Origin of the sequence: Streptosporangium sp. NPDC000396 (genome assembly GCF_042898655.1) — a bacterium.
Lineage (GTDB): Bacteria > Actinomycetota > Actinomycetes > Streptosporangiales > Streptosporangiaceae > Streptosporangium.
In genome coordinates, this window is sequence record NZ_JBIAZA010000038.1 from 1 (window position 1) to 57671 (window position 57671).

49 protein-coding genes (1 of these 49 running past the window's edge) are annotated in these 57671 nt (G+C 69.1%); 30 read left to right on the forward strand and 19 right to left on the reverse strand.

Annotated features, from left to right (window positions below; genetic code table 11):
* The first annotated feature begins 628 nt into the window (after positions 1-628).
* Both ACFY2X_RS40630 and ACFY2X_RS40635 read left to right on the forward strand, forming a co-directional pair.
* On the forward strand, positions 629-1873 hold the full coding sequence (locus ACFY2X_RS40630) for an ATP/GTP-binding protein (RefSeq protein WP_389948644.1): 1245 nt from the start codon (positions 629-631) through the stop codon (positions 1871-1873).
* Positions 1833-2438, forward strand: coding sequence for an RloB family protein (locus tag ACFY2X_RS40635; protein WP_389948646.1), 606 nt, complete (start codon positions 1833-1835; stop codon positions 2436-2438). Before ACFY2X_RS40630 ends, ACFY2X_RS40635 begins: the two co-directional genes overlap by 41 nt.
* A gap of 54 nt (positions 2439-2492) precedes the next feature.
* Here ACFY2X_RS40635 and ACFY2X_RS40640 read toward each other — a convergent pair whose 3' ends face one another.
* Both ACFY2X_RS40640 and ACFY2X_RS40645 read right to left on the reverse strand, forming a co-directional pair.
* A complete protein-coding gene (locus ACFY2X_RS40640) occupies positions 2493-2906 on the reverse strand; it encodes an ATP-binding protein (protein ID WP_389948648.1) in 414 nt (137 codons plus the stop codon).
* 126 nt (positions 2907-3032) lie between these two features.
* Complete coding sequence (locus ACFY2X_RS40645; RefSeq protein ID WP_389948650.1) at positions 3033-3425, reverse strand: hypothetical protein; 393 nt, start codon at positions 3423-3425, stop codon at positions 3033-3035.
* A 641-nt stretch (positions 3426-4066) separates the two neighbouring features.
* On the opposite strand from ACFY2X_RS40645, the gene ACFY2X_RS40650 reads away from it, so the two are divergent.
* Positions 4067-4888, forward strand: coding sequence for a helix-turn-helix domain-containing protein (locus ACFY2X_RS40650; protein WP_389948652.1), 822 nt, complete (start codon positions 4067-4069; stop codon positions 4886-4888).
* Positions 4879-5091: a DUF397 domain-containing protein gene (locus ACFY2X_RS40655; protein WP_389948654.1), complete on the forward strand. Its 213-nt coding sequence runs from the start codon at positions 4879-4881 to the stop codon at positions 5089-5091. The genes ACFY2X_RS40650 and ACFY2X_RS40655 overlap by 10 nt, the downstream gene beginning before the upstream one ends.
* 350 nt (positions 5092-5441) lie before the next feature.
* Here ACFY2X_RS40655 and ACFY2X_RS40660 read toward each other — a convergent pair whose 3' ends face one another.
* Positions 5442-6200, reverse strand: a complete 759-nt coding sequence (locus ACFY2X_RS40660; RefSeq protein WP_389948656.1) for a DUF433 domain-containing protein — start codon at positions 6198-6200, stop codon at positions 5442-5444.
* Positions 6201-6544: 344 nt separating this feature from the next.
* Here ACFY2X_RS40660 and ACFY2X_RS40665 point away from each other — a divergent pair, with 344 nt between their 5' ends.
* A complete protein-coding gene (locus ACFY2X_RS40665; protein ID WP_389948658.1) occupies positions 6545-7495 on the forward strand; it encodes a hypothetical protein in 951 nt (316 codons plus the stop codon).
* A gap of 54 nt (positions 7496-7549) precedes the next feature.
* Here the strand turns inward: ACFY2X_RS40665 and ACFY2X_RS40670 are convergent, their stop codons facing one another.
* The 3 genes from ACFY2X_RS40670 to ACFY2X_RS40680 form a co-directional block, all read right to left on the reverse strand.
* Positions 7550-7888 (reverse strand): XRE family transcriptional regulator, encoded by a 339-nt coding sequence (locus tag ACFY2X_RS40670; protein WP_389948660.1) that lies wholly within the window; start codon positions 7886-7888, stop codon positions 7550-7552.
* On the reverse strand, positions 7885-8268 hold the full coding sequence (locus ACFY2X_RS40675; protein WP_389948661.1) for a type II toxin-antitoxin system RelE/ParE family toxin: 384 nt from the start codon (positions 8266-8268) through the stop codon (positions 7885-7887). Before ACFY2X_RS40675 ends, ACFY2X_RS40670 begins: the two co-directional genes overlap by 4 nt.
* 283 nt (positions 8269-8551) lie before the next feature.
* Complete coding sequence (locus tag ACFY2X_RS40680) at positions 8552-9592, reverse strand: helix-turn-helix transcriptional regulator (RefSeq protein WP_389948663.1); 1041 nt, start codon at positions 9590-9592, stop codon at positions 8552-8554.
* A gap of 63 nt (positions 9593-9655) precedes the next feature.
* Between ACFY2X_RS40680 and ACFY2X_RS40685 the strand changes: the two genes are divergently transcribed.
* Complete coding sequence (locus ACFY2X_RS40685) at positions 9656-10045, forward strand: VOC family protein (RefSeq protein ID WP_389948665.1); 390 nt, start codon at positions 9656-9658, stop codon at positions 10043-10045.
* A gap of 28 nt (positions 10046-10073) precedes the next feature.
* On the opposite strand, the gene ACFY2X_RS40690 is transcribed toward ACFY2X_RS40685, so the two are convergent.
* The 4 genes from ACFY2X_RS40690 to ACFY2X_RS40705 form a co-directional block, all read right to left on the reverse strand.
* Positions 10074-11792: a chondroitinase-B domain-containing protein gene (locus ACFY2X_RS40690; RefSeq protein ID WP_389948667.1), complete on the reverse strand. Its 1719-nt coding sequence runs from the start codon at positions 11790-11792 to the stop codon at positions 10074-10076.
* Positions 11793-11925: 133 nt separating this feature from the next.
* The gene (locus ACFY2X_RS40695) at positions 11926-13239 is read right to left on the reverse strand and encodes a phosphotransferase (RefSeq protein WP_389948669.1); all 1314 of its coding nucleotides are present in this window, start codon (positions 13237-13239) and stop codon (positions 11926-11928) included.
* A gap of 4 nt (positions 13240-13243) precedes the next feature.
* The gene (gene treS, locus ACFY2X_RS40700; RefSeq protein WP_389948671.1) at positions 13244-14947 is read right to left on the reverse strand and encodes a maltose alpha-D-glucosyltransferase; all 1704 of its coding nucleotides are present in this window, start codon (positions 14945-14947) and stop codon (positions 13244-13246) included.
* Between the two features lie 45 nt (positions 14948-14992).
* Positions 14993-17140, reverse strand: a complete 2148-nt coding sequence (locus ACFY2X_RS40705) for an alpha-1,4-glucan--maltose-1-phosphate maltosyltransferase (protein ID WP_389948673.1) — start codon at positions 17138-17140, stop codon at positions 14993-14995.
* A 363-nt stretch (positions 17141-17503) separates the two neighbouring features.
* Between ACFY2X_RS40705 and glgP the strand changes: the two genes are divergently transcribed.
* Positions 17504-20086, forward strand: coding sequence for an alpha-glucan family phosphorylase (gene glgP / locus ACFY2X_RS40710; protein ID WP_389948675.1), 2583 nt, complete (start codon positions 17504-17506; stop codon positions 20084-20086).
* Positions 20087-20338: 252 nt separating this feature from the next.
* Here glgP and ACFY2X_RS40715 read toward each other — a convergent pair whose 3' ends face one another.
* On the reverse strand, positions 20339-22345 hold the full coding sequence (locus tag ACFY2X_RS40715; protein ID WP_389948677.1) for an N-acetylmuramoyl-L-alanine amidase: 2007 nt from the start codon (positions 22343-22345) through the stop codon (positions 20339-20341).
* A gap of 139 nt (positions 22346-22484) precedes the next feature.
* Here ACFY2X_RS40715 and ACFY2X_RS40720 point away from each other — a divergent pair, with 139 nt between their 5' ends.
* From ACFY2X_RS40720 to ACFY2X_RS40735, 4 genes are all read left to right on the forward strand, one after another.
* Entirely contained in the window at positions 22485-23960 is a 1476-nt protein-coding gene (locus ACFY2X_RS40720) for a protoporphyrinogen/coproporphyrinogen oxidase (RefSeq protein WP_389948679.1), read from the forward strand.
* Between the two features lie 142 nt (positions 23961-24102).
* Positions 24103-24321, forward strand: coding sequence for a hypothetical protein (locus tag ACFY2X_RS40725; RefSeq protein WP_389948681.1), 219 nt, complete (start codon positions 24103-24105; stop codon positions 24319-24321).
* Entirely contained in the window at positions 24321-24752 is a 432-nt protein-coding gene (locus ACFY2X_RS40730) for a type II toxin-antitoxin system VapC family toxin (protein ID WP_389948683.1), read from the forward strand. Before ACFY2X_RS40725 ends, ACFY2X_RS40730 begins: the two co-directional genes overlap by 1 nt.
* 153 nt (positions 24753-24905) lie before the next feature.
* Entirely contained in the window at positions 24906-25889 is a 984-nt protein-coding gene (locus ACFY2X_RS40735; RefSeq protein WP_389948684.1) for a HEAT repeat domain-containing protein, read from the forward strand.
* Positions 25890-25941: 52 nt separating this feature from the next.
* Here ACFY2X_RS40735 and ACFY2X_RS40740 read toward each other — a convergent pair whose 3' ends face one another.
* Positions 25942-26673: a class I SAM-dependent methyltransferase gene (locus tag ACFY2X_RS40740; RefSeq protein ID WP_389948686.1), complete on the reverse strand. Its 732-nt coding sequence runs from the start codon at positions 26671-26673 to the stop codon at positions 25942-25944.
* 203 nt (positions 26674-26876) lie between these two features.
* Between ACFY2X_RS40740 and ACFY2X_RS40745 the strand changes: the two genes are divergently transcribed.
* Positions 26877-27263, forward strand: coding sequence for a RidA family protein (locus tag ACFY2X_RS40745; RefSeq protein WP_389948688.1), 387 nt, complete (start codon positions 26877-26879; stop codon positions 27261-27263).
* A 30-nt stretch (positions 27264-27293) separates the two neighbouring features.
* On the opposite strand, the gene ACFY2X_RS40750 is transcribed toward ACFY2X_RS40745, so the two are convergent.
* The 5 genes from ACFY2X_RS40750 to ACFY2X_RS40770 form a co-directional block, all read right to left on the reverse strand.
* Entirely contained in the window at positions 27294-27416 is a 123-nt protein-coding gene (locus ACFY2X_RS40750; RefSeq protein WP_389948690.1) for a hypothetical protein, read from the reverse strand.
* A gap of 29 nt (positions 27417-27445) precedes the next feature.
* On the reverse strand, positions 27446-29533 hold the full coding sequence (locus ACFY2X_RS40755; RefSeq protein WP_389948692.1) for an iron ABC transporter permease: 2088 nt from the start codon (positions 29531-29533) through the stop codon (positions 27446-27448).
* On the reverse strand, positions 29530-30516 hold the full coding sequence (locus ACFY2X_RS40760) for an ABC transporter substrate-binding protein (protein ID WP_389948694.1): 987 nt from the start codon (positions 30514-30516) through the stop codon (positions 29530-29532). Before ACFY2X_RS40760 ends, ACFY2X_RS40755 begins: the two co-directional genes overlap by 4 nt.
* Before the next feature lie 10 nt (positions 30517-30526).
* Positions 30527-31345 carry an ABC transporter ATP-binding protein gene (locus ACFY2X_RS40765; protein WP_389948696.1) on the reverse strand — a complete coding sequence of 273 codons (819 nt, stop codon included), beginning with the start codon at positions 31343-31345 and terminating at the stop codon, positions 30527-30529.
* A gap of 111 nt (positions 31346-31456) precedes the next feature.
* On the reverse strand, positions 31457-33100 hold the full coding sequence (locus ACFY2X_RS40770) for a lysylphosphatidylglycerol synthase domain-containing protein (protein ID WP_389948698.1): 1644 nt from the start codon (positions 33098-33100) through the stop codon (positions 31457-31459).
* Between the two features lie 66 nt (positions 33101-33166).
* On the opposite strand from ACFY2X_RS40770, the gene ACFY2X_RS40775 reads away from it, so the two are divergent.
* The 18 genes from ACFY2X_RS40775 (at position 33167) to ACFY2X_RS40860 (ending at position 56275) form a co-directional block, all read left to right on the forward strand.
* Positions 33167-34069, forward strand: a complete 903-nt coding sequence (locus ACFY2X_RS40775) for an NAD-dependent epimerase/dehydratase family protein (RefSeq protein WP_389948700.1) — start codon at positions 33167-33169, stop codon at positions 34067-34069.
* Positions 34070-34242: 173 nt separating this feature from the next.
* On the forward strand, positions 34243-35700 hold the full coding sequence (locus ACFY2X_RS40780; protein WP_389948702.1) for a hypothetical protein: 1458 nt from the start codon (positions 34243-34245) through the stop codon (positions 35698-35700).
* Between the two features lie 106 nt (positions 35701-35806).
* Positions 35807-36826: an iron ABC transporter substrate-binding protein gene (locus tag ACFY2X_RS40785; RefSeq protein ID WP_389948704.1), complete on the forward strand. Its 1020-nt coding sequence runs from the start codon at positions 35807-35809 to the stop codon at positions 36824-36826.
* The gene (locus ACFY2X_RS40790) at positions 36827-38335 is read left to right on the forward strand and encodes an ABC transporter permease (protein WP_389948706.1); all 1509 of its coding nucleotides are present in this window, start codon (positions 36827-36829) and stop codon (positions 38333-38335) included.
* Positions 38332-39333, forward strand: coding sequence for an ABC transporter ATP-binding protein (locus ACFY2X_RS40795; RefSeq protein WP_389948708.1), 1002 nt, complete (start codon positions 38332-38334; stop codon positions 39331-39333). The genes ACFY2X_RS40790 and ACFY2X_RS40795 overlap by 4 nt, the downstream gene beginning before the upstream one ends.
* Positions 39334-39613: 280 nt before the next feature.
* On the forward strand, positions 39614-41683 hold the full coding sequence (locus tag ACFY2X_RS40800) for a glycogen debranching N-terminal domain-containing protein (protein WP_389948709.1): 2070 nt from the start codon (positions 39614-39616) through the stop codon (positions 41681-41683).
* A gap of 60 nt (positions 41684-41743) precedes the next feature.
* Positions 41744-42865: a glycosyltransferase family 4 protein gene (locus ACFY2X_RS40805; protein ID WP_389948711.1), complete on the forward strand. Its 1122-nt coding sequence runs from the start codon at positions 41744-41746 to the stop codon at positions 42863-42865.
* Between the two features lie 51 nt (positions 42866-42916).
* Complete coding sequence (locus ACFY2X_RS40810; protein ID WP_389948713.1) at positions 42917-43690, forward strand: enoyl-CoA hydratase/isomerase family protein; 774 nt, start codon at positions 42917-42919, stop codon at positions 43688-43690.
* A 143-nt stretch (positions 43691-43833) separates the two neighbouring features.
* Entirely contained in the window at positions 43834-44190 is a 357-nt protein-coding gene (locus ACFY2X_RS40815; protein WP_389948715.1) for a hypothetical protein, read from the forward strand.
* A complete protein-coding gene (locus tag ACFY2X_RS40820) occupies positions 44187-45410 on the forward strand; it encodes a DUF6395 domain-containing protein (RefSeq protein WP_389948717.1) in 1224 nt (407 codons plus the stop codon). The genes ACFY2X_RS40815 and ACFY2X_RS40820 overlap by 4 nt, the downstream gene beginning before the upstream one ends.
* Positions 45407-46249: a M55 family metallopeptidase gene (locus tag ACFY2X_RS40825; protein WP_389948719.1), complete on the forward strand. Its 843-nt coding sequence runs from the start codon at positions 45407-45409 to the stop codon at positions 46247-46249. Before ACFY2X_RS40820 ends, ACFY2X_RS40825 begins: the two co-directional genes overlap by 4 nt.
* A 70-nt stretch (positions 46250-46319) precedes the next feature.
* Positions 46320-47861 carry a flavin monoamine oxidase family protein gene (locus ACFY2X_RS40830; RefSeq protein WP_389948721.1) on the forward strand — a complete coding sequence of 514 codons (1542 nt, stop codon included), beginning with the start codon at positions 46320-46322 and terminating at the stop codon, positions 47859-47861.
* Between the two features lie 66 nt (positions 47862-47927).
* On the forward strand, positions 47928-48449 hold the full coding sequence (locus ACFY2X_RS40835; RefSeq protein WP_389948723.1) for a YbaK/EbsC family protein: 522 nt from the start codon (positions 47928-47930) through the stop codon (positions 48447-48449).
* Between the two features lie 131 nt (positions 48450-48580).
* A complete protein-coding gene (locus tag ACFY2X_RS40840; RefSeq protein WP_389948725.1) occupies positions 48581-50707 on the forward strand; it encodes a protein kinase in 2127 nt (708 codons plus the stop codon).
* Entirely contained in the window at positions 50704-52737 is a 2034-nt protein-coding gene (locus ACFY2X_RS40845; RefSeq protein ID WP_389948727.1) for a protein kinase, read from the forward strand. Before ACFY2X_RS40840 ends, ACFY2X_RS40845 begins: the two co-directional genes overlap by 4 nt.
* 152 nt (positions 52738-52889) lie before the next feature.
* Positions 52890-54191, forward strand: a complete 1302-nt coding sequence (locus ACFY2X_RS40850) for a serine/threonine-protein kinase (RefSeq protein ID WP_389948729.1) — start codon at positions 52890-52892, stop codon at positions 54189-54191.
* Between the two features lie 332 nt (positions 54192-54523).
* Positions 54524-55303, forward strand: coding sequence for an electron transfer flavoprotein subunit beta/FixA family protein (locus ACFY2X_RS40855; RefSeq protein ID WP_389948731.1), 780 nt, complete (start codon positions 54524-54526; stop codon positions 55301-55303).
* Positions 55304-55321: 18 nt separating this feature from the next.
* Entirely contained in the window at positions 55322-56275 is a 954-nt protein-coding gene (locus ACFY2X_RS40860) for an electron transfer flavoprotein subunit alpha/FixB family protein (protein ID WP_389948733.1), read from the forward strand.
* A gap of 88 nt (positions 56276-56363) precedes the next feature.
* On the opposite strand, the gene ACFY2X_RS40865 is transcribed toward ACFY2X_RS40860, so the two are convergent.
* Both ACFY2X_RS40865 and ACFY2X_RS40870 read right to left on the reverse strand, forming a co-directional pair.
* A complete protein-coding gene (locus ACFY2X_RS40865; protein WP_389948735.1) occupies positions 56364-57050 on the reverse strand; it encodes a rhomboid family intramembrane serine protease in 687 nt (228 codons plus the stop codon).
* A gap of 157 nt (positions 57051-57207) precedes the next feature.
* Positions 57208-57671, reverse strand: the final stretch of a protein-coding gene (locus ACFY2X_RS40870) for an MFS transporter (protein ID WP_389948737.1). It continues 745 nt past the right edge of the window; 464 of the gene's 1209 nt are visible here — the last part of the coding sequence; its start codon lies off the right edge, out of view — the gene reads right to left on this strand; its stop codon occupies positions 57208-57210.

Consider the following 57671-nt stretch of genomic DNA (forward strand, 5'->3'; position numbering starts at 1 on the left):
CCCCAGCAGAATCGGCGACATCGCCCGCGCAGCGCTTGTCCTCACCCATTTCGAGCACAACTACCTACCGGCAATTCGCTGAGATCACGTCACTGTGTCCCCGCCTCAGTGAGATCAACACAGTCCGGCTCGGCCGGTGAGCGGGACGGTGCCTCGGTCACCAGTGACCCTCGGCCCGGAAAATCCCGGGCGGGCCGTCACATGCGGCGGTCCCAGTAGTAACGGCGCAGGAAACAACGGATATGCAGGTCAGCGGTGCGTCTTTCCGAATGTGCTCGAAGACACTTACAGGTACTCCGATCTACATATCCGTTGGAAATTTCTTCATTTCTACTGGAGTCCTTATATGTCTGAAAGTCCTGCTTTGGTAGGTTGTATGCGTGATTGCCGTATTTCTATTTCGTATATGGAGAGGTAAGCGGCACGTCATTCGCTCGCCGTCCGAATCGAGGCGGACTTGGCGGTCTCCCCGGACAGCCGGATGGCCGGTCCCGTACAGTTGCTCACGCTCGTTCGTGCGGTTCTTTCGCGCGACTAGGGGTAGATCCCTCGTGGAAAGGAGGTCGGCACGCCGATGTTGCTGAGTTTTCGCACAGCTAACCATCGATCACTCCGAGATGAGCAGCAGTTGCTGCTGACTCCCAGCTACAGTGCTGACGGTTCCGCGGGCGCCGACTGGGAGGCCGTGCCCGTGGTCGGGCTTTTCGGGCCCAACGCCTCAGGCAAGTCCAACTTCATCGACGCATTGGTTTACATGCGAAACCTGGTGCGAGGTTCTCTCAAGGAGAGCGAGCCGGGCACCGGCATCCATCGACATCCCTTCGCCCTGGATCCTGCCATGCGTAAAAAGCCATCCACGTACGTGGTCGATCTCCTCCTGGAAGGGGTCAGGCACACATATGGCTTTTCGGTCGACGACATGCAGGTGACCGAAGAGTGGATGTACAGTTACCCGCAGAAGCGGAAACGCACGATTTTCCACCGGTGTCTGGACGAATACTCGTACGGCGAGCATTCTCCGGAGTCAATGCGGCAGGTGCAGGAGATCACAGAGTCGAATGTGCTCTTCCTGTCCGTCGCAGCGAGGTCGAGGCAGGTCCTGGTCAGGGCGGTCTATGACTGGTTCGCCGGTGTTCTGGGTCGTAAGCCCATGACGACGCGTTTCTTTCGCGGTTCCGCTTCCACCACGGAGTCCCTCGACCGCTCCGGTTATCTCGACCGGCTGACGTCGCTGCTGCAGGCCGCGGATACCGGAATCGAGTCGGCTGAGATCATCGAGGAGACGGATGCGGAGTTCGCCGAACGGTCCGCTCGTCTGGGAGGGGTTGATGGATATCTTCCACAGCGGCGCAAAGACATATTTTTTAAGCACAAGGGAGAAAAGGGCACATTCGCCCTGGGGTTGAGAGACCAGTCCCTCGGGACGCAGGCCCTCTACGAAATAGGGCTCCCGGTCTTCAGGTCGCTCGATCGAGGAACTCCTCTCATCGTGGACGAGCTCGACTCAAGCCTGCATCCCTATCTGTCTGCTCAACTGATCAAGCTGTTCCGAGAGCCGTCGACTAATCCCCTGGGGGCGCAGCTCATCTTCACCAGCCACGACGCCACACTGCTCGGCCGGATTCAGGGCGAAGAGGTGCTCCATCGAGACCACATCTGGTTCACCGAGAAGGACGAATGCGGTGTGACCGAGCTGTTCTCGTTGTCCGAGTTCAAGCCGCGCCGGGATGAGAACCGGGAGCGGAGGTATATGGCCGGCCGCTACGGTGCCGTTCCGATCGTCAATGACGAGATTTTCGCTACTGCGCTTTCCATGCGCGGAGAGGTAGGCGATGTCCCCCCGGGCATACAAGTCTGCGAGGATCAGCACTGAAACCCGTCTGGGACGGAACAGTCGAGGTGCGAGGGAGGAGCGCTCCAGCTTCCTGATCCTGTGCGAAGGGAAAACCGAGAAAAACTACTTCTCCGGCATGCGGTCGCGCCGCGGTCCCCAAATCGATGTGGACGCCCCCAAAGGGGACCATATTTCCGTGGTGCGCGAGGCGATCAGCCGGGTGTCGAGCGAATACGACGCCGTCTGGTGCGTTCTGGACACGGAGCTGGATGAAACGCTCACGGAGGCGATGCAGCGTGAAGCACGGCGTGGCCCCGTCGATCTCGGCCTGTCCACGCCGTGTTTCGAATTCTGGCTGATCCTTCACCACACCGATTGCGCGAGGCCGTTCCTGTCGGCCGAAGAAGCCAAAAGAAAGCTGAGAGAGGTCGTCCCCTCCTGGAGCGAAAGCAACACCAGGTTCTCCGACTTCGCGGACGGAGTCGACGCCGCGTGCCGTAGAGCGCAGAAACTCAGCTCTGACAGCGGAGAGCCGTTGAAGAATCCCTCGACCGGTGTCTGGCAGTTGGTCGCGAGCCTTCGGGAACGATCCGAAGCACGTTAGGGATTTCTCGGATCCGGAGTCTGTATGCACCCTGGACGCTTCGGTTCACGTCATTCACCGAGCCGCTCGGACGCTGTGTGACGGTACCCGCCAGCGGGCCCAGACGGTTTTGCCGGGGCGGTCGGGCAGTGGGGTGACGCCGAAATCGTCGGCGAGCGCCTCGACGATGGCGAGGCCCCGGCCGTGGAGCGCCTCGACCCCGAGGCTGAGAGGGCGGGGCCGTCCGGGGCCGTGGTCGGTGACCCGGACGCAGAACTCGTCGGTCCCCGCCCACAGGGAGAGCCTGACCAGGGGTTCGCCGTGGGTGATCGCGTTGGCGAGCAGTTCCCCGGACACCAGGACCACGTCGTCGGCGAGGCTCTGGAGCATCCAGGCGGTGAGCGTCTCGTTCACCATTCTGCGAGCCTTGCCGACGATCGACAGGTCGTGGGGCAGGATCCAGCAGACGGTCCTCAGATTGTCGGGCATCGGGGCTCCTCGTGGAGGTGATGGGATGCGGGCGGGTGGAGGAGGCGTCCGATCCGCCTCGCGTCTCAGGTAGCGCAGTTCCTCAGCGGTGCCGCCCGCGCGGCCGGGTGTCGGTGTCACGCGGGTTCATGGCGCTGCCCCTTTCCGGTACGGCTCGCGCCCGCCGGACGATGCCCGCTTGCCGGGCGGTCGTCCACGCCGGTACGGCTCGCGCTCGCCGAGCGAGGTTCGTGTGCCCGGTGGCTCTCCGAGCCGGTACGGCGTGACAGCCACTGACGAGGGGTGCTCCTGCCGCCGGTGCCGCCCGGGGGAGACGGCGGGGAAGGCCGGCGGCAGGAGCGGGCGCACCGGTGTGGGGACCGGTGGCCGGTCGCACAGCCCGAGGCGCCGCCGTACGGCCATCCGGGCGTGAACCTGTGCGGGAGTGGGCTGCTCCCAGTCGTGGTGGGCCCGATGGGGCAGGCTCGCCGCTTCGTGCGCGTACGGCGGATGGCCACACCAGCGGCATCCGAACGGCATCGGCGGCCGGTCATTGTGCCAACGGACCCTGATCGGCCTGTGGGTTCCACTACGGTGGTGCATCGGATCGGACCTCCGGTATCCGGTCAAGGGGCTTGTCATGGCGTGCTGTGCCGTGGCGAGCCCCGCTTTCGTCTTCGGGACGGGGACGGCTCTCGGGTGGGGACGTTTCCGCGGGGACGGCCATGGTCGGGTGAGGGCATCTCCGGGTGGGACGATCCCGGCCGGGTGAGGGTGTCTCTGATGTGGGCGCCTATGAACCGGGTGAGAGGCGCATCGGCGGGCCCGGCTGGGCGGGGCTGCCACCGTTTCGTGCGGGCTTGCCGAAAAGTGACAGGTGCGTGTCCGGCGGATAGGTGAAATGCCCGCCGGAGTCACACGTTTCTGAGGTCTCAGCGGTCATTTTCAACACCCTTTATCCGGACATAGGCGGTGATTTTTTCGACAGAGCTATAAGACTCTTGTCTGTGTGTATGAGAGGGGTCTCTCGGCGCTGTTCTCGCGCCTTCCGTCCCTTCACGGAGTGCCTTCAACCGGCTACGTTTGATATCGAAATTCCCGCACAGCGACAGGACACTTTGTAGTGGAACTGTGTTTTCTGTGTCGGCGAGTAGCGTTCCCCCATCACAGACGGAGCTGAAATGTCCGTTTCCCCTGAACCTGAACCCTCTGTGAATCCTCTGGTTCTCTTGGGTGCTGAACTGCGTAAGCACCGAAAAAGGGCAAATATCTCCATGGAGCGTCTGGCGGAAGCCGTTCAGTTCAGTGCGAGTCTGATCGGCTTCATTGAAAGAGGTCAGCGCACGCCGAGCCGCAACTTCATGCAGCGCTACGACGACGCCTTGGAGGCGGGAGGGGAACTCGTCCGCTTGTGGGAACGCCTCACTCGGGCGGCAAGTCCCTGGTGGTTCCGGGGCTGGTTGGACATCGAGCAGGAGGCGCACACCCTGCACACCTGGGAACCGCTCGTCGTGCCAGGTCTTCTCCAAACCGAGGATTACGCGCGGGCGGTTATCCGTGGAGAGCCCGGCATAACCGACGAGCAGATGGAAAAGGCCGTCGCCGCCCGAATGGAACGACAGAAAATATTCGCCCGCGCCAATTCGCCCCTATTTATGGCGGTGATCGACGAAGGCGTTCTGCATCGCCCGATCGGTGGCAGGGAAGTCATGCGTCGGCAGCTCGAACGCCTCATGGAGGCGATAGAGTCCCCGCGAATCGGCATCCAGGTCGTTCCCTTGGCTCTGGGGGTGACGACGGGAATCCTCGGCGGCTTCGTGATCGCGCAGCTTCCAGGAAGCCCAGATATGGTGTATATCCAATCCGCAATCCATGGGCATGTGTCGGATCGGCCGGAAGATGTGAAAGCCATCCATGGCAGATACGACGCACTGCGAGCCGAGGCGCACCCCCAACCTGCCTCCATCGAGTTGATCCGAGAAGCGGAGAAGCTGTGGACCTGAGCGATGAGCTGAAGACTGCTGCCTGGCGTAAGGCCACCAAGAGCGGGTCCGACCAGGGAAACTGCCTGGAGGTCGCCCCGCTGTCCGGTGGCCGGGTCGGTCTGCGTGACACCGAGGCTCCCGAGAAGGCGCCTTTCGTGGTGAGTTCCAGCGTGTGGGAGGCCTTCATCGACGGGGCCAAGAAGGGCGAGTTCGACTTCTAGCCCCCACTCCAGCGCCCCGGAAGCGCGAGAAGGCCCTTGGCGATGGCCAAGGGCCTTCTCGCCTTACAAGCTAAGCCGCTGTGTATTCGACATCGCCGAGGCTCTCGGGCTGAAGCCCCCCAACCTCATCCCAGTTCATTGCGCTCGCCCGCGCTGCTTGCCTGCCTTCTCCGCAGCGTATTCGGCACTTGTCATCGTCCCTGAGACCTGATTTGCATGTCGCTGATCCCGGTCTCGTTGACCGCCATGAACGCGCAGGAGGGCCAGGGCACGGCCGACACCGAGGGAGGTCTCATCGACGAAAAAGCGTACGCTCTGCGGGTCTATGGGGGGCATGACGTTCCAGAGGTTCAGGCGCTACGGCGCTGCTCGAACAGCACGGCGGCGTGCACCTGTTCGAGCGACAGCTCATAGAGGTCGGAGATCATTTCTTCGGAGTCACCCGCTCTGACCTGTTCGGCGATGACTTCCGTGGGAACGGACCGGACGGCGGGCTCACCGAACGCCCGCAATGGATCGATCTTGACATCGGGAAGCCGAGGGTCGGGGAGCATGCGTACGGCGGTTCCGTCGTCGAACTCCACCGCATCGACGAAGATCTCGACGGGGTCGGCCATGACGAGCTGACCGCTGCGTACCACCACGAGAAGAAGCTCGTTCTGCAGTCCGACCTGTTCCTGGACCCGTTGGATGAGCTCCTTGCCATGCGGGGTCACGAAGTTCGCCGATTGGGCAAGGGGATACTGTGACCGGGTCTCAGTCCGTAACTTCGCTATGGCCGGTCGCATGTTGATGATGGGGACACCCGCGTCGCGGTATTCGGCCAGCAGACGAGTCTCGATGAACTCGCCCCATGTGGCCATTTCCTCGCCAGTATGACGTTGCCGGACGACTGGATCGTAGGTGCGGCCATTGCGGACGTATCCGTCGATCCAGCGTCGTGCGGTGCCGGTGGGCAAGCCGAGCAGGCGATCGACCTGGGACATCGTGTAGGTCGGTCGCTCGAGGAGATCGGCGACGCTCATGGTGTGCATCATCCCATCGACGCGGTCTGCGACGGTCTTTGCCGCTGAAGAACGCGTGAATCGCATCACGAATTTTCGATTCACATGAGCGTTTTAAGAAATGTCCCATTTATGTAGAACCGCATGATCGGGGCGACGTGTGAGTGCCGGTCGTTCCAGTCGTGGCCCTGCCTCCGGCCGGTGTCGGTGGCCGGTTTCGAAGCCGGTTGGATGACAGTCTGGTTTGCCTTTTTCGGTTGGGGTGAAATCGTATTGATCTCATCCGATATGCCTAAACCGCCTCATGTTTCATGAAGATTCGTCACACTCTGCGTATCGTCCTGTACGGAGTGATCCCATCCGTCTGCTCCGGCTCTGCGTCGGTCGGGGGTCGGGCACCCGTACGGCGATCATCCAGATGTTGTTCTTCGCCGCATGAAGGAGAAGGCATGTTCTCGACGACAGGGACGACAGGCATCGCGTCAGGCCGTGTGCGCCGGACATCCGTGGTGTCCGGCCTCCTGCTGATGCTCCTGGTCGCCGCCGGTCTGGTGGGCCCGCAGCGGGCCGCCGCCGACGAGGGCACCACGATCACCATCGGGCAGCCCGGGCACATCACGCTCACCGCGCCCAGGACCGTCGCCCCCGGCGCCGAGGCCCTGCTGGACCTCTCCTACACCAACACCTCGGACCGCAGGATCGAGACGGCCCCGCTGACCATCACCTTCGCCCCCGAGGCCGACAGCAGCCTCGACGCGGGCAGGTTGTCCTGGTGGTCGCCCGACCCGGAAGGTCACACGCGGGCCGTCACCGGCGACACCACGAGCCGTACCGTCACCGTCGACTGGCGCGACTTCGACCCGGGTGACACGAACCGCACCGTGATCTATCTCCCCTTCAAGACCACGGCGTCCGGTCAGGTCCCCCTGCACGCCACCCTGACCGAGAACTTCGCCGACGGCCCCGTCACCACCGATCTCGGCAGCCTGACGATCAACGCCATCCCGCCCGTCGCCGATCTCGCCGTCTCGCTGGCGGCCTCTCCCAGGGGTCTGGGCGTCGCCTACGCCACCTTCACCGCAACCGTCACCAACCGGGGGCCGGCCGCCGCGACCGCGGCACGCCTGCGCTTCACCTATCCGGCGGGCTTCGCCCAGCCGGCGGCCTCGGGCTGCGCCGTCGACACCGGGGCCCGCACCGTCACCTGTGACCTGGGGGCCCTCCCCGCGGGCGGCTCCGTGACCAAGTCCCTGGGCCTGCACACCCAGTTGCTCGTCATCAGCACCCGCCTCACCGTCACGGCCCGGCGCCTCGACAGCACCCCGGCCGACACCCAGCCTGCCAACGACACGGCCTCGGCCACCTGCTCCGCCATCACGGGCCTGCTCGTCATCTGCTGACACCCGCGTCACGGTGGCTCCGGGGCAGTGCGTGTCTCCGGAGCCACTGATCGTCTACGCCACGGTGTATTCGACATCGCCGAAGTCGGCCACCACTCGGAGCCGCCCGCCGAGAGCCTCGACATATGAGCGCAAGGTCGCCACCTCGACGCGGTCGACCTCCCCGTGCTCGATGGCTGAGACTCTCGGGCCGGAGACCCCCATGGCGGCGGCCACGTCACGCTGAGTCAGGTCCTGCTCGCGCCTGATCTCGGCAAGCTTGTGTGCCCTCACCTCTGCGGCAAGCCGGTCCATCGCGGCAGACTTCTCGGCCTCCGACCGCACCGGCAGTCCTGCGGCCTGGCGTCGCTCCCGCGCCCGCCGCTTCACCTCGTCCCAGCTCGTCGTGCTCATTCGTACTCCCTGCTGGTCAACTCCGCCACGTGCTCGGCATAACGCTTTTCCGCCAGCGGTATGTTCGTTTCATACCAATGGCTCCAGTTGCCTGCCTTGTCGCCCGCGACGAGAAGCACCGCCCGGCGAACCGGATCGAACGAGAACAGGATGCGGATCTCGCTCTCTCTTGACGAGCCAGGCCGCAATTCCTTCAGGTGATGATTGTCGGCCCCTTTGATGCGGTCCACCAAGGGGCGGCCGAGAGTCGGCCCGACCCTTGCCAACATGTCTATGGCGTCTTCGACCTGCTCGGCGCTGTCCCAGTCGTCTCGGCACAACTGGTCATACCAGTCGCTTACCTCGGCGACCAAGACGACCTCCCATGCGGCCTCATCCATAGCTTAACCCTGGCATTAAGTTGGCAGCAAGGAGGTGCTTTCTGAGTAGAGAGGAACGTCACCTGCCTTGATTTCTCCAGGACGTCCTTCGCGGCTGGCTGTGGCCGAGGGACGTTCTCGGGAGCGCGGGCCGATGGCCGCGTTGCCTGGATCTGATGGACGATCGGGCCTGACGCCGCGTTTCCGATAGGTCCGGGGCGGGCGACCGCCTCTCAGGCGCTTCCCTATGGGCTGAGGTATGGGCAGCTGTTCGGTTTCCCGGACTAGCGGCAAGGTCGCTTAGTTAGCGATCTCGCGGGGCCATCAAATGGGCGGAAACAGCAACAGAGCTCCTGCTAGAACAGTGTCGACCAAGATCGCAGTTCGGCAAGAAGCTTTCGTTGGCATCAGCAAGTGCCTGGGCGTGGCATAACAGGGCCTCCCGTACCTCGTGGGGCGAGAGCACCTGGAGCGGAGTGCCCAGGCCGAGCAGATATCGGGCGAGCTGATCGGCGTCGCGTCCGCCGATTTCGACGACAGTGGTTTCGGCGCCGTCGGGATGGTGGGTGCCGATCGTCGGGGGGACAACCCGCAGCGCCTGGTCCAGAGGCAGGGGGAGGCGGATCGTCACGTAGAGCGGGTACGTGACGCTCGCGATGCCCTCGGCGACCAGCAGGACCGGGTCCGGCGGGTCGAGGAATTCCACCGCGTGTCCGGTCGGTCGTACCTGCACCACCCGGTCGGCTCGGAACGTGCGCCACTCGCCCCGTGCCACGTCGCGGGCGACGAAGTACCAGCGGTGGGTCGTGCGGACGAGGCGGTAGGGGTCGACGTCACGGACCGTGGCCTTGCCTTCATGGTCACGGTATGACAGGTGGGTACGCTCGCCGCGGCGGCAGGCCGTGGCCAGTTCCAGCAGCATGCCGGGGCTGATCTGCGGTTCCTTGGACCTGGGAGTCTGCACGAAGGTGTCACCCAGCTCGCCCAGCCGCTTCGCGATCCGTTTCGGCAGCGTCTGCCGGAGTTTCAGCAGCGCCGACAATGCGGCCTGGTCGCCGCCGAGCACACCGCTGAGTGCGGCCTCGCGCAGGGCGACGGCCACGGCCAGCGCCTCTTCGTCGTCCAGGATCAACGGCGGCACACCGGCGCCGGAGCCCAGATGGTAGCCGCCCCAGGGTCCGGGGTCGGACTCCACGCCGTAACCAAGGTCCCGCAGCCTGGCGATGTCGCGCCGGATCGTACGGTCGGTGACCGCCATCCGCTCGGCGAGCTCGCGGCAGGTCCACGACGGCCGCGTGGACAGCAGCACGAGCAGTCGCAGCAGGCGGGAGGAAGTCTTCGTCACCCGGCCAAGTCTTCCTGACGACCAGGACCGATCCTGTCCTGGTCTCGTCATAGCCTCTCGACCATGAGCACCGGAGCCACGTCCGCACCTGCGATCCGCTTCCTGTCCGTCGACTTCGACTGCGCCGATCCCGGCGAACTGGCCCGCTTCTACGCTGAAGCCCTCGGCCTACCGGTCATCTACTCCAGCGAGGACTTCGTCCTCCTCGGGCGGGAGGGTTCACCCGGACTGGGCTTCCTCCGGATCGCCGACTACCAGCCTCCCACCTGGCCGGACCCGTCACGGGGTAAGCAGGCCCACATCGAACTGGGCGTCGACGACCTGGACGCCGCCCAGGCCCGGATGCTGGCCCTGGGGGCTGCCGAGCCTTCGTTCCAGCCGCAGCCTGATCGGTGGAGGGTCTTGCTGGACCCCGCGGGTCATCCCTTCTGCCTGTCCACCCACGGAACCTGACCGGGTGCGGGTCGTAGCCGCATTGGGATTAGCGGGCGGCCGGGCCCACGTCCGCGCGGGTGAGCGGGCCGGTTCCGGCGCCGGGGTGACGCTCGTCCGCGCCCACGTCCGGGACCGACGCGCGCGGCTGCTGGTCCATGTCCGTCTTCACCTCGGGATAGCTGCCCTTCGAGGCGTCGATCGCCGGGCTCGCGGTGCCGAGCCGGTAGGTCCCGGCGGCGTCCTGGACCAGCTTGGGATCGCGTTTGCCCGGCCCGGCCACCGTGTCCCACTGGATGTTCCCGCCCACCGTGGCGTTCTCCGCCTCGCCGAGCCGGAGCAGGGCGCCCGCGGAGGGCCGGACCAGGATGTTGTTGGCGATCACGCAGTCCTTCGCCGGGTTCGCGCCACCCTGGACCCGCACCGCCAGGCCGCCGGAGTTCACCACGGTGTTGAACAGCAGGCGGGTTCCGGTGGCCCGGTGGTGCGTGCTGTTGTATCCGGCGCCCAGGACGATTCCGTCGGTGCCGACACCCGCGATGTAGTTGTTGACGACCGTGTGGTTCTCGCCGTAGATCCGCAGGCCTATCGGGCCGCCGATGAGGAAGTTGCCCTCCACGGTGGTGCGGTCGCCCGCGCGCAGCGTCAGACTGCCCCGTCTGCCGCCGAGGATGGTGTTGGCGCGGACGACGTTGTCCGAGGACTTGACCGACAGCGCCTCGTCGTCGCCCTCGGCCTTCTCGAAGAGGTTGTACTCCACCACGGCGTGGGCCGGCACCTGCTCCTTATCGCCGTAGCCGAGCCGGATCGACTCGCCGCCGTTACCGGTCCACTGGTGGTTGTAGAAATGGTTGCGGCGAATCGCGACCCGTTGCGCCATGCCCGATCCGGGCCCGCTGACCTGGAGGAACACTCCGTGGGTCGTCTTGTTCATGAAGGTGTTGTTCGCGATCTCCGTATCGTCGCCCTCGACCGTCAGCCAGTTGATCTTCGCTGTGGAGGACTCGTTCAGCCGGAACACGTTGCGCGCGATCCTGATGCGGGTGGATCCGGCGGGAACGGCGAGCCCGACCTGCTGGCGGAACACAAAGCCTTCGACGGAGACGCGCGAGGATCGGTCGAAGGTGAAGGTCCCGGTACCGGTGAAGGTGACGCCGCCGACGGTCTGCGCCGCGATGGTGATCCCGGTCTTCTGCTTGATCGGGATGTCGCCGTCCACGGAGTAGCGGCCGTCGGCGACCACGATGCGCTGGCCGGGCGCCGCCTTGTCGATCGCGGTCCTGAGCTCGGCCACCGAGGTGACCACCGGTGACTCGGCCGCCTTCACGGTGAGCCGGTCGAGGTTGGGTCCGCCCACCTCGGTCGCGGCGGTGAGCCGTACCTTGTTCGATCCCGCTTTCAACGGCGCCTTCACCGTCACCTCGCGCCAGGTCGTCCAGGCTCCGGTGGAGGCGAACGGGCTGCGGGCCGCCACCGTGGAGCCGTTCACCGTGATGTCCAGCGGACGGTCGGCCGGGGCCGCGTTGGCGTATCTGACGACCAGATCCGCGTTGCCCGGGGCCGCGGCGGTCACGGTGAACTCCACATAACCTCCGGCGGCGCCTGCGTAGTCCACGAAGCCTGTGCCGCTGAACCCCGTATGCCTGTCGTCGACCACCGCCTGGGACAGGGTGGCCTGCTCGGCTTCGTAGGCGGTGGACGCGATGTCCGGGACGGGCAGAGAGTGCAGCCCGGTGACAACGGCCGTCAGAACCGATAGACCAAGCATGATCGCACTCCTGCGGTTCGGTAACTTTCTTTACGAACCTCGCAGGCTAGGACCTGTCCCTCCGTAAATCAAGGCCCTCCTATGCGGCCTCCTCCGCCGAGGAGCTCTGGGAATGGCCGATCGAGAAGGGCGCCTACCGCTCGACCTGGAAGGCGGCCATCGGGATGGGAAGCCAGGTCGGGCGGTTGCGGGCCTCGTACGCCACTTCGTAGGCGGCCTTGTCAAGCTCCAGGGCACGGAGCAGGACGGCGTCCTCGGGGCGCAGGTGCCCGCCTCCGGCCGAGTAACCGGCCAGGAAGGACGAGCGGTTGAGCTCGGCCCACTCCGCCGCCCGGGGGCGCAGTGAATCGGCCTCGGGGTGGTCGGCCAGCAGGTGACGGGCGGCGTAGTCGAACGAGCGGAGCATGCCGGCCACGTCCCGCAGCGGGGAGGCCAGGGCACGGCGCTCGGCCAGGGGCTGGCCGGGCTCGCCCTCGAAGTCGAGGACGACCCAGTCGGTGGTCGTGCGCATCACCTGGCCGAGGTGATAGTCGCCGTGCACCCGCTGGACGGGCATCTCCCTGGCCACGTCGGAGACCCGCTGGTAGGCCTCATCGGCGACCTGGGCGTACTCGCCGAGCGCGGGAACCTGGTCGACCGAGACCGCCAGGCGGCGGCGGAACTCCTCGACCATCCGCTTCACCTCCTGCGACTCGATCACCTCGGTCGGGAACGCGGTGGCCAGCTCGTGGTGGAGTTCGGCGGTGGCGACGCCGAGGCGGTAGGACTCGGAGCTGAAGTCGCCGCCCGCGTCGGAGGCCGAGGATTCGAGGCTGGCGTAGAGGTCGCGGACGCTGGTCAGGGCGAGGGCCCAGCCGTCGTTGGCCGTGGCGAGGAATTCCTGGGTCATCGCCAGGGTCGTGGGCTCGCCGTCGAGGTCGGTCTCGATCCAGCCGTACGGCTGCGCGATGTGGTGCGTGCCTTGGCGGGCCAGGGCGGCGACGATCTCCAGCTCCGGGTTGACACCCGGGATCAGGCGGCGGAACAGCTTGCAGATGTAGGTCTCGCCGTACACCAGCGAGGTGTTGGACTGCTCGGCGCCGAGCACCAGGCTGCGCAGGGAGGTGTCGATCTCCGCCCCTTCGACGTGGCGGAAGCGGAGCGGGCCCGTGTCGCGGTCTTCGGCCATCCCGGCGAGCAGGGTGCCGGTGAGATCGGGGTCGTGGGCGGCGTCGTAGTAGCCGGGGCCGATCCGGGCGTGGTTGAGCCGCCCGGACGGATCCTCGTTGGTGCCGAGCAGGAGCTGGTAGCGGTCGCGTGCTCCCGCCTGGCGCACCGAGATGATCAAATGGCGCAGGCCGGGGGAGAGCTCGACGTCGGATTCGACGCCGAGCTCGTCTATCGGCCGCCCCTTACCGGCGAACCATCGTTGATGGGTTATCCAGCCGGCAAGGAGCTCCGTCAACACGGCTTTACGCCTCCTGAATTACGGGCGGCAAGGTGAACCAGTAGAACCCATGCCCAGGGAGCGTCAAAAGATACGGAAGTTCGCCAATTGGTGGGAACGGAACTCCGCCGATCGTCTCGACGGGGACCGATCCCTCGAACCGGCGCAGGTCGAGCTCCACCGGCTGCGGGAACCGCGACAGGTTGTTGACGCACAGCATCCGGTCGTCGCCCAGCTCGCGCACATAGGCCAGGACGCTCGGGTTGGAGGAGTTCAGCTCGGTGAACGCCCCGAGGCCGAAGACCGGGTGACGCTTGCGAATGTCGATCATGCGCTTGGTCCAGTGCAGCAGCGAGCCGGAGCTCTTCTGCTGCGCCTCGACGTTGATCGCCTGGTAGCCGTAGATCGGGTCCATGATGACCGGGAGATACAGGCGCCCGGGGTCGCAGCTGGAGAACCCGGCGTTGCGGTCCGGGCTCCACTGCATCGGCGTGCGGACGCCGTCGCGGTCGCCCAGCCAGATGTTGTCGCCCATCCCGATCTCGTCGCCGTAGTAGAGCACCGGAGAGCCGGGCAGCGACAGCAGAAGCGCGGTGAACAGCTCGATCTGGTTGCGGTCGTTCTCCAGCAGCGGGGCCAGCCGCCGCCGGATGCCGACGTTGGCGCGCATCCGGGGGTCCTTGGCGTACTCCGAATACATGTAGTCGCGCTCGTCGTCGGTCACCATTTCGAGCGTGAGCTCGTCGTGGTTGCGGAGGAAGATTCCCCACTGGCAGTTTTCGGGGATCTTCGGCGTCTGGGCCAGGATCTCCGAGATCGGGTAGCGGGACTCCCGCCTGACGGCCATGAAGATGCGCGGCATCAGGGGGAAGTGGAACGCCATGTGGCACTCGTCGCCGCCGGTGGCCGGATCGCCGAAGTACTCCACCACGTCCGCCGGCCACTGGTTGGCCTCGGCCAGCAGCACCCGGTCGGGGTAGAGCCGGTCGACCTCGGCCCTGACCCGCTTGAGGTATTCGTGGGTCCTGGGCAGGTTCTCGCAGTTGGTGCCGTCCTGCTCGAACAGGTAGGGGATGGCGTCCATCCGGAACCCGTCGATGCCGAGGTCCAGCCAGAACCGCAGCACCTCCAGCATCGCGTCCTGGACGTCCGGGTTCTCGTAGTTCAGGTCCGGCTGGTGGGAGAAGAACCGGTGCCAGTAGTACTGGCCGCGGACCGGGTCGTAGGTCCAGTTGGACGACTCGGTGTCGATGAAGATGATCCGGGCGTCCTTGTAGAGCTCGTCGGTGTCGGACCACACGTAGAAGTCGCCGAACGGCCCCTCGGGGTCGTGGCGGGAGGCCTGGAACCAGGGGTGCTGGTCACTGGTGTGGTTCATCACCAGGTCGGCGATGACTCGCATGCCTCGCTTGTGAGCCTCATCCACCAACTTCACGAAATCCCCGAGATCGCCGAACTCCGGGAGAATCTTCATGAAGTCCGCGATGTCGTATCCGCCGTCGCGGAGCGGTGATTCGTACAGGGGCAGCAGCCAGAGACAGTCCACGCCGAGCCACTGGAGGTAGTCCAGTTTCTCGATGAGACCGCGGATGTCTCCGGTACCGTCGCCGTTGGAATCGGCGAATCCCCGGATCAGCACTTCGTAGAAGACCGCGCGCTTGAACCAGTACGGGTCGCGCGGCTTCTCCTCGTCGAAGGTATTCGGGATCGGCTCAGGTAGCTGACTCACCAGTGGACTCCCCGCTGTTCTGCCGGTCTCGCGTACCCGGCCGGCTCACCGCTGGTTCGCCGTGGCACGCAGAGTGAAAATGTGTGCTGGGTGAATATGAGGGTCGAGGCGCACGTAGTTGTGCTCCCGCCAGCGATACGACTCGCCCGACAGCTCGTCGTCCACGACGAATTCGGCTTGCCAGTCGAGGCCGAGGGCGGGCATGTTCAGAGACACGATCCCCTCGTGGGTGTTGTGCGGATCGAGGTTCACGACCGTCAGCACCACGTCGCCCAGGCCGTGCCGTCGTGTGGCCGTGTCGTAGGCACCGGGCAGCCGCTTGGAGAAGCAGACCAGGTCCGGATGGTCGACGCTGTGGAACCGTAGGTTACGCAGTTCCTGGAGCGCCGGGTGGGCTCTTCGGAACAAATTAAGTTGCGTGATGAGCGGGGCAAGGCTACGGCCTTCTCGTTCGGCCTCGGCCCAATCGCGCGGTCTGTACTGATATTTCTCGCTATCTAGGTATTCTTCACTGCCTGGACGAACCGGGACATTCTCCGCAAGTTCGTATCCCGAATACACGCCCCAGGTCGGCATCGCCATCGCCGCTATGATCGCTCTAATCCGGAATGCCGCGACTCCCCCGAGTTGGAGGTATTCGTTAAGAATGTCCGGAGTGTTGACGAACACGTTCGGCCGCAGGAAGTGCGACGTCTCGTGGGACAGCTCGTCGAGATACTCCTCGACCTCCTGCCGGGTGTTCCGCCAGGTGAAGTAGGTGTAGGACTGCTGGAAGCCGATTTTGCCCAGCATGTGCATCATCGCCGGCCGGGTGAACGCCTCGGCCAGGAACAGCACGTCCGGGTCGGTGGAGTTGATGTCGGCGATGAGCCGCTCCCAGAACGCCACCGGCTTGGTGTGCGGGTTGTCCACCCGGAAGATCCGCACGCCGTGGTCCATCCAGAGCCGCACCACGCGCTTGACCTCGGCGTAGATGCCCTCGGGGTCCTTGTCGAAGTTCAGCGGGTAGATGTCCTGGTACTTCTTCGGCGGGTTCTCCGCGTAGGCGATCGATCCGTCGGCGCGGATGTTGAACCACTCCGGGTGCTCCTTGACCCACGGGTGGTCGGGCGCGCACTGCAGGGCGAGGTCGAGGGCGATCTCCATGCCGAGCTCGCGGGCCTTGGCCACGAAGGCGTCGAAGTCCTCGAAGGTGCCGAGATCGGGGTGGATGGCGTCGTGCCCGCCGTCTTCGGAGCCGATCGCCCATGGCGAGCCCGGGTCGTACGGCTCGGGCGTCAGGGTGTTGTTGGGACCCTTGCGGAAGCTGTGCCCGATCGGGTGGATCGGGGGCAGGTATACGACGTCGAAGCCCATCTTCGCGATGGCCGGCAGCCGCTTCGCAGCAGTCGCGAAATTTCCGGACTTGGGGGCGGTGTCATGTTCGACGATGGCGCCTTCGGAGCGCGGGAAGAACTCGTACCAGGATCCGTACAGCGCTCTGCGCCGGTCGACCCGGATGCTGCGCCTGGACGACCTGGTCACCAGGTCGCGGAGCGGGTGCGCGCGCAGCATCTCCGCCGTCTCCGGAAGCTGGGTCACCGCGAACCGGGCACGCGGGTCGAGCTCCTGGTCGCGCAGCCTGGCCGCCACCGACAGGAGGGCGGCACGGTGCCCGCATGCGGGCGCCTCGGCGGCTTTCTGCCGCCCCGCCATCCTGGCGCTCACCGTCTTCCCGGCGGTCGTCCTGGCGGCGACCGTCTTCCCCGCGGACGCCTTTCCGGTGGCCGCCTTGGCGGCGGCGCCGCCGCAGTCGGCGGGCCGTACGGCTCTGGCCGCACGCTCGAAGAGCCGGGCGCCCTCCTCGCACATCAGTTCGGCGTCGATGTCACGGGGGATCTTGATGGCCGCGTCGTGCAGCCAGGTGGCTATCGGGTCGCTCCACGCCTCGATGCGGAAGTGCCACTCACCTTCGGTGGGCAGCGTCACCTCGACGCCCCAGCGGTCGGTGCCAGGAGCCAGCTCGCGCATGCGCAGCAGCGGTCCGCGCACGCCGTCCGGACCGGTGAGCACGGCTCCGGCGGCCACCGCGTCGTGTCCCTCCCGGAACACGGTGGCGGCGATCTCGAATGTCTCACCCGCGGCGGCCTTGGCGGGGTAGCGCCCGCAGTCGACCGTGGGGTGAATGTCCTGGATGGGAATTCGTCCGATCATCGCGTCTCAAGGTAGCGACGGCACGCCCGGTACCGTCGGGAAAAGTCGATAAGGAAAAATCTTCGTTTTTCAAACACCCCATGCCCGGCCTTGGGGTAGGGCAGCGCCCTGCCTCCGTATGGACGGCCGGTTCCCGGGGGCAGAGCAACGCGGCCCATAGCTCCGTGCCCCAATAGTCCATCTTCATGCCTGTCAGCGGAAGAGTGCGGGACCCTTACATCTACGGCGAGTTGATCCGCTGAGATCAGCGAACGCGTGATCGACCCGTCTTTGGTGTGTTTGGGGTTGATTGATAATGGTGAGAGGGAGACGCGTGAGTGTTTAGGTCGCCCTCGTGGCGCTGAGTAACTAGGGTCTGGCAGCGTGAGAGCAATCCGCAGGTTCACCGTCCGCACCGTCCTTCCTCCGGAGCTGGCCTCCCTGGGCGAGCTTGTGCACAATCTGCGCTGGTCATGGCATCCCAGGACGCTGGACCTCTTCGCAGAGGTCGACCCGGTCGTCTGGGAGCGGGTCGGCCACGATCCCGTCGCCCTGCTCGGCGCCGTCGACCCCGGCCGCCTCCGCGAGCTCGCCGCCGACCGCGGCTTCCTCGGTCGGGTCGCCGAAGCGGCAGACGATCTTCGCGAATACATGACCGGGCCGCGGTGGTACCAGACCATTCCCGACGCTCCTCGGGCCATCGCCTACTTCTCGCCCGAGTACGGCATCGCCGCCGCCCTGCCGCAATACTCCGGCGGCCTGGGGATCCTCGCAGGCGATCACCTCAAGGCGGCCAGCGACCTCGGCGTGCCGATCCTGGCCGTCGGCCTGCTGTACCGGCACGGCTACTTCACCCAGTCCCTTTCGCCGGAGGGCTGGCAGCTGGAGCACTACCCGTCCCTCGACCCTGGCGGCCTGCCGCTGACCCTCCTGAGGGAGGAGAACGGCACGCCGGTGCGGGTCGGGATCGGCCTGCCCGAAAACCGCACCCTGCACGCCCAGATCTGGGTGGCCCAGGTGGGCCGGGTCCCGCTGCTGCTGCTCGACTCGGACGTGGCCGAGAACGACGCCGCCGCCCGCGACGTCACCGACCGCCTGTACGGCGGAGGCACCGACCACCGTCTGATGCAGGAGCTGCTGCTCGGTGTCGGCGGCGTCCGCGCCATCCGGGCCTACTGCCGGGTCAGCGGCCACCTCGAACCGGAGGTGTTCCACACCAACGAGGGACACGCGGGCTTCCTCGGCCTGGAGCGCATCCGCGAGCTCACCGAGACCAGACTCTCCTTCGACGAGGCCCTGGAGGCGGTCCGCGCCGGAACGGTCTTCACCACCCACACTCCCGTCCCCGCCGGGATCGACCGCTTCCCCGTCGAGATGATCGCCCGCCAGTTCGGCGGCGACAACTCCTGGCCCACGGTCCCGGTGGACCGCATCCTGGCGCTCGGCGCCGAGGACGAACCGGGCAAGTTCAACATGGCCGCGATGGGCATGCGGCTGGCCCAGCGGGTCAACGGGGTCTCCGAGCTGCACGGCGAGGTCAGCCGGGAGATGTTCAAGGGGCTGTGGCCCGGCTTCGACGTCGCCGAGATCCCGATCGGGTCGATCACCAACGGGGTGCACGCGCCCACGTGGGTCGGCCGCGAGATCATGGAGCTGGCCGGCAGGGAGCTGCCCTCGCTGGTCGAGCGGGCCCAGGGCTGGGAAGGCGTGAACAAGATCTCCGACGCGGACATCTGGGCGATCCGCGGGAGACTGCGCGCGCGGCTGGTCGAGGCGGCCCGCGTGCGGCTGCGCCAGTCCTGGATCGACCGGGGCGTCTCTCGCGCCGAGCTCGGCTGGATCGACGACGCCCTCGACCCGAACGTGCTGACCATCGGCTTCGCCCGCCGGGTGCCCTCCTACAAGCGGCTCACCCTGATGCTGAAGGACCCCGAACGGCTCCGCACGCTGCTGCTCGACCCCGACAAGCCGGTCCAGATCGTGATCGCGGGCAAGGCGCACCCGGCCGACGAGGGCGGCAAGAAGCTCATCCAGCAGATCGTGAAGTTCGCCGACCGGGAGGACGTACGGCACCGCATCGTCTTCCTGCCCGACTACGACATGGCCCTGGGACAGCTGCTCGTCCAGGGCTGCGACGTGTGGATGAACAACCCGCTGCGCCCGCTGGAGGCGTGCGGCACGTCCGGGATGAAGGCCGCGCTGAACGGCGGGCTCAACCTGTCCATCCGTGACGGCTGGTGGGACGAGTGGTACGACGGCACCAACGGCTGGGCCATCCCCACCGCCGACGGCGTCGCCGACCCCGACCGCCGTGACGAGCTGGAGGCCGGCGCGCTCTACGACCTGGTCCAGAACGAGGTGGCCGACCGGTTCTACGACCGCGCCGCCGACGGCCTGCCGCTGCGCTGGCTGGAGATGGTCCGGCACACCCTGACCTCACTCGGCCCCAAGGTCCTCGCCGGCCGGATGCTCCGCGACTACGTGGTTCTCCTCTACACCCCGGCGGCCAAGGCCGCTCGTGCCCTGCTGCTCGACGGATACGAACCGGCCAAGAGCTTCGCCTCGTGGAAGCTCCGGGTCGGCCGCGCGTGGCCGGGGGTCCGCGTCGAGCACGTGGAGGCCTCGAACCTGGGCGACACCCCCGAAGTGGGGGCGTCCCTGGATCTGCGGGCGACCATCGCCCTGGGCGAGCTGCACCCCGGAGACGTCCGGGTCCAAGCCGCCTACGGCCCGGTCGGGCTCCACGACGAGCTGGTCAGCCCGGCCTACGCCACCATGGCCCTGGAGACGAACGGAGACGATGGCAAGGCGGTCTTCAGCGGCACCATCCCGCTGGAGCACACCGGGTCCTTCGGCTACACCGTCCGGGTCGTCCCCGACCATCCCTTCGTGGTGGCGTCCTCCGAGCTCGGTCTGGTCACCGTTCCGGAGGAGCCCGCGGGCATGACCAACGGCACCCTGCGCTGACCGGAGACCGGCCGGGGGACCGGAGACCGGCCGGAGGTCGATCGGGGGCTGGAGGCCGGTCGGGGGAACGAGGGCGAGCCCTGTTCCTCAGACGTTCTCCCGACGTTCTCCCGACGTTCTCCCGACGTTCCCCGGCCGGTTCGGAGGCCTCCCCTTCGGAGGCCTCCGAAGGGGAGGCGGGACGTTCCCAGGAATCCTCAGAAGTCTCGGAGGTCCTTCAGGAGGGCCCTCGGGAAAGTCCTCGGGAAGCCCTCAGGAGAAGGACACCGTGACGTCGTCGGCCTTGACGAACATCACCCGGTGGCCGAACTGGATCTGGTAGTACTTCAGCTTCCCTCGGACCACCACGTGCTTGGACGCGTCGAAGGTCACCGCCCTGTAGTACTCGCCCTGGGCGGCGAGGCCCAGGGTGTAGCGCTGGCCCGCGGCGAAGGTGTACTGCAGCGGGGTGATCGGCTGGACCGGCACGTTCGCGGGGTAGGCCTCCGGCTCCGGATACGCCCTGCCGTACACCGGGACGCTGGCCAGACCCGGCTTGGGCGTCACCACCAGACCGTGTGAGGGGACCGCGGTGGGCTGGGCCGCAGGGTTGTGGAACCAGGCCTTCTGGCCCAGGTACCAGATCGCCGTCCAGTCGCCCTGGCGGTCGGCCACGGCGTACCGCTGGCCGGTGTTGGCGCGGGCGCTGTGGTCGTAGACGCTGTAGAGCGAGTCACCGGTCGGGTGCTTGCCGATGTCCTTGACCAGCGGGGCGTCCTCGCGCGGCTCGGTGCGCAGCCAGATCGACGACGAGCCGTGCGGCGGGCAGGCGGCCGAGGGGTTCTTCCGGTCACAGCCGTAGTAGTACGGCTGGTTCTTGGCGTAGTCGGGCAGGATCATCACCGACTGCGCCTTCGGGCCGCCGGAGGCGTGCAGCGGGCTGCCGAGCAGCTCGAAATAGTGCGCCCAGTTCCAGAAGGGGCCCGGATCCTCGTGCATGCCGCGCACGGTGCTCGGCAGGGTGCCCGGCACGTTGTCGTGGCCGATGATGTGCGCGCGGTCCAGCGGGACGCCGTGCCGCAGAGCCAGGTATCGCACCAGCTTGGCCGAGGTGCGATACATCGCCTCGGTGTACCAGGCGCCGCCCTCGCCGAGGAAGCCCTCGTGCTCCAGGCCGATCGACTTGGCGTTGACGTACCAGTTGCCGGCGTGCCAGCCGACGTCCTTGGTCTTGACGTGCTGGGCGATGTGGCCGTCATTGGAACGCAGCGAGTAGTGCCAGCTGACGTAGGTGGGGTCCTGCACGAGCCGTACGGAGGGGTCGAAATACCCCTCCATGTCGTGGATGACGATGTATTCGACCTTCTGGTTCCACGGCCGGTTCGACAGGTCGTGGTTGCCGTAGTCGTCGTCCGGCAGGGCCTGGTAGGGGGCTGGGACCCACTCGCAGGAGACCGTGGGCGGGCACTCGACGCCGTCGCGGCGGGGCCGGTGCAGCCCGAGCTTCTCCAGCCATTTCTCGATCTTCTTCAGGCCGGGCGCCGCCTCCAGCCCGACCTTCTGCCCGTCGTCGGTGATCCGCTCGGCACCGCTCTGGATCGTGGCGTACACCTCGTCGGCGAAGAACTTCGCCGCGTCGGCCTCGGTGGCACCGGAGTAGCGGGCCACCGCGCCGTACCACTCGGCGGGGTCGTCGCTGAGCGGTGCGCCGAGCTGCTTCTGGTAGTCGGCCAGCAGGGCCGCGCCGCCGCGGATGTTCACGGCCGGGTCGGCGCGCAACGCCTCACGGCTCGCGCCGGTGAGCTCGGCGGCCTTCTCCAGCGTCCGGAGCGACGCCGGGATCTCGGCCGGGGCCGCTGCCTCCCTGCGGGCCTCAGGTGCCGGTGTCCCCTTCCGGGCCCCAAGAGGGCGGCTGTCGTCGCCGCGAGAGTCTTCCTCGCCCTCGCCGTGATGGTTGGCGGGGTTGGCGGACGGCAGTTCGGCGGCCACGGCGGCGGCGTCGGTGAGGTGCATCGGGCCGAATCCGGCGGAGTTGCTCGGCCGGCCCGCGTTGGCGTCCCAGCGTGACTCCAGATAGGAGACGCCGAGCAGGACGCTTTCAGGTACGTCGTAGGCCTTGGCCGCCTCGGCGAAGGCGGCCTGCCGGTCGCCGGGGGCCGTCTGGGCGGACGCCGATCGGTGGAGGGTCGTCTGGGCGGCCGATGGCGGTTGTACGAGGGCGAGACCGCCGACGGCCATGACGGCGGCGGCCGACAGCCGGAGTGGCGTGGATCGTCGCATGGGGGTGCTCCTCGGCTGGGGGATCTCCGATGCGGTCAGCCTGCGAAGTTAAGATCGCGATGTCAATAAGTTTCTTCATTTTTGTTGCAGTCAGCGAAGAGTTTCTTCATCGTGTCGGGTCGATAAGGTTGAACCCGTTATGGGGAAGAGTGCGGATCTCGTCGTGATGGGTGCCGGGCCGTCCGGGCTGGCCGCCGCCTGGAGGGCGGCCCTGCGCGGGCTGTCGGTGACGGTGCTGGAGCGCGCCGACCACGTGGGCGGGCTCTCCGCGAGTTTCGAGGTGGCCGGGATCCGTGTGGACCACGGCAGTCACCGGTTGCATCCCGCCACCCCACCCCATCTCCTGGCCGACCTGCGCGGCCTCCTAGGTGACGATCTCCAGGAGCGGCCTCGCAACGGACGACTGAGGATCGCAGACCGGTTCGTGGGCTTCCCGCTGAAACCCGGAGAACTGGCCAAACGATTGCCTCCGGCACTGCTGGCAGGGGTGGCCCGTGACGCGCTGACGGCCCCCCTGCGGGGTGCGGGCCGAAAGGACACCTACGCCGGGACGCTCCGGGCGAGCCTGGGCCCCGCCCTCTACGACGCGCTCTACGCGCCGTTCGCGGTCAAGCTGTGGGGGTTGCCGGGGGAGGAGATCGACGGTGACCAGGCGCGCAAGCGGGTCACCGCCGACAGCCCGTGGAAGATCGCGCGCCGCGTCCTCCGGGGACAGTCCAACGGCCAGGGGAAGATCTTCTACTACCCCCGCCGGGGCTTCGGCCAGATCGTCGACGCGCTCGCCGACGCCGCCACGGCCGCCGGGGCGGACATCCGCCTCGGTACGGCCTGCACGCGGATCGAGCCCGGCGCCGGAGCCGTGGAACTGCACACGTCAGGAGGACCGGCCGCCGCCGGAGCCGCTGGGCCCGACGCGACGGGTTCCGTGCCGGGGGTTCGGCCGACCGGTGAGGCGCCCTCCGCGCCGGGGGACCGGTTGACCGCCGGGCGGGTGTTCTCCACGATCCCGATGCCCGCCCTGGCGCGACTGGTGGAGCCCGGCCCCGCGCCGGAGGTCGCCGAGGCGGCCGGAAGGTTGCGGTTCCGGGCGATGGTGCTGGTCTACGCGGTCCACGAGGGCGGCCGGTGGACGCCGTTCGACGCGCACTACCTTCCGGGGCCCGAAACCCCGGTGACGCGGATCTCCGAGCCCGCCAACTACCGGACCAGCGCCGACGACCCCGGTGACCGTACGGTGCTCTGCCTGGAGATCCCCTGCGCGGTGGGTGACGAGATCTGGACCACCGACGACTTCTCGGGAATCGTCCACGAGACCCTCTCCCGATGCGGCCTGCCCCCGGTCAACCTGGCCGACCTGTCCGTACGGCGGGTGCCGCACGTCTACCCGGTCTACGAGACCGGCTACGCCCGGCACCTGAGCGGCCTGGACGCCTGGGCCGCGACGATCCCGAACGTGACCACCTTCGGCCGCCTCGGCCTGTTCGCCCACGACAACACCCACCACGCCATGGTCATGGGCTACGACGCCGTCGACTCCCTCACCGGGGAAGGCTGGGACGCCTCCGCCTGGCGCGCCGCCCGCGAACGATTCGCCGGCCACGTCGTCGAAGACTAGATCCATCGACGACTCCGTCGCTTCTGGTATTCAAAATATAACGGAAAGTAATTTTCCGATGTGGGAGCGATGTAGAGTCGAGCGCATCTTGATGCTTGATGGCGTGCATCACTAATGTCACGCTGGAGAGATGAGGACAACTGTGCGTCTTGACGAGGATGTAATGGCCGCAATCGAGCGGCTGAGGCATGAAAGGCGCATCGGCCTCAGTGAAGCGCTCAACGAGCTCGCCCGGGCAGGCATGCGTGCCCGCCCGGAGCGTCATCTCTTTCGGCAACGGACCCGGGCGATGGGGCTTCGGGTGGATGTGTCGAATGTGGCGGAGGCTCTCGACCTACTCGATCACCTGGAGCATGACTGATGATCGTGGATGCGAACGTCCTGCTCTATGCGGTTGACACGGGAAGCCCGTTTCACGGTGCCTCGAAGACGTGGCTGGAGAAAGCTCTCAACGGTCCGGTGCGTGTTGGCTTGCCGTGGAATTCTTTGTGTGCGTTCGTCAGGATCTCAACTCATCCACGAGCATCGGCCGATCCACTGGCTGTAGATGAGGCCTGGAGCTTCGTCGAGGAGTGGTTGGCTGCGGAGTCCGCGTGGATACCTGCGCCGACAGCCCGGCACGCCGAGGTGCTGCGCGGCCTTCTCATCGAAGGTGACCTGCGCGGAAACATGGTCACGGATGCTCACCTCGCCGCGCTCGCGATCGAGCATGGGGTAGGGGTCTGTTCGGTCGACTCCGATTTCGCTCGCTTTCCAAAGCTCGAATGGGTCAACCCGCTCACGGCAACATAGCGGTAAGACGGCCGCAGCAGCCGCACGCCTCGTTCCTCCAGGGAGCGGTCCAACTCGGCGGTCGCGTCCCCCTTGTCCCCGAACTCCTTAGGACTTACTCATCTAAAGGAAAACAAATGGCTGAGAGGTGTGCGGTGCGCGACTATTCGTCTCATGGAACTGATCGCCGAAGCGGTCGAGCTGACTAGGAACGCCACTTGTCCAGGTGATCACGACCAGGCGTGGGAACTGGTGACAAAGGCTACGGAGGACCCGGAGACCGCTTCCGAGCTGGGCTTTTCAATGTTGAGCTCGCCCGATCGCGCCGAGCGCAAGATTGGCTGCGACCTACTGGGCAGCCTGGCGCAGATCGACGAGTCGCTGCGGGAGCCGGTGCTGTTCGCGGTCCTGGAATTGCTCACATCGGAGACCGATCACGCGGTCCACGCCTCGATCGCGCGGACGCTGGGTTGCACGGGAGATGAGCGGGCCATCCCCGAGCTGCTGCGCCTTGCCGACCATCCCGATGAGGATGTCCGCGATTACGTGGCGTCGTCGCTGCCGATGAGTCGCGACGCAAGCGACGCGGTGGTGGAGGTGCTCATCCGGTTGAGTGCCGATCCCGAAGACGACGTACGCAACTGGGCGACGTTCGCCTTGGGAACCCAGTGCCAGGCCGACAGCATGGCGATCCGGGAGGCCTTGTGGGCGCGAGTCGACGATGAGTTCAGCGAGGTGCGGGAGGAGGCGATCGCGGGCCTGGCGCGGCGCAGGGATCGCCGAATCGTGCCGCACGCCGCACGGCTCTTGGACATCGGCGGGTTCAGCGGCCACACGCTGACGGCGATCGCCTGCCTCGGGGATCCGGCGCTGGTGCCGTACCTGGAGGAGTACGAGGAGGACGAGGCCGTCGCCGAGGCGCTGCGTGAGTGCGATCCCGAGGCGCGCGCTGCTCGCGACGCCTTCGCCGCCGACCTGGCCGAGGCTCTGCACGCCCGCATGCCCGAGCTCGACTTCGGTGTGTGCGGTGAAATATGTGAACCCGGTCTCGTCCTGTCTCTGTGCGGGAACACCCGTCACTGGTCGGTCGAGCCGCTGCGTGACCGTGCGGGCGGGGACCCACGCAGAGCCGCGGAACTCGTCGCCGGCGAGCTTTGACGATGCGGACCCTGGCGCGAAGGCGGCGCGGCGGCTGGCGTTGGGTTTGGGGTCAGGGGCGGCGGGCGATGGTGATGATCTCGCGGCTGGTTTCGGTGACGGGGCCACGGTGCCAGTCGCCGTACTGGTCCTCGATGGCGAACCCGGCCTCGGTCAGGAACGTGGCCAGTGCCGGGACGCCGAGGAAACGCAGGCTCGTCCGGTCGACACGGAGGACCGTGCCGTCGCGCTCGGTGGTGGTCTCGGTGAACGTGACGACGTCGCCGACGACAGACTCGACCTCGTGCCACATGCGTAGCTTGCGCCCGGTGGTGTCTTCGATGTCGAAGGCGTTCGACGGGTTCCAGCTTTCCCAGGCGCGAGCCTGCGGGTGGCGGGTGCCGAAGACGAACCGGCCGCCGTCGCGGAGCGAGGCGCGGATCGCGGTCAGGGAGGCGCGCAGTTCGTCGTCGGTGACCAGGCACTGGAAGGCGTTGCTGGTCATTGTGGCCAGGTCGAACTCCCTGTCCCAGGCGGCGTCGGCGGCGACGCCGGAGACCCATTCGATGTCGGTGCGGCGCCTGGCCTGACCCAGCATGCCCTGGTCGGGGTCGATCCCGACGAGGCGGCCGGTGTGGCCGAGATCGCGGGCGTGGTGCAGCATGCTCCCGGTGCCGCAGCCGAGATCCAGTACGGCGCCGGCCGCCATCACGAGTTCGGTGCAGAAAACGACCTCGGGGTAGCGGGTGGGGTCCCACGGGTTTATCGCGTCATAAAGCGCGGCGGCTTCGGTGTCGGAGAGCATTCCGGCAGTATCCGCGACCGACCGGCGACAGCCAACCGAATTATGTCGGTCTGCCGATGAGCTGTGGACATGTCGCCCGGGCGGCATGCGTGCTCGCCCGGAGCGCCGTCTCGGCACAGCCGGTGGAAGCGCGGCTGGGAGATCGCCGTTTGTTGCACAGGATCAAGCGCTGGCAGGATCTCCCCATGACTACGAACCCGCAGATGGAGATCATCACGCACGACCCGGCGGACGGGGTATACGCCAGTACCAGTGACTACGTGCACGCGATGGAGGTTCGCGACGCGCAGCGGCTGCTGTTCGTCTCCGGAACGATGGGGCTGGACCCGACAGGTGCGGCCGGGGCCACGCTCGACGACCAGCTTGACCTCATTTGGGCCAACCTGCGTGTGATTCTGGCATCGGCCGGCATGACCGTGGACAACATCGTCCGGCTCACCAGCTACCTGCGCGATGCCTCCTATGCCGAAGCGAATGCGGCGGCCCGGGTGAAGGCATTGGGCGGTCGCGCCGTTCCCACCACCGGGATCGTCGTGCAGACGCTCGTCAGTGAATGGCTGGTGGAAATCGAGGTGATCGCCGCCGGTTAGCACCGCGTTCCTCGCCCGGCCGGTGAGCGGTCAGGGTGAGTTGAGTTCGCGGTGGACGGCGGGGATGACCTTGCGGAGATAGCGGCCGAGCTTGACGAAGGACTCGCGGGTGGTGGGCACCATGGCCAGTTCCATCGCCATGGTGTCCACCACGTTCGGCTGCTGATCTCCTGGACGGCTGCTCAGTGGTGCGCCTGTCCACGGGAGCGCCACAGCAGCCAGACGAAGTACGGCGTGCCGAGCAGGGCGGTGACGAGCCCGACAGGAACCTGGGCCGGGGCGATGACCGTGCGTCCGAGCGTGTCGGCCAGGCTGACCAGGAGGGCGCCGAGGAGCGCGGCCACTGGGAGGGCGCGGGCGTGCTGGGCGCCGACCAGGGCGCGGGCGGCGTGCGGGGCGATCAGGCCGACGAAGCCGACGACGCCCACGGCTGAGACCGCGGTGGCGGCCAGCAGGACCGATCCGCCCAGCGCGGCCAGCCGTACGGGCTCCAGGGAGATGCCGAGGATGCGGGGACTGTCCTCGTCCAGAGCGAGCAGATCCAGATCGCGGCGGAGCCAGGCGATCAGCGGGGTCACCAGGAGCAGCGCCAGCGCGACCGGGATGAGCTGGACGGGGAGGCGGCCGTAGGTGGAGCCGGACAGCCAGGTCAGGGCCATGGCGGTGTTCCACGGGTCGGCCTTCACAATGATCATAACGGTGATGGCGGTGCACGCGGCCTGGACTCCGACGCCGACCAGCACCAGCCGGTCCGAGCTCAGCCCACCGCGCCAGGCAAGCAGGTAGACCATGGCGAAGGCGGCCAGCGCCCCGGCCGTGGCCACGGCGGACATCGACCAGATCCCGGCGAGCGGCACGAAGGCGAGCAGCGAGATCGCGCCCACGCCCGCGCCCGAGGTGACGCCCAGCACGCCAGGCTCGGCGAGCGGGTTGCGGCACACGGCCTGGACGGCAATGCCCGCGACGGCCAGCGCGGCGCCGGCGAGCACGGCGGCGAGTACGCGGGGGTAGCGCTGGTCGAGCACATAGGTGAGGCCGCGCCCGGTCCGCCCGTTTAACCAGTTGGCCAGGTCGCCACCCAGGACCCACGTGTCGCCGCCGAGCATGCCGAGGAAGATCGCGCCAGCGAGCAGGAGCGCGCAGGCCGTCACGACGATCAGGAAGGCGGCGCGGGAGCGGGCGGCGCGGATGCGCACGATCGGCGGCTGGCGGGTTGGCCCGGCATCCCGGTAGCGGCGCGCCAGCCACACCATCACCGTGGCGCCGAGCAACGTGGTCACCACGCCGGGTGGCACGTCCACGCCTGCCTGCCCGCCCAGGAGAGCGCGCAGCGCGATGTCGGAGCCGAGCACGATGAGCACGCCGACGAGGCCCGCCAGCGGCAACATCGTGCGGTGGCGGTGCACCCCCAGGATCGAGGCCGGGAGCAGCCTGACGATCACCGGCGCGCACAGGCCGACGAACCCGACGGGGCCCGCGATGGTCACCGCGGCGGCGGCCAGCACGACCGAGAGTAGCGTGAGCCACAGCCGCAGCCGCCTGACGTTGAGACCGAGCACGGTGGCGGTGTCGTCGCCCAGACCGAGGATGTCAAGCCTGGGCCCGGCCAGCATCGCGACGGCCAGCGCCAGCAGGATCAGCGGGCCCACCTGCGCGACGGCGTTCAGGTCGCTCTGCACGAGCGAGCCGCTGCCCCAGGCGAACAGCCCGGTGGTCTCCTCCTCGAAGAGGATCATCAGCAGGTTGGTGAGGGAGTCGAGCGCCAGCGCGGTGACCGAGCCCGCCAGGATCAGCCTGGTGGTGCCGATCCGGCCGCCGGCGGCCATGGCCAGCACAAGAGCAGCGGCCGCGAGGCCGCCGAGCAGGGCCAGCAGACCCGACAGGAGGAGCGGCAGCGTCAGGCCGAACGCCGCCGCCGCGGCGACCGCGAGGTGGGCGCCGGAACTGACCGCCAGCGTGTCGGGCGACGCCATCGGATTGCGCGAGATCGACTGCAGCAGGGTTCCCGCCACGCCCAGGGCGAGGCCGACGGTGATCCCGGCCAGCAGCCGGGGCAGTCGAGAGGCCAGCAGGACCCGGGCGGTCTCGCCGTCCCCGCCGTCGAACGCCAGACGGAGCAGGTCGAGGGCGCCGATCGACGACGTACCCTGCGTCACGTGGACCGCGGCGACCACGACGACCACGACCAGCGTCAGAAGGACGACCCCGGCGGTTCCCAGCCGCCGCATCGGCGTGACGGGGACCGCCGGGGTTTGGACCTGGGCGCTCAAGCGGTGTAGGCCTTCACGATGGCCTCGGCGTACTGCTTGCAGGACAGCGGCCCGCCGAAGGTCCAGATGCCGTCGGGCAGCTTGGTGACCTGGCCTTTCTCGACGAAGGGCAGCTTCTTCCAGATGGCGTTGGAGGCCAGGCCGTCGGCGAAGACGTCCTCACCGTCGGAGGCGTTGTAGAAGAAGCGGGTGTCGGGGTTCTTCAGCGGCGTCAGGCCCTCGACGTCGGTGCTGCCCAGGCCCCACTGCGGATCGACCTTGCCGGTCCAGGCGTTGGTCAGGCCGAGCTGGGTGGCGATGTCGGAGACCAGCGCGCCCTTGCCGAACATGCGGATGGAGATCTTGCTGCCGTCCTTCCAGCCGTCGGCCATGGCGAACGGCCTGCCGGCGATGCCCGCGTCGGCGAGCTTGGCCTTGCCATCAGCCAGCGTGGAGTCCAGGTCGGCCAGCAGCTTGTCGGCTTCGGCGGTCTTGCCCAGCGCGGTGGCGATCATCTTGAGGTCGGCGCGCATGCGGCCCAGGTTGTCGCTCGCGTCGCTGGCCTTGGTGACGACGACGGGGACGAACTTCTCCAGCTGCGGCACCAGCGTGGAGTCGCGCTCGGCCTCCATGATGACCAGGTCGGGCTGGAGGGCGGCAATGGAGTCGACGCTCGGCTCCTGGCGGGTGCCGACGTCCTTGACCGAGGGGGCAAGCTTGGCCGCAGTCACCCAGGTGCCGTACCCCTTGACGTCGGCCAGGCCGACCGGCATGACGCCCAGGCCGACCATCATCTCGGCCTCACCCCACTCCAAGGCGACCACCTTGGTGGCCGGACGGTCGAGGGTGACCTGCTTGCCACGGCTGTCGGTCACGGTGATGGGGGTGGCGGAAGCCGCACCGGCGGAAGCGGCCGGTTCCGGGGCGGCGGCCTCGGTGGTGCCGCAGGCGGCGAGCATGGCGACGGCGGCGACGGCCACGAGGGCGTTGCGCAGGGTGATCATGGTGTTCCTGTCAGGTTGTGGCGGGGACGCTTCTGATGTGCCGGCCGACCGGCCGGGTGGTTACCGTCCCCGTCCTTGGGTCTTGCGTGACCTCGATGCGGATGCCGTACACCTCGGTGAGCAGCCGCTCAGTGAGGACCTCGGCGGGCGGTCCGTCCGCGCGGACGCGGCCCCGATGCAGCAGGACGATGTGGTCGGCCAGCTCGGCGGCCTGGTTCAGGTCGTGCAGGACGACCCCGATGGCCACACCGTGCTCCTCGGCCAGGTCGCGCACCAGCTCCAGCAGCTCGATCTGGTATCGCAGATCGAGGAAGGTGGTGGGCTCATCCAGCAGCAGGACGCCGGTGTCCTGTGCCAGGCAGGTGGCCAGCCACACGCGCTGCAGTTCGCCGCCCGACAGCTCGTCCGCCGGGCGGTCGGCCATCGCGGTGACACCGGTGAGCTCCATCGCCCTGGTGACGGCGGCCTCCCCGTCGGGGTCGCCCGCGCGCCACCGGCCCCGGTGCGGGTGCCTGCCGTAGCCGACCACGTCACAGACCCGAACGCCGGACGGTGTGGGACGGCTCTGCGACAGCAGCGTGACCCGCCGCGCGAAGTCGCGGGCCGACAGGTTCGTCGCGGACATGCCGTCGGCCAGTGTGATCGTGCCCGCGTCCGGCTTGTGGAGCCGGGCCAACGCCCGCAACAGGGTGGACTTGCCGCTGCCGTTCGGGCCCACCAGAGCCGTCACGGTTCCCGGGCGGACGGCGATGTGGCCGTTCTCGACGGCCGTGGTGCCGTGGTAGCTGATACGCAGGTCGGCTCCACGGAGCGAGATCTTCTCGGTCACGGGAATTAGGTTAGGCTTACCTAGCTATATGTCAACCTTTGCCTGATTTGGATCATGCTTTGCGGCGGGCGACCAGGCCCGGCGGGGCTCACCATCACCACCGGTGAGGGGTCAGGGTGAGTTGAGTTCGCGGTGGACGGCGGGGATGACCTTGCGGAGATAGCGGCCGAGCTTGACGAAGGACTCGCCGGTGGAGCGGAAGGCATAGCGGATCGGGACCTCCCGGTAGAGGTAGCCCTTGGCGAGCAGGTCCAGGGTGAGAACCTGGGCGTAGTTGTAGTCGTGGATCACCTCGGCCGCGCGGGCCGCCGAGAGGGAGAAGGCGCGGTAGCCGCTCTGCCCGTCGGTGACGTCGTGCCTGGTCATCCAGCGGACCCAGGCGGTGAGCACCTGATTGCCGAAGCGCCGGTGGGGCAGCATCCGCTCGATGTTCCCGGCGAACCTGGAGCCCACCACGTAGTCGGCCGCGCCGGACAGGATCGGCCCCGCGACCTGCTCGATGTCCTCGGGGAAGTACTCCAGGTCGGCGTCCAGGTAGACGACCGCCGCCGGGCCTAGCCGTACCGCCTCCGCGAGTCCCCGCCGCACGGCCGCCCCCAGCCCGAGGTTGCCCGGCTGGGACACGACCGTCGCTCCGGCCTGCCGAGCGCGTGAGGCGGAGGCGTCCGTGGAGCCGTCGTCCACCACGATCGTGACCAGCGGGCGCCCGGCGACCGTGGCCGGAAGGCGTTCGACGACCTCCGCGACCGTCTCCTCCTCGTTGAAGACCGGGACGAACGCGACGACCGGCGCGTCCGGGGAAACCTGGAGGAGTTCCGGCCGGGCGGGGAGTGTCCGGGGCAGTCTGAGCCTGGTGGGGGTCATGAGCGCGGCGCCTCCGACGACGAGGGAATAGGCGGTTTTCAGCGCGTGGGCGAGCAGGGCGACCGCGAACGCGGGCCCTGGGGGAACACCGAGGGCGGCCAGCGCGGCCGTGGCCGCCGCCTCGTAGGAACCGAACCCGCCGGGGGTCACGGCCACGGTCTGGGCGGCGATCGTCACGGCCGTCACGGCCACCGCCTCGGCGGGAGACAACGCCACCCCGGCCAGCCGTGCCACCTCGTAGACCACCGCCGATTCCAGCATCCACGCCACGACCGCGATCGGGAAAACCACGGCGAGGGCGGTCAGGGCACGGCCACGCGAGCGGTTCCCAGCCGTGCCGGGCGGGGGAGTGCGGGAGGCGGACCGGGACAGCCAGACCATCCCCGCGAGCATGGCCGTGGCGAGAAGGCCGACCACCGGCCAGATCCAGGCACCGACGAGCGTCCCGACCAGGCCGGGGGCGGCGGCCAGGGCGAGCAGGGCCACGGCGACCAGGTCGGCCGAGCGGAGGGCCACGGTGGAGGCCACCACGGGGGACGCGGGCAGGCCGGTCCTGCGCAGGACCGTGGTCACCCGAAGCGCCTCGCCCAGGCGGAACGGCAGGACGTGGTTGCCGAGCAGGGACACGTGCAGCGCCGCCCAGGAGTGGCGGAAGGACAGCTCCGGCAGCACCCGGCGCCAGGACCAGGCGCGCAGGCCGAACGCGCAGCCGTACAGCAGGAGGGCGAACAGCACCCCCGCCGGATCGCGCAGCAGGGCGCCGAGCGCGGCCGCCAGGTCGGGGCCCGAGACGACACGTGTGAGATAGACGACGGCGACGACCAGGACCAGCAACCCCAGGCCTCGGCGGGCCGTCTTCGCGATGGAGGAAGCGGGCATCTGGGTCCTCACGGGGAGCTTTGTGCTTTAGCTAAGTGAGGTTAGGCTACCTTTACTGAGAGCGAAGAAAGGGTAGGCGTGTCGTCCATCGTGACCGGAGCTGCCGGATTCATCGGTCGGATGCTGACCCGGATGCTCGTCGATTCGGGCGAAAAAGTCATCGGCATCGACCGCGTGCCCCAACCTCCGAGGCCGGGTCTCACCGTTCTGACCGCCGACCTCCTCGACGACGACGAGCTCGTGCGGGCCGCCCTCGAGGACGCCGACGCCGTCTACCACCTCGCCGGATGTCCCGGCGTGCGCGATCACAGCCCCGGCATCGTCTGGCGCCGCAGGCGCGACAACGTCCTGGCCGGGGCACGGGTGCTGGCCACCGTCCCGCGGCACGTGCCGCTGCTCGTCGCCTCCTCCAGCTCGGTGTACGGCGGGGCGCGCGATGGGCGGCCGAGCCACGAGGCCGACGCGCCGCGGCCCGTCGGCGGCTACGCCGAGAGCAAGGTGCTGCTGGAGCAGCTGTGCGCCGAGCGGCTCCAGGACGGCGGCATGACCACCGTGATCCGGCCGTTCACCGTGGCGGGCGAGGGCCAGCGGCCCGACATGGCCCTGTCGCTCTGGCTGGCAGCCGCCCGCGAGGGACGCCCGCTGCGGGTGCTCGGCTCGCTGGATCGCACCCGTGACATCACCGACGTCCGCCAGGCCGCCCAGGCGATGATCGACCTCGCGGTCCGCGGCGCCCAGGGGGTCGTCAACGTCGGCACCGGCCGCGGCCAGACCCTGCGCGACCTCGCCGCCGCCGTCGCCGAGGTCCTCGACACCGAGGTCGCCTTCACCCTCGAACCGGCTCCCGACATCGAACCCGGCGCCTCCCTCGCCGACACCCGCCGTCTCCGCTCACTGATCGGCTGGTCCCCCCGGACCGACCTCCGCGATGTCGTCCGCCGCCAGGCCGCCGCCGCTCATCCCCTGGTGGGGGTGCCATGACGGACAAATCGCCCGCCGGAGCCGCTGCCCCGGTCAGCTCACATACCGGCCCGGCGAGCACGCGGCCGGCGGACACGCGGCCGACGAGCGCGCGGTCCGTACGGTCTGCGTGGTCCGTGCGATCTGCGTGGTCTGCGTGGTCCGTACGGCCCGCGCGGTCCGGCGTGACACCGGTGACGATGACCCTGGTGGCCGTCATCGGGACGGTGGCCGCCCTCCTCGGCATCGGGGTCCGGGCGCGGTTCGGTGCGCAGGTCGCGGTGGACGAGCCGCAGTACCTGCTGACCGCGCTGTCCATCTTCGATGACTTCGACCTCGACATCACCGACGAGCTGGACGCCGGCCGCTGGATGCCGTGGGCGGGGACGGAAGCACTACCGGTGCAGACCGAGGTGCTCGCCGACGGCACGCAGATCAGCCCGCACGACCCGCTGCTGCCGATCCTGCTGGCCGTCCCGATGGGCCTCGGAGGCTGGGTCGCGGCCAAGGTCGTCATGGCGCTCATGGCCGGGGCGCTGGCCGCGCTGACCCTGTGGACGGCGGTGCGCCGGTTCGCGGTCCCCGCGCGGCTCGCCACGGCAGGGGTGATCCTCGCCTCGGCCACGGCTCCCTTCGCGGTCTACGGGCAGCAGGTCTACCCGGAGCTTCCCGCCGCGCTGACCGCGCTCGCGGCCGTGGCCGTCCTGACCGGTCCCGCCTTCACCGCCGGAACGGTCTCGCGGACCGGGCGTGACGTCGTGGTGTTCGGCCTGCTGATCATGGTGCTGCCGTGGTTGTCGGTCAAATACGCGCCGGTGGCCGCCGCGCTCGCGCTCCTCGGTCTGTGGCGGCTACGGGCCGCCCGCCGCCCGCTCCTGGGCCTCGCCGCCGGGCTCTCCGTCATGGGCGTCGTCTACCTGGGCGTTCACCGCCTCGTCTGGGGCGGCTGGACCGTCTACGCCAGCGGCGACCACTTCCAGGGGTCCGGCGAGTTCGGCGTGATGGGCTTCAACCCCAACTACGCGGGCCGGGCGGTGCGCCTGGTCGGGCTGATGGTCGACCGGGGGTACGGCCTGGCGGCCTGGCAGCCGGCGTGGTTGCTGCTCCTGCCCGCCGTGGGCTTCGCACTCTGGCGCCTGCGCTCGCACGGGGCGGTGCTGCTGCTCCCGCTGGCCGCCGGCTGGCTCACCGCGACCTTCGTCGCGCTGACCATGCACGGCTACTGGTGGCCGGGCCGTCAGACCGTCGTGGTGCTGCCGCTTGCCCTGCTGCTCATCCTGGTCCTGCTGGCCAGGAGCCCCGGCCTGCTCCGCTGGGCCGGGCTCGGACTCGGCGTGGCCGGGGTGGTCAACTACGCGTGGCTGCTGGCCGACGGCTATGCCCGGAAAGTCACCTGGGTGAGCGGTTTCGAGCAGGTCGGCTCGCCGGTCTACCGGGTGCTGGGAGCCGTTCTCCCCGACTACCGGCTCGGCTGGAGCGGCTTCTGGCCGCTCCACCTGACCTGGGTGTTCGTGTCGATCTTGTTGATCTTCTGCGGCACGCCGTACCTCATGAAAGGAAACACACATGAAGCGGACCCCGATCCGAGCGGCGGCGACGACGCTCGCCCTGACCGGAGCGCTGACGTTCGGTCTGACCGCCTGCGGCGGTGAGAACGAGGACGACGGTTCCGGCTCCTCCAGCTCGTCGAGCTCCTCCAGCTCCTCCGAATGACCGCACCGAACACGTAAAGCCGTAACGCTAGTAAGGAAGAACGCCATGTCGCTGCGCAGGCTGGTCGCCGCCGCTCTCGTTCCGCTGGCGCTGCTCGCGTCCGCCTGTGGCGGCGGAGGGAGCGGCGAGAGCTTCGACGACGACTCCCTGGTGATCTACTCGGGACGAAACAAGAACCTCGTCGGTCCGCTGATCGACAAGCTGAAGACCGCCACCGGGCTGGACGTCCAGGTCCGCTATGGCGACAGCGCGGAGCTGGCCGCCCAGATCCTCGAAGAGGGCGCGGACACCCGGGCGGACGTGTTCTTCTCCCAGGACGCCGGGGCGCTCGGGGCGCTGAGCAAGCACAAGATGCTCGCCCCCGTGTCCCAGGACCTCCTGAACCGGGTCCCGGCCAAATACCGCAGCTCGGAAGGGACGTGGGTGGGTGTCTCCGGCCGGTCCCGGGTGATCGTCTACGACCCCCGCACGGTCGCCGTCCCGCCCAAGAGCGTCTTCGAGCTGACCGACCCCAAGTGGAAGGACAAAATGGGTTGGGCCCCGACCAACGCCTCCTTCCAGGCGTTCATCACCACCCTGCGCGTGGTCGCCGGTGAGGACAAGGCCAAGCAGTGGATCGAGGGGATGAAGGCCAACGACACCAAGGCCTATCCGAACAACGTCGAGATCCTCAACGCCGTCGACGACGGCAAGCTCCAGCTCGGCCTGATCAACCACTACTACTGGTACGAGAAGGTGGCCGAGAGGGGCGCCGGAGGAGTGCCGTCCAGGCTCGCCTACCTGCCCGGCGGTGACCCTGGGGCGCTGGTGAACGTGGCGGGCGTGGGCACGCTGAAGGGGACCAAGCACGCCGAGGCCGCCAAGAAGGCGATGGACTACCTCCTCGGCACCGACGCGCAGAAGTACTTCGCCGACACGACCAAGGAATATCCGCTCATCTCCGGCGTGCCGACCGCTCCGGGGCTGCCCCCGTTCGACTCGCTCAAGGGCCCCGAGGTGGACCTGTCCAAGCTCGACTCGCTGGAGCAGACCATCGCCCTGCTGCAAAACGAGGGTCTGCTCTAGATGTCACTTCGCCGGACCCCCGCAGGGCTGCTGGTACCCGCCGGTGTGACGGCGGCGCTGGCGCTGCTGCCGGTGGGTTACCTGGTGGTGCGCTCGGCCGAGGGCGGTCTCGGCGGCGTGGCCGGGACGCTGCTGCGGTCCAGGACGCTGGAACTGGCCGTACGCAGCCTGGGCCTGGCGGCCGTGGTGACCGCCCTGTGCGTGGCCATCGGGATCTCGCTGGCCTGGCTCGTGGTCCGGAGTGACCTGCCGGGCCGCCGCGTCTTCGGCATCCTGGCCGCGCTGCCGCTCGCCGTGCCGTCCTACGTCGCCGCCTACACGTGGGTGGCCGCGCTCGACCTGGAAGGGTTCACCGGGTCGGTGCTGGTGCTCACGCTGTGCAGCTACCCCTACGTCTACCTTCCGGTGGCCGCCGCGCTCAGCAAGATGGACCCGGCCACCGAGGAGGTCGCGCTCTCGCTGGGGCGGGGCCGTGCGGGCGTCGTGCTCCGTCAGCTGAGGCCCGCGGCCGCGGCCGGGGCGCTCCTGGTCACGATGTACGTGCTCGGCGAGTTCGGCGCGGTGGCGATCATGCGTTTCGACGTGTTCACCACGCAGATCTACACGTCCTACCGGGCGGGCTTCAACCGCACTCCGGCGGCGGTGCTCGGCCTGCTGCTGGTGCTGATCACACTCGTGATCGTGGTGGCCGAGTTCCGGACCAGGGGCCGGGCCGCCTACGCCATGCGGGGCAGCCTGGCACGCAGGCCCTCGGTCATCCGGCTGCGCGCCGGAACCAAGGCGCTCGCGCTGGCCTGGTCCACCGCGCTCGCGGGGCTGGCGGTCGGCTTCCCCCTGGCCAGCATCTGCTACTGGCTGCTCGAAGGCTCCTCGGCCCGGCTGGATCTGGGGGAGCTGTCCGGGGCCGTGGGCGCCACGCTGACCGTCGCGGCGGCGGGCGCGCTGCTCACCACGGCGCTGGCCGTCCCGGTGGGGATCATCGCGGCGCGCTATCGCGGTCGTACGGCGACCTTCCTGGAGCAGTCCACCTATGTGGGGCACTCGTTGCCCGGCATCGTCATGGCGCTGTCGTTCGTGTTCTTCGCCGTGCGCTATGTTCCGGCGATCTACCAGCGTTCTCCGCTGCTGGTGCTCGCCTACGCGGTGCTGTTCATGCCCGCCGCGGTCGGAGCCGTGCGGGCCTCGGTGCTCCAGTCGCCGCCGGTGCTGGAGGAGGTCGCCCGCTCGCTGGGCCGTACCTCGTTGCAGACCATCCGCTCCGTCACCCTTCCCCTGGCGCTGCCCGGCGTGTTCGCGGGGGCCGCGCTGGTGTTCCTGACCGCGATGAAGGAACTTCCGGCGACCCTGCTGCTCCGGCCCACCGGCATGGAGACCCTCGCCACCCAGCTGTGGACGGAGACCGGCTCGGGCGCCTACGCGGCCGCCGCGCCGTACGCCGCCCTGCTCATGCTTCTGGCGGCCGTCCCCGGATTCCTCCTGGGCCGCCGATCCCTCAAGGAGACGTCATGAGACTGACCGTCACGGACGTGACCAAGGCCTTCGGCGGCACGCAGGTGCTGCGCGGCGCGTCGCTGACCGTGGAGGAGGGAGAGCTCGCCGCGGTGCTCGGCCCGTCCGGCTGCGGCAAGACCACGCTGCTGCGGATCGTCGCGGGCTTCGAGAGCCTCGACTCGGGGACGGTGACGATCGGCGAGCGCGAGGTGTCCAAGCTGCCGCCGGAACGGCGCAAGGTCGGGATCGTGCCGCAGGAGGCGGCGCTCTTCCCGCATCTGTCGGTGGCCCGCAACGTCGGCTTCGGACTGCCCCGCGGATCCGCCGCACGCATCGAGGAGTGCCTGGAACTGGTCGGGCTGGCCGGGTTCGGTGACCGAATGCCGCACCAGATCTCCGGCGGGCAGCAGCAGCGGGTGGCCCTCGCGCGCGCGCTCGCCCCGCACCCGGGCGTGGTCCTGCTGGATGAGCCGTTCAACGCCCTGGACCGGTCGCTGCGCGTGAGCGTCCGCGACGAGGTGCGGGCGGCCCTGAAACGGGCCGGGGCGACCGCGGTGATGGTCACGCACGACCAGGAGGAGGCGCTCTCCATGGCCGACACCGTGGCGGTGATGCGCGAGGGCCGGATCGTCCAGGAAGGCACGCCCGCGTCGGTCTACGCGGCCCCGTGCGACCTGGGCGTGGCCACGTTCGTGGGCGAGGCGGTGGTGCTCGCGGCCACGTCGGATCACGGTGTCGCCTCCTGCGTGTTCGGTGACCTGCCCCAGCGGGCGAACGGCGTCGCGGGGAAGGGCAAGGTCGCGCTCCGGCCCGAGCAGTTCGTGCTCCGGGAGCCGGGGGAGGGGATCGGCGGGCTGGTCGAGCGGGTGGAGTTCTTCGGCCATGACGCGGCGATCACGGTGGTGCTGGAGTCGGGGATCGTCATCCGGGCCCGCACCCGCGGCGACGTGCATCATCGCCCGGGTGACCGGGTGGGCGTCACGGTGGAGGGATCGGTGCTGTTCTTCGCCGAGTGAGCCGAGCGAGCTGAGCTGAGCGAGCCGAGCGGGTGAAGTGCGCCGAGCGAGCTGAGTGGGCTGAGTGAGCGGTGTCCTCTTGACGTTTGACGCGAGGAAGCCGTGAGAAAGCCGTAGCAACCGTTCTGATCAGGCAAAACGTGCGGTTGGGTGCCGGGTGTTTTGGTTCTCTCCCCTCTGGGTGGGAATGGGCTACAAAGCCGACAAAACACACATACCGGAGAAAACAGTGGGCGGATGGACATTCGAGGGCCAACCCGGTGCACTGGGCGACACTACGGTGACTTTGGTCGAAGGCAGCTCCTTCTGCGTGTGCTCGCGGGGCGGTGACATCCTGCAGGGCGGGGCGCAGGGCGTCTACCACGCCGACACCCGGCTGTTGTCCCGCTGGGAGCTGAGAGTGGACGACACGCCGGTCGAGCAGCTCACCGTGCTCACGGGCGAGCCGTACCACGCGACGTTCATCGGCCGTGCCGCGCCGCGGCCGGGGCAGGCGGAGAGCACCCTGCTGGTGGTCAGGGACCGCTACGTCGGGGGCGGCCTCCGAGAGGACCTGACCCTGCGCAACATGTCCGACGAGCCCGCCGGATGTGTGGTCGACATGCACATCGCCTCCGACGTCGCCGACCTGTTCGAGGTGAAGGCCGGCCGGATCCACCATGTGACCGACGTGGAGATGACGCCGGAAAGGTCGGGGCTGCTGATCTTCTCCGCCACCCGGTCGCGGGGGGCCAGGGTGGTGACCGAGCCCGCGCCGTTCTCCATGCCGGGTGTGCTGATCTTCCGGGTCGTCGTCCCCGCGCGAGGCGAATGGAGCGTCACCCTGCAGGTCAACCCGATCCTGGAGGGGGAGGAACTGCCGGCCTGGTTCTCCACCCGGCACTCGCTGGAACACGCCGAACCCGCCCGGCGCCGCGCGGACTGGCGGCGTCACAGCCCGACAGTCAACACCTCCAACCGCCTCCTGGCCCAGGTCCTGCGCTGCTCCCGGGAGGATCTCGGGGCGCTGCGGCTGTTCGATCCCGACAGGCCCGAGGAGCCGCCGTCGATCGCCGCGGGCGCACCGTGGTTCATGACCCTGTTCGGCCGGGACTCGCTGCTGACCTCGTGGATGGCGATGCCGCTGGACCAGTCCCTGGCGGTCGGCACCCTGCGCCGCCTGGCCCACCTGCAGGGCAAGGTGGACGACCCGCTCACCGAGGAGGAACCGGGCAAGATCCTGCACGAGCTCCGCTTCGGCGTGCAGACCGGCGTCTCCCCGCATGGCGGTCTCGCCTACTACGGCTCGGTGGACGCCACCCCGCTGTTCGTGATGCTCCTGGGCGAGCTGCGCCGATGGGGGCTGCATCCCAAGGAGGTCGAGGAGCTGCTGCCGTACGCCGACAGAGCCCTCGACTGGATCACCAGATCCGCGGACCCGTTCCTGTTCTACCGCCGCAAGACCGACCACGGCCTGATCAACCAGGGCTGGAAGGACTCCTTCGACGGCGTCAACTTCGCCGACGGCACCCTGGCTCGCCCGCCCATCGCGCTGGCCGAGGTTCAGGGCTACGTCTACGCCGCATACAACGCGCGCGCCCACTTCGCCCACGAGGCCGGCGACGCCGACCTGGAAGAGCTGTGGAAGTCCCGCGCGAGGCGGATCCGGGAGGAGTTCAACGAGCGATTCTGGCTGCCGGACCGGGGCTACTACGCCATCGGCCTCGACGGCCGGGGGCGTCCCATCGACAGCGTCACCTCCAACATCGGGCACTGCCTGTGGACCGGCATCGTGGACGAGGACCGCGCCGCCTCCGTCGCCGAGCACCTGCTCTCACCGGAGATGTTCACCGGCTACGGCGTGCGCACCCTGGCCTCCAACATGGGCGCCTACAACCCGATGAGCTACCACAACGGCTCGGTCTGGCCGCATGACAACGCCATCGTCGCGGCCGGTCTGATGCGCTACGGCTTCGCGGAAGGGGCGCAGCGGATCACGTTCGGCCTGCTGGACGCGGCCGAGGCCTTCGGCACGAGGCTTCCCGAGCTGTTCTGCGGGTTCGACCGGGACGAGTTCCCCTGGCCGGTGCCGTACCCCACCTCCTGCTCTCCGCAGGCCTGGGCCGCCGCGTCCCCCATCCTCCTGCTCCGCAACCTGCTCCGTTTCGACCCGTGGGTGCCCTACGGCCAGGTCTGGCTGGACCCCGTCGGGTTGGACGACATACGGATCTCCGCGATTCCCTTCGCGGGCTCCCGGGTCACGATCGAGGTCAAGGGCGGCGAGATCTCCGTCACCGGACTGCCCGAGGAGATCACCCTGCGAAACGAACCGCGTCCGCCCACGCCCACCTCCCTGAGGCGGGTCTTCTGACCCCTGGTCGGCTCATCCAGAGATTCCACGGCAGGCCGGACGGCCGTAGGCGAGGTTGACATGATTTCCACATCGGATCTGTCGGGGTGGCGCGGCGGTAAAAGCGGCGGGAAGATGCGCATCGTGATGATCGCGCCACCCTGGTACGACGTTCCGCCCCTGGGCTACGGAGGCATCGAGTCGATGCTCGCCGAGCTTGTCGTGGGACTGTCCCGGCGCGGACATGACATCACCCTGATCGGGGCGGGCAAGCCGGGAACGCCCGCCCGTTTCCTGACCACCTACGACGCGCCGCCCTCGGACCGGATCGGCGAGGCGATGCCCGAGGTCCTGCACGCGGCCATGGCGCACCGCATCGTCTCCAGGATCGACGCCGACATCGTCCACGACCACTCGCTGGCCGGGCCGCTGACCGCTGGTGCGCGGCCCGTGCCCACCGTGGTCACCTGCCACGGAGAGGTGGACGGCGAGTTCGGCGACTACTACCGGATGATCGACACGATGGTGACGATGGTCGGCATCTCCGAGGCCCAGCGACGGCTCGCCCCGCACCTGCGCTGGGCCGGGGTCGTCCACAACGCCGTCGAGACCGCCTCCCTCCCCTTCCGGGAGCACAAGGAAGACTGGGTGCTGTGGCTCGGCCGGTTCAACGAGGAGAAGGGCACGCACCTGGCCATCGACGTCGCCCGCGCGGCGGGGCGGCGGATCCTGCTCGCCGGGAAGCTCACCGAGCCGATGGAGCACGCCTACTTCGAGGAGCAGATCAGGCCCCGGCTCGGCCCCGGCGTCGAATACGTCGGCGAGGCCGACGCCACCCGCAAGCGCGAGCTGCTGTCGGCGGCCCGATGCCTGGTCTTCCCCATCCTCTGGGAGGAGCCGTTCGGCATGGTCATGATCGAGGCGATGGCATGCGGGACCCCCGTGGTCGCACTCGACCGGGGGGCCGTGCCCGAGGTGGTCGTGGACGGGGTCACCGGGTTCGTCCGGCACCATCCGGACGAGCTCCCCGAGGCCGTCGAGGCGGTCGGCACGATCGACCCGTATGCCTGCCGGGCCCACGTCGCGCGCCACTTCGACGTCGAGGTGATGACCGAGAGATACGAGAGGGTCTACCGTCAGGTGATCACCCGATTCCCCGAGCCCGCCGGAGGAACCGTGGACCTGGCCCTGCCCGCCAACTAGGGCGCGCCCTATGTTGGTGTGACGCGTTTTTCTTTCGGCGAAGGGACAGGCATGGGTGAGTTCGTACGGGTGGAGACGGCCGACGGGATCGCGACGATCAGGCTGGACCGGCCGAAGATGAACGCGCTCAACCGGCAGGTCCAGGAGGAGATCGCGGACTGCGCCCGGCAGGCGGACGCCGATCCCGACGTGTACGCCGTCGTCATCTACGGAGGGGAGCGGGTCTTCGCGGCAGGGGCCGACATCAAGGAGATGGCGGACATGTCCTACGCCGACATGTCGACGCACTCCGCGGTGCTGCAAGACTGCTTCACCGCCGTCGCGAAGATCGGAAAGCCGGTCATCGCGGCCGTGACCGGCTACGCGCTGGGCGGCGGCTGCGAGCTCGCCCTGTGCGCCGACATCCGCATCGCGGGCGAGTCGGCCAAACTCGGCCAGCCGGAGATCCTGCTCGGCATCATCCCCGGGGCGGGAGGCACCCAGCGTCTGCCCCGCCTGATCGGCCCGGCCAGGGCCAAGGACCTCATCTTCACCGGCCGTCACGTGTCCGCCGCCGAGGCGCTGCAGATCGGCCTGGTGGACCGTGTCGTCCCCGACGCCGACGTCTACGCCGAGGCCCTCGCCTACGCCGCCACGTTCGTGGGCGGCCCCACCCTGGCCCTGCGCGCCGCCAAGCAGGCCGTCGACCACGGGCTTGAGGCGGATCTGGCCACCGGCCTGGAGATCGAGCGGCTCCAGTTCGCGGCCCTGTTCGCCACCGAGGACGCCAAGACCGGCATGCGGGCCTTCGCCGAGAAGTCTCAGGCGAAGTTCACCGGCCGCTGATCCGGTGTCCTCCAGGAGGGGACAGACACCCCTCCTGGAGGACGCCGACGTCGTGAAAAGACGTCACGAGAAAGCGACGACCTCGGAAGACTGTCCTGGTAGATCGAGCTTTGCCGGTATCGTGCCGAGTTATGGTGCGGATGGTGAAGCGTGCGCTGGCGCCCGCCCGGCTGCGGCGGGTGGTGCGCGGATGGTTCGACGCCCGATACATCTCCCTGGCCGACCACCGGCAGGACATCAGGGATGCGCTCTGGGAGGTTCAGACGCTGGGCCGGGAGGTCACCGCGCTGCGCGCCGAGGTCGACAGGCTGCGGGCGCAGGTGGCGAAGGCCGGTGTCGACCAGACCCAGGTGAAGCGCTGGGACGACGCCCACCGGCTGGCCCAGGAGACCGCTGTCGCGATGGACCGGGTGCTCCAGAACGAGGTGCTGCTCTGGCAGGCCGTGGACCGCGCCCTCGAGGATCAGGTCGCGGACCGCTCCCTCGGGGGTGCCGCATGAGGGTGGCCTGGACCTCCGGCGAAGGGGTCTGGCACCTGACCTTCCGCCTGGACGCCGAGGACGCCATCACCGGATTCTGCGCCGACGGCCAGCCCCTGAAGCTGGCCACGAACTCGTTCCGGGTCGAGCTGCCGCGCGAGCCGTACGACGTCCATCCCGATCTGTCGGCGCTGGCCGCGTGGACGGTCGTCGCGCCGTGGACCCGGCGCGCGATCGTCTTCGACCGGCCGATCTCACCGGAGCTGGCGCTGGCGATCCAGGCGGGCTGGGGGGTCGAGGCGGGCCCGGTCGGCGGGGCACCGCGTTCCGGCGGCAGGCTGGCGATCTCCTACAGTGGCGGCGCCGACTCGGTGGCCGTGGCCGCGATGCTGCCCGACGCGCCGTTCGTCCACTTCCAGCGGGTCTCCCATCCGCGCGTGCCCAACCGCTGGACCCACTACCGCTCCGACGTCCTGGCCCGGCTGGCCGAGAAGACCGGCCGGGAGCTCACTGTCGTCCGCTCGGACCTGGAGTTCACCCTCGCCGAGCCCCGCCCCGGCTACCCCGAGCACCACGCGGTGGCCGCCGGGGCGCTGCTGATGGCCGACGAGCTCGACCTGGGCGGCCTCGCCTTCGGCTACGAACTGGGCTCGCGCTGGCTGGGCGGGGACCGCTACCTGCTCCGCTACACCCCGGACAACCCCATGTGGTCTCCGGGCGGCGCCTGGGGCCAGGCCTTCGCCGCGGCGGGCCTGCACATCGTGCTCCCGGTCGGCGGGGTGAGCGAGGCCGTCACGATGCGGCTGGCCCTCGGATCCGAACTGCGCGAGCAGGTCCGCTGGTGCCTGCGCGGGGTGGACGGTCCCTGCGGCACCTGCGGCAAGTGCCTGTACAAGGAGCTCATCCAGGCCGCCGTCGAGCGCCGCCCGCTGCGCACCGCGATCGGCCCCGGCCGCCCGGTCGCGCGCAAGTGGCAGGAGCCTCCGCCGTACGGCGGGCAGGAGATGATCGAGTACGGCTGCGCCAGAGTGCCCGGGATCGAGGAGACGGTCTTCGGCAAGGCCGCGAGGTTCCTGGGCGCGACCGAGGCGTCGACCGCCTGGCTGGACCGCTGCTACCCGCCCGCGATCGAGGAGATCCCGGAGCCGTGGCGTGGGCAGGTCCGTGATTTCATCGCCGGGAAGGTCGGGTTCATGAGCGACGACGAGGCGCGCCGCGTCGAGACCTGGGGGATGTCGTGAAGGTATATGTCTCGGTGGACATGGAAGGCGTCACCGGGCTGACCGACCCGGAGGAGATGCACGCCGGGGGCCGGGGCTACGAGCGTGGCTGCGAGCTGATGACCGGCGACGCCAACGCGGTCATCCAGGGGGCCTTCGACGCCGGAGCCCAGGCCGTGCGTGTCAACGACGCCCACGGATCGACCAAGAATCTGAGGATCGACCTGCTCGACGAGCGGGCCACGCTGATCCGCGGGCCGGGCAAACCGCTGCGGATGGGGCAGGGACTCGACACGAGTTACCGGGCGGCCTGCTTCGCCGGATACCACGCGCGTGCGGGGGTCCAGCACGGTGTCCTGAACCACACCTGGATGGGCAAGGAGATCCAGAACGTCTACCTCAACGGTGAGGTCTGCGGTGAGACCCGCCTGGTGGCGTCGTTCGCCGGGTCGCTCGGCGTGCCGGTGGTCCTGGTGACGGGGGACGAGGCGGTCTGCGAGGAGGCCAGGGAGCTGCTCGGGGACGTCGAGACCGTCGCGGTCAAGAAAGGCATCGACAGGTTCTCCGCCGAGCTCCTCCCGCCCGCCGTCGCCCAGGCCCGCATCCGGGAGGCCGCCGCCCGCGCGCTCAACCGGGTGGCGGACTTCCGCCTCTGCACCCCCGAGCCGCCGTTCACCCTCGGCGTCGAGTGGAACTCCACCGCGATCGCCGCCGGGTGCGCGATCATCCCCGGCGTGCGGTCGGTGGGTTCCCGCCACATCGAGTTCACCACCGACGACTTCTCCCAGATCATGGCGCTGATGGGCATCTTCTCCATGATCGGGGGCCAGGTCGCCTGCGGCAGCGGGGTGTACGGCTGACGCCATGAGCGAATCGAGAACCGGATCCGAAGCGGGATCCGAAGCCAGGTCCAGAACCGGGTCCGGAACGATGACGCGCAGGGCGCTGCTGGTCGGCGTGGGTGCCGCCGGAGGCGCCGGGGCCATGTTCGCGGCCATGGGCGCGCTGGGCCTGGCCCCTGACTCCCAGCGCAAGGACTACGTCCCCCCGCAGCCCTCCGACTTCACCCTCAGCGGCCGGGGCGCGGCGAAGGTGGTGGTCCTCGGGGGCGGGGTCGCGGGCCTGACCTGCGCCTACGAGCTGGGCAAGGCCGGATACGACTGCACGGTCCTGGAGGCCGCCGACCGGGTGGGGGGCAGGAGCCTCACGGTGCGCGGCGGAGACCGGCTGACCGAGACGGGCGGGGAAACCCAGACGGCGGAGTTCGGGGAGGGAATCTACTTCAACGCCGGGCCCGGGCGGATCGCGCCGTGGATGGTCACCATGGACTACTGCCGCGAACTGGGCGTGCCCATCGAGACGTTCGTCAACAACAACGCCTCGGCGTATGTCTACACGCGAGGAATGACCGCTCCGGCCCGAGCCCGCACGGCCCGCGCCGATCTCTACGGGTATATCGCCGAACTGCTGGCCAAGGCGACCGACGCCGGCGCGCTGAACCGCCGGCTCACGAAGGACGACCGCGAGCGGCTGTCGGAGTTTCTCCGGCGCTTCGGCGACCTCGGCCCCGACCTGGCCTATCACGGCTCCACGCGCCGCGGCTTCCAGACCTACCCGGGGGTCGTCGACGGCGTTCCCACCGGCTCGCCGCCCTCTCTGCGGGACGTTCTCGCCGCCGGCACGGGACGGGCGCTCACGATGGACTTCGGCTTCGAGCAGGCCGCTCCCATGTTCCAGCCGGTGGGTGGCATGGACGCGATCGTGACCGCGCTCGCCCGGGAGGTCGGCGGCGACCGGATCCGGACGGACACCCGGGTCACCGGCGTCAGGAACCTGCCCGACGGCGTCGAGGTGACCCACCAGGGCGGCACTCTCCGCGCCGACTACTGCATCGCCACCCTGCCGCCCCACCTGCTCGCCCGCATCCCGCACAACCTGGGCGCCGGAGTCACCGCCGCGCTCCGCGCCCCCGTTCCGGTCGCCGCGGGAAAGATCGGCCTGGAGTATGGCAGGCGCTGGTGGGAGATCGACGACCGCATCTACGGCGGGATCACCGAGACCGACCTGGACATCACCCACATCTGGTACCCCTCCTACGGCTATCACTCCCGGGGCGGTCTGATCGTCGGCTACTACAACACCGACGAGAGCGCCGAGCTGTACGGCAGGCTCTCCCACCGCGACCGCCGCAGCCGCGCGCTCACCCAGGGCAAGAAGATCCACGGCGAGAAGTACCGCGCCGAGCTTCGCTCCAGTGTCTCGATCGCCTGGCAGCACCGGCCGCACATCGAGGGCGGCTGGGTCCGGCCCTCCTACGGCTCCTCCTTCACCCTCCTGCAACAGCCGGCGGGCCGGGTCTACTTCGCCGGTGACTGGCTCACCCATCTGGTCGCCTGGCAGGCCGGAGCCATGGAGTCGGCAAGAAGGGTCGTCACCCATCTCCACCGCCGAGTTCTCCAGGCGCCGGCCTGACCTCCGCCAGGCGGTCGTAGAGTCTCGCCGTACGGTCTAAGGACGGACGACTCGCGGGAGGCGACGATGGCGATCGGGACACTTGACTGGGTGAAGGCCACGGAGCGGCTGGACCTGCTGGCCGAGCCGGTGGCGCGGGCGGTCGCGGAGCTCGACGGGGTCCAGGTGGCGGAGATCGATCCGACGCTGGCGGACACGGCGGCGTTCTGCGAGCGGTACGGCGTGGGCCTGGACGAGTCGGCCAACTGCGTGATCGTGGCGGCCAGGCGAGGCGGGGAGATCCGCTACGCGGCCTGCATGGTGCTCGCCACGATGAGGGCGGACGTCAACGGCGTGATCCGGCGGCATCTGGACGCGCGGAAGAGCTCGTTCGCGCCGCAGGAGGACGCGGTGAGGCTGACCGGGATGGAGTACGGCGGGATCACCCCGCTCGGGCTGCCCGAGGGGTGGCCGGTGCTCGTGGACGAGGCGGTGGCGGCCCATCCGGGAGTCGTGATCGGCAGCGGTGTCCGTCACTCCAAGCTGGCGCTCCCCGGCGCCGTGCTCGCCGGCCTGAAGACGGCGGAGGTGCTCCGCCTGGCGAACTGACGCCGAAAAGAGATTGAGTGTTACTGAGGTTTGGGAAACCGTTGGGTTCTGGCAGACGTTGTTCATTCGGAGAATATGGCCTGATGGTTCATCTCATGGGCGGTGTTTAAGCCGGTATGGTTCTTCATGCCATGAATCAGGACGACCGACTGGGCCCCTACCGACTGCTCCGGCGGCTCGGTGAAGGCGGCATGGGTGTGGTTCACCTCGCCGTCGACCCGCAGGGGCGTCAGGTGGCGATGAAAGTGCTTCGTGCCGAGGTGGCGGGTGACGACGTCGCGCGCCGGCGGCTCTCGCGCGAGGTGGAGACCATGCGGCGGGTGCGCAGCGAGCACATCGCCGAGGTGCTCGACGCCGATGTGACCGGCCACCGGCCCTACATCGTGACCCGATACGTCCCGGGTCAGCCGCTGGACGAGCTCATCAAGCAAGAGGGCCCGATGGAGCTGCCCGCGCTGCTCAAGGTCGCGCACGGGGTGGCGTCGGCGCTCGCCGCCGTGCACTCGGTCGGGGTGATCCACCGGGACCTCAAGCCCGGCAACGTGATCATCCAGGACGGCCGGCCCGTCCTCATCGACTTCGGCATCGCGCAGGCCGTGGACGCCACCAGGCTCACCCAGACCGGCATGTTCATCGGCACGCCCGGCTATCTCGCCCCCGAGATCATCGAGGGTCACGAGGCCGGGGCCGAGGTCGACGTGCACGCCTGGGCGGGCACGCTGGTCTTCGCGGCCACCGGCCAGCCGCCCTTCGGCAAGGGCACGCTGGAGATGATCTTCTACAACATCACCGCGGGCAAGGCGAACGTGGACGCCGTCCCGCAGGCGCTCCAGCCGGTGCTGCGGGCCGCGCTCCAGCGTGACCCGGCCAAGCGGCCGAAGGCTCCCGAGCTCGCCGCGCAGGTGGCGCGCCTGCTGCCCCGGGCGGACCGGCCACGGGTGCCCGACGAGATCACCACGTTGCCGCACCTCGACGACTCCGGCCCGAGCGGCCAGGGCGCCCCTGGCCGCCCCACCGGGCCCGGCGGTGTTCCCGGCGGTCTGGGTGACCCCGGTGACGTGCCGACTCCGGTGGCGTCCCGCCCGGGAGCCATACCGCAGTCCACTCCGTGGCCTCCGGCCCCGGTGCCGCAGCCGGGTGAATACTCGCTGCTCGGCGAGCAGCGGCCCGCCGACCCGCAGCAGTCTCCCGACCCGTGGCCCACCCGCCGCGTCACGGCCGAGGAGCTGCGCCAGGTCGCGGCGGCCGAGCAGGCCTCGTACGACCTGCCCACCGGCGTGCTCGGTCCGGAAGACATCCCCACCAGAAACCCCTTCACGGGTCCTGGCGACGACCGGCCCCGGCAGGACGTCTCAGGCTCCAGCCGGCTTGAGGCCACGGCGCCGGTGGCCGACGGAGACATCCCGACCCAGCGGGTCCGCCCCCAGGACCTGCAGGAGTACGCCCGCAACCATCTCCCTCAGCCCAACCACCCTTCTCCGTCCGGCCACCCTTCCTCGCTCGGCCGCCCGCAGCCGTATCCACCGCAGCCGGTCGCGTTCGAGCAGACGCCGCATGTCCGGCAGCCCACGCCGCCGCCGTACCCCTATCCCCACCCCCAGCCGCCGCAGACACCTTCGGGGCTGCACCCCGGTCAGCGGCCGGGCCATGCGTTGCAGCGTTCCAAGGCGTACGGCGTGGCGAGTGCGATCATGCTGGTCATCATGACGATCGCGGCCGTCGTCGCGCCGATCGCCGTCGCGGCGGTGGTGATCCCGGTCGCCGTTCTTCTGCGGGCCGCCGACATCGCCCAGCCCGCGCTGAACACCCGGCGCGCGGCGGGAGCGGCGGCCGCCGACGTGCTGCGGGTGTTCGGACAGCCGGTCGCGCTCCTGAAGTCGGCGGGCATCACCGTCGCGCTCGTGCCGTACGCGCTGATCCTCGGCCTGCCGGTGACGCTGCTGCTGGCGGTGCTGGTCGAGAGCATGCCCATCACCAACGCGCTGAGCTGGGGTACGGCAGTCGCACTGTGGACGATCTGCGCGGGACCCGGAGTCGAGGGCCCCAGCCGGCAGATGCGACGTACGCTGGCATCACTGCTGCCTTCTCGTGGCGCGGCCATGATCCTGGCCTTGGTGCTGGGCGGGGGGGCCGCGCTCATGATCTTCCTTGCGGTCAACACCGTGGGAGACGGGGCGCGGAAGGCGACGTGGTCGCCGGTCAATGTCGGGTCGGTGGTGAAAGAACTGAAAGACCTACGAGATAAGGCGGCGCGATGACGGGGGACACGCAAGCGCCTGAGCGGGTGGGACCGTACCGGCTGCTCAGAAAGCTCGGCGAAGGTGGCATGGGGGCTGTCCACCTGGGGCTCGACGAGGACGGTCGCGAGGTGGCCGTCAAGGTCCTGCACCCGCACGTGGCCGCCGACCTCAAGGCCCGCGACCGGCTCACCCGCGAGGTGGAGACCATGCGGCGGGTGCGCAGCCCGCAGGTCGCGGAGGTTCTCGACGCGGAGCTGAGCGGCAAGCAGCCCTACATCGTGACGCGCTTCGCTCCGGGCCGCACGCTGGAGGAGACCGTCCTCTCCGACGGGCCGCTCCCGCCCGGCGAGGTCATCAAGCTCGCGCAGGGCCTGTGCGCGGCGCTCGTGGCGATCCACGCCGCCGACGTCGTCCACCGCGACCTCAAGCCGGCCAACGTGATGCTCGTCAACGGCGACCCCCTGGTCATCGACTTCGGCATCGCCCACCTGGTCAACGCCACCCGGCTGACCCAGACCGGCATGTTCGTCGGCACGCCCGGCTACCTCGCCCCGGAGATCATCAGGGACTCCGAGATCACGCAGGCGGCCGACGTGCACGCGCTGGCCTCGACGGTCTTCTTCGCGGCGACCGGCAAGCCGCCGTTCGGCACGGGCAGCTTCGAGGTCGTCTGCTTCAACATCATGGAGGGCCGGGCGAACATCGACCTGGCCCCCGCCTGGCTGCGTGGCTGGCTCCGACAGGCCCTGGCCGTCGACCCCGCCGCCCGGCCGAGCGCGCAGGCGCTGCACCGGATGGCGCGTGCCCTCGACCCCACGGTGACGGTTTTCCACGAGACGCCGCCCACCGCCGTGATCGACGGGGGCACCAAGGTGCTCGACCTGGACGGCACCAAGGTCCTGGACGGCCAGGCCCCGCCCCCACCGGACGGCACCAAGGTTCTGAACGACCAGGCCCCGCCCCCACCGGACGGCACCAAGGTTCTGAACGACCAGGCCCCGCCCCCGCCTCCGCCGGGCGGCACCCGGGTGCTGCCGCAGGACGACAGCTACGCCGACCTGCTGCCGCCGGTGGAGTACGCCAAGCCCGAGCGGCGCGAGCGCAGGCCCCGTTCCGAATCCGCCCCCTCCACGACGGCTCCGCCGCCGTACGTCCCGGCCACCCCGCCGCCGTACGTCCCGGGTCCGGCCGGGGCGCAGCAGGGAAGGTTCGCGCCGCCGCCCTATCCCGACCAGCGGGTCGCCGGATACCCGGCGCCGCCGCCGACCGGCCAGGCCCAGCCGTACGCGCCGCCGGCCGTCCAGCCGAGGCCGCACACCCCGCCGGACGTCCAGCCCCGGCCGCACACCCCGCCGGAGAGCCGCCCGCGCTACCGCACCGGCCACCCGCTGATCGCGGCGCTGCTGCTGACGATCCTCGTCGGGCTGGCCTGCGCGCTGCCGGTCGCGGTGAGTGCCTTCGCGCTGGTCGCGGTGCTCTGCCTGCGGGTGGGCGAATATCTCTTCGGGGACCTGGTCCAGCGCCGCTCGGCGCGGGGCAGCAGTGCCGCCGACCCCCTGCTCGCGGTGCTCGGCACCCCATGGGCGCTGATCAAGGCGGTGCTCGCGACGCTGATCACGGCTCCGCTGGCCGCGATGTTCGGGATGTGCGTGTGGGGCGCGCTGAAGTTCGTCGGGAAGATGGACACCGACCCGGCCGCGGCCTACGCCGCGGGCGCGTTCGTGGCGGGGCTGTTCGTGCTGCCCGGCGGCGGCAAGCCGCGCAGGGCCGTCTCCCGGGTGCTCACCGGCGTGATCCGTAGCCCCGGAGCGGCCATGGTGACCGCGATCGTCCTCGGCACGCTGGCCTTCTTCGCGGTGATGGCCGCGCTGGGGATGACGCCGTCTTTCGCCCCGTGGCAGAAGCCGTCAGCGGCGGTGCACGACCTGACGGAGAGGTGGCAGGAGCTGGGGGAGGAGGGCAAGATGGGCGCGATCGACCTCATCAGCGGCCTCTTCGGCGACCTGATGGACAGTTTCGGGCGGGCGGTCCGCAAGATCTGGAATTGACCTCCTCACCAAAACCCCCTCATCGAAGGCGGGCGATCGAGGGAAAGGCCTGGCTTGTGTCTTGTGTCCTCGTGTGGATGGTTTCTGTAATCCCTCCGTGCGGGATCGGCCTCTCTGAGGCACGATGAGGGGGACAGGCCGGAGGGAGTCGCATGGGAGCGCCGGACGGTGAGCGTCTTGGTCCGTACCGCCTGCTGTCCACGCTCGGGGCCGGGGGCTTCGGCGAGGTCCATCTCGCACTGGATCCCCAGGGGCGCACGGTGGCGATCAAGATCCTGCACCCGCATGTCGCGGCCGACACGACGGCCCTGGCCCGGCTGGCCCGCGAGGTGGAGACCATGCGGCGGGTCCAGGGCCCGCATGTCGCCGAGGTTCTGGACGCCTCGCTGGACGGTGCCCGCCCCTACCTGGTCACCCGCTATGTGCAGGGCCGCCCGCTCAGTGCGGTGATCTCCGATGACGGGCCGATCGGCGGCGACGATCTCGTACGGCTGGCCCGAGGCCTGGCCGAGGCGCTGGCCGCCGTCCACGCCGCCGGGGTCGTCCACCGCGATCTGAAGCCGGCCAACGTGATCCTGACCGATGGAGAGCCCGTCGTGATCGACTTCGGCATCGCCTGCGCGCTCGACTCCCCTTCGGTCACGGTGTCCGGCGCGATCCTCGGCACGCCCGGTTACCTGGCTCCCGAGGTGCTTGAGGGCACCGAGCCCGGGGCGGAGGCCGACCTGTTCTCCTTCGGCGCCACGCTGGCCCACGCCGCCACCGGGCGGCATCCCTACGGTACCGGCCCGGCCTCGGCGGTCGGCTATCGCGTCGTCCACCACGACCCCGATCTTGAGGGCGTTCCGGGCTGGCTGGAGCCGCTGCTGCGGGAGTGCATGCTGCGGGATCCGGCGGCCCGCCCGCTCGCCTCCACGCTCCTGGCCCGGCTGGACGCCGAGGCCCCCGCCGCTCGCACGGCGATCCCGCGGGCGCGCCCGGCATTCGCCGCGGTCGGGGTTCAGGAGGCCACCGACGTCCAGGACGCCGTTCTCCGTGCCCCGGAGGCCGGTGTGCACGCCGTCACCACCCGGGAGTGGCGTCCCGGACAGCGCCCGCCGCCGCCCGGGAAGCCGTCGGCCGAGGAACTCCGCGACCGCCGCCGGGCCGTCCTGCACCGCCGCTGGGTCATCGGCACCGGCCTTCTCGTGTCCTTGACGGCCGCGACGGCCAGGAACCCGCTGCCCGAGGTCTCGTTGCTCTTCCTCACGGCGTACGGCCTGGCGATGCTCGTCGACGGGGGCATCGCCCTGTTCGCCCGCCGGAATCGCACGCGCATGCTCGTCGATTTGGCCGGCGCCGCCGGTGCCATCGGGCTGTGGGCCGTGCTGAGCGCGTTCTTCAGCACCCTCACCCTCGCGCTGGCACTGGGCACCGTCGTCTTCGTCGTGGTCGCGATCCTGCTGGCCGGCTGAGCCCTCCCGAACCGTGACAGGCGAGGTGGACTCCATGCGCAGCCTCCGGAATATAGTTCGGTATGGTAGAGGGCGTGACCGGTCGGGCGGACGTCTGGTTGTCTGGTGCAAGCCGTACGGCCTGGTAGTTTGCAGCTAAGCTACCGATCGGTAACATGGTGTCGGAGGCCAGGGCGGGCATCCCCCGACCTGGCCACCCGCTGTCACACCGCCCTCGGGCACCTGGCAGTCTTGGCATCACGCGCACGTGCCCCGCGTGCGCGTAGCGAGCATTCGGCGCCAACCGCAGCGACGCGGTGGCGTACGCGAACACGGGAGGTCGGCCACCGGCCATGAACATCGTCGTCTGCGTGAAGCAGGTCCCCGACACGGCGACCGAGCGCAAGCTGAGGTCCGATGACAAGACGCTCGACCGCGACGCCGCCGACGGCGTCATCAACGAGCTGTGTGAATACGCGGTCGAGGAGGCGCTGCGCCTGAAGGAGGCCCACGGCGGTGAGGTGACCGTCCTCACCATGGGCCCCGACAAGGCCAGCGACACCATCCGCAAGGCCCTGGCCATGGGTGCCGACAAGGCGGTCCACCTGGTGGACGACGCGCTGCACGGCTCGGACGCGCTGGGCACCTCCTATGCCCTGGCGCAGGCGCTGAAGAAGATCGGTTTCGATCTGGTCGTGCTCGGCTCCGAGTCGACCGACGCTCGCACCGGTGTGCTCGCCGCCATGCTGGCCGAGCGCTTGGGCGTACCGCAGCTCACCTTCGCCAACAAGGTCGAGGTGGACAAGGCGTCCGTCACGATCCAGCGCGTCACCGACTACGGCTACGACAAGGTCGAGGCCTCGCTGCCCGCCGTCGTCTCCGTGGTCGAGAAGATCAACGAGCCGCGTTACCCGTCCTTCAAGGGCATCATGGCGGCCAAGAAGAAGCCGGTCGAGAAGCTCGGTGTCGCCGACGCCGAGATCGAGGCCTCCCAGGTGGGCCTCGCCGGCTCCTGGAGCGAGGTCGTCGACTTCGCCGCGGCCCCGCCTCGGGCGGCCGGCACGATCGTCAAGGACGAGGGCGACGGTGGCGTGAAGACCGCCGACTTCCTCGCGTCGAAGAAGTTCGTCTGAGAACGGGGGTTAGCTGATATGTCTGAGATTCTCGTTCTGGTCGAGCACGTCGAAGGTCAGGTCAAGAAGGTCACGCTGGAGCTGCTGACGCTCGCCCGGAAGCTGGGCACGCCGTCGGCGGTCTGGGCGGGACCGGGATACTCTCCCGAGGCCAAGGCCAGGCTGGCCGAGCACGGCGCGGAGAAGATCTACGTGGCCGACTCCGCCGACATCAACGACTACGTCGTCGCCCCCAAGGCGGAGCTGCTGGCCCAGCTCGTCTCCGAGAAGTCCCCGATCGCGGTGCTCGTCCCCGCGACGGCCGAGGCCAAGGAGATCGCGGGCCGGCTCGCCATCAAGATCGACTCTGGTGTGCTCACCGATGTCGTGGGCATCCAGGACGGCCTGGTCGCCGACCAGTCGATCTTCGGTGGTGGCGTCAACGTCCAGTCGCGTGTGAGCAAGGGCACCCCGATCATCGCGGTCCGCCCGAACGCGACGCCGGTCGAGGCCGCCGCGGGCGCGGGTGCCGAGGAGCAGGTCTCCGTGACCCTCTCCGACGCCGCCAAGGCCGCCAAGGTCGTCGAGCGCGTCAAGGAGGAGAAGGGCGCCCGTCCCGAGCTGACAGAGGCCGCGATCGTGGTCTCCGGTGGCCGTGGCGTGGGCTCGGCGGAGAACTTCTCGATCATCGAGAAGCTGGCCGACTCGCTCGGCGCGGCGGTGGGCGCCTCCCGCGCCGCCACCGACGCCGGCTGGTACCCGCACCAGTTCCAGGTCGGCCAGACCGGCAAGACCGTCTCGCCGCAGCTCTACATCGCGGCAGGCATCTCCGGCGCCATCCAGCACCGGGCCGGCATGCAGACCGCCAAGACGATCATCGCGATCAACAAGGACCCCGAGGCGCCGATCTTCGAGCTCGCCGACTTCGGTGTCGTGGGCGACCTGAACCAGGTCGTGCCGCAGCTGACCGACGAGATCGCCAAGCGCAAGTAAGCCTTGACGAAGAACGGCGCCGCGCACAAGCGCGGCGCCGTTCTTCGTGTTCCGGCACGGGGCGGGCGGCCGTGTCCGAGAGGCGTGCTCAGGAGCTGTGCTCGGGAGCCGCCGCCCGCAGGGGCTGGGCGACGGCCAGGCCCGCGAGGAGGCCGCCGAGGAGGGCGGGACCGTGGAGGTCGGCGAGCGCCGTCAGGATCGTTCCGGCGGCCACGCCCGCCGCGGGAAAGAACCAGCGGGGCAGGCGTTCGCGGTGGCTGACCAGCTGCATCCCCGCGGCGCCGGTCAGGGCGGTGGCGATGATTCCGGCCGTGCCGTCCAGCAGCCCGCCGGCCAGCAGGATCAGCGTGTAGAAGGCGCCTGCCGACCCCTCCAGGGCTCCGGCCCGCCCGCGGAAGGCGGCGATCATCAGGCCCCCCGCCAGGCCACAGACACCGATCGAGTTGCCGGCGTCGACGACGCCCCACAGGGTCCCGGCGATCTGGCCGCACATCGCGCCCGCGCCGTACAGGGCAAGCCACCGCCACGGCCCGAGCGCCCGCTCGGCGAGGTAACCGAACACGGCGAGCGTGGCCAGGTTGAACACGGTCCCGACGATTCCGCCGCCCTGCACGACGAGGGAGGTGAACAACCGCCACCACTCGCCCGCGGCGATGGCGGAGGGGTCACGCCTGAGTGCGGTCTCCAGCGTGGGGAAGGCGAACTGCAGGATGCTCGGCACCGCCGTGATGACGAACACCACGGCGGTGACGACGGGGGTGCGCGGTTTGGCCATGGACAGAGCATGGCCCAAGGCCGTACGCATGTGCAGATCTGGATGTTCAGCGGTTTCGGTTACATATGTCACGGCCGCGGGCGGCGGGCCGAGCGGAGCCGGAACCGCGGGTCAGGCGGAACCGGAACCGCGGGTCAGGCAGCCATGGAGCCGCGGGTCAGGCGGCCATGGAGAGCTCGCGCTCGGGTGCCACGGCCGGGGCGGGCACCGTCGTCACCGTGCCGGGGCGGGGCAGGAACCGGGCGGCCAGGGCGATCAGGACACCCAGCACCACGGCGAGGCCGAGCGCCGCCCTGAGCGCGGCCACGTCGGAGATGAAGCCGATGATCACCGGCCCGAGCAGCAGTCCCGCATAACCCATCGCGCCGGTCTGGGCGATGGCCGGGCCGGGGTTGCCGACCGCGCTGCCCGCCAGGGACATGGCCATCGGAGAGACCGTCGCCACCGCGACGCCCACGAAGAGCATGGCCGAGACGGCGATCAGGGCCGTCGGGGCCGTGATGACCACGGCGAAGGTGGCGGCGGTGGCCAGGCCCGCGGTCATGAGCATGCCGCGGGCGCCGAAACGGGCCCGGACGCGGTCGCCGGTGAGGCGGCCGAACAGCATGCCCGCCTCGAAGA

Excerpts from the sequence above, each read along its gene's own strand:
- ACFY2X_RS40675 (WP_389948661.1), bottom strand. The coding sequence starts at position 8,268 with ATGGATGAGGCCGCATGGGAGGTCGTCTTGGTCGCCGAGGTAAGCGAC.
- ACFY2X_RS40645 (WP_389948650.1), bottom strand. The coding sequence starts at position 3,425 with ATGCCGTTCGGATGCCGCTGGTGTGGCCATCCGCCGTACGCGCACGAA.
- ACFY2X_RS40685 (WP_389948665.1), top strand. The coding sequence starts at position 9,656 with ATGAGCACCGGAGCCACGTCCGCACCTGCGATCCGCTTCCTGTCCGTC.
- ACFY2X_RS40635 (WP_389948646.1), top strand. The coding sequence starts at position 1,833 with ATGTCCCCCCGGGCATACAAGTCTGCGAGGATCAGCACTGAAACCCGT.
- ACFY2X_RS40785 (WP_389948704.1), top strand. The coding sequence starts at position 35,807 with ATGTCGCTGCGCAGGCTGGTCGCCGCCGCTCTCGTTCCGCTGGCGCTG.
- ACFY2X_RS40670 (WP_389948660.1), bottom strand. The coding sequence starts at position 7,888 with ATGAGCACGACGAGCTGGGACGAGGTGAAGCGGCGGGCGCGGGAGCGA.
- ACFY2X_RS40835 (WP_389948723.1), top strand. The coding sequence starts at position 47,928 with ATGGCGATCGGGACACTTGACTGGGTGAAGGCCACGGAGCGGCTGGAC.
- ACFY2X_RS40820 (WP_389948717.1), top strand. The coding sequence starts at position 44,187 with ATGAGGGTGGCCTGGACCTCCGGCGAAGGGGTCTGGCACCTGACCTTC.
- ACFY2X_RS40845 (WP_389948727.1), top strand. The coding sequence starts at position 50,704 with ATGACGGGGGACACGCAAGCGCCTGAGCGGGTGGGACCGTACCGGCTG.
- ACFY2X_RS40745 (WP_389948688.1), top strand. The coding sequence starts at position 26,877 with ATGGAGATCATCACGCACGACCCGGCGGACGGGGTATACGCCAGTACC.
- ACFY2X_RS40805 (WP_389948711.1), top strand. The coding sequence starts at position 41,744 with ATGATTTCCACATCGGATCTGTCGGGGTGGCGCGGCGGTAAAAGCGGC.
- ACFY2X_RS40855 (WP_389948731.1), top strand. The coding sequence starts at position 54,524 with ATGAACATCGTCGTCTGCGTGAAGCAGGTCCCCGACACGGCGACCGAG.
- ACFY2X_RS40840 (WP_389948725.1), top strand. The coding sequence starts at position 48,581 with ATGAATCAGGACGACCGACTGGGCCCCTACCGACTGCTCCGGCGGCTC.
- ACFY2X_RS40830 (WP_389948721.1), top strand. The coding sequence starts at position 46,320 with ATGACGCGCAGGGCGCTGCTGGTCGGCGTGGGTGCCGCCGGAGGCGCC.
- ACFY2X_RS40795 (WP_389948708.1), top strand. The coding sequence starts at position 38,332 with ATGAGACTGACCGTCACGGACGTGACCAAGGCCTTCGGCGGCACGCAG.
- ACFY2X_RS40730 (WP_389948683.1), top strand. The coding sequence starts at position 24,321 with ATGATCGTGGATGCGAACGTCCTGCTCTATGCGGTTGACACGGGAAGC.
- ACFY2X_RS40790 (WP_389948706.1), top strand. The coding sequence starts at position 36,827 with ATGTCACTTCGCCGGACCCCCGCAGGGCTGCTGGTACCCGCCGGTGTG.
- ACFY2X_RS40740 (WP_389948686.1), bottom strand. The coding sequence starts at position 26,673 with ATGCTCTCCGACACCGAAGCCGCCGCGCTTTATGACGCGATAAACCCG.
- ACFY2X_RS40720 (WP_389948679.1), top strand. The coding sequence starts at position 22,485 with ATGGGGAAGAGTGCGGATCTCGTCGTGATGGGTGCCGGGCCGTCCGGG.
- ACFY2X_RS40850 (WP_389948729.1), top strand. The coding sequence starts at position 52,890 with ATGGGAGCGCCGGACGGTGAGCGTCTTGGTCCGTACCGCCTGCTGTCC.
- ACFY2X_RS40860 (WP_389948733.1), top strand. The coding sequence starts at position 55,322 with ATGTCTGAGATTCTCGTTCTGGTCGAGCACGTCGAAGGTCAGGTCAAG.
- ACFY2X_RS40705 (WP_389948673.1), bottom strand. The coding sequence starts at position 17,140 with ATGATCGGACGAATTCCCATCCAGGACATTCACCCCACGGTCGACTGC.
- ACFY2X_RS40865 (WP_389948735.1), bottom strand. The coding sequence starts at position 57,050 with ATGGCCAAACCGCGCACCCCCGTCGTCACCGCCGTGGTGTTCGTCATC.
- ACFY2X_RS40760 (WP_389948694.1), bottom strand. The coding sequence starts at position 30,516 with ATGATCACCCTGCGCAACGCCCTCGTGGCCGTCGCCGCCGTCGCCATG.
- ACFY2X_RS40715 (WP_389948677.1), bottom strand. The coding sequence starts at position 22,345 with ATGCGACGATCCACGCCACTCCGGCTGTCGGCCGCCGCCGTCATGGCC.
- ACFY2X_RS40735 (WP_389948684.1), top strand. The coding sequence starts at position 24,906 with ATGGAACTGATCGCCGAAGCGGTCGAGCTGACTAGGAACGCCACTTGT.
- ACFY2X_RS40650 (WP_389948652.1), top strand. The coding sequence starts at position 4,067 with ATGTCCGTTTCCCCTGAACCTGAACCCTCTGTGAATCCTCTGGTTCTC.
- ACFY2X_RS40810 (WP_389948713.1), top strand. The coding sequence starts at position 42,917 with ATGGGTGAGTTCGTACGGGTGGAGACGGCCGACGGGATCGCGACGATC.
- ACFY2X_RS40640 (WP_389948648.1), bottom strand. The coding sequence starts at position 2,906 with ATGCCCGACAATCTGAGGACCGTCTGCTGGATCCTGCCCCACGACCTG.
- ACFY2X_RS40690 (WP_389948667.1), bottom strand. The coding sequence starts at position 11,792 with ATGCTTGGTCTATCGGTTCTGACGGCCGTTGTCACCGGGCTGCACTCT.
- ACFY2X_RS40665 (WP_389948658.1), top strand. The coding sequence starts at position 6,545 with ATGTTCTCGACGACAGGGACGACAGGCATCGCGTCAGGCCGTGTGCGC.